This is a genomic window from Qipengyuania sp. 902 (genome assembly GCF_051195295.1).
Taxonomy (GTDB): Bacteria; Pseudomonadota; Alphaproteobacteria; order Sphingomonadales; family Sphingomonadaceae; genus Qipengyuania.
Genome location: NZ_JBNJLJ010000001.1, coordinates 269,339 through 326,700, shown reverse-complemented (window position 1 = coordinate 326,700; position 57,362 = coordinate 269,339). Strand labels below are relative to the sequence as shown.

Below are 57,362 nucleotides of genomic sequence, written 5' to 3'. Positions count from 1 at the left end.
CGAGCCTGATCGCGTCCGGATCGAAGGTCACGCGCACGCCCTCGGCATGGCCGGTGCTGCCGGTGCAGACCTGCTTGTAGGTCGGATCGGGCACATCGCCGCCGATATAGCCGCTCTCGACCTCATGGACGCCGATGACGTCCTTCATCACCGCCTCGGTGCACCAGAAGCATCCACCCGCCACGATCGCCTGCTGTGTCTCGCTCATCGTAATCTCCTTTGCGCCAGAGATAGGAAGTGCCTCACGCCTTGTCATCCACCGGCGGCGGGTGCAGGAAGCGCGCATCGATTTTCCGGGAGAGACTGTATGCGTATCCTGCTTGCCACCGCCGCCCTGGCTATTGCCGTGCCTGCCATGGCCGATCACCACGAACTGCCCGACGTAGAAGAATTCGCGGCAACCCATGCCGAAGCCATCTCGGGCGCGATCAACCACCCGAGCCGTGCCGACGACCGCGCACGCGACCAGTTCCGCCACCCGGCCGAAACACTCGCTTTCTTCCGCGTCGAACCCGACATGAAGGTCGGCGAATACGCTCCCGGCGGCGGTTGGTACACGCGCGTGCTGGGCCATTATCTGGGCGGCGAAGGTCAACTGTTCGGCCTCTATTTCGACCCCACCAGCGGACCCTTCAACGAGGAAGCGCAACAGCGCATTCGCGCCGGCGCTACCGGCTTTCCCGCCGAAGCTGCCGAATTCACCGGGCTCCCGGCCGAGAACTTCTCCGCGATGACGCTCGATGCGATTCCCGAAGGCGAAGCGGGGACGCTCGACCGGGTGCTGGTCGTTCGCATGATGCACAACCTGATGCGCTGGAACAATGCCGACAGCGAGCTGAAGAAGATGCGCGACCTGCTGAAACCTGGCGGCATGCTCGGCATTGTGCAGCACCGCGCACCGGCAGATGCCAGCGCGGATTATGCGAACGGATCGAAGGGTTACCTGCGGCAGGACGATGTCATCGGCTATGTCGAAGCGCTGGGCTTCGAACTGGTCGACACTAGCGAGGTCAATGCCAATCCGCGCGATCCGGCAAACTGGGAAGGCGGCGTTTGGATGATGCCGCCATCGCTCGGCGGTGACGATGCGATGGACGCGCAAACCCGCGACCTGGGCGAAAGCGACCGCATGACGCTGCTGTTCCGCAAGCGCGATTGACCGGTTTGCCACAGCTGTAAGCTGGCATTCATCCAGCACCTGCAAATCCCTCGATGTAACATTATTACATCGAGGGATTTGTCCATGATTCGCGTTCGTTATCTGGCTCTCGCCGCTGCCCCACTCGCTCTCGCCGGATGTGAGCGGGCCGACGACGCGCGCGGTGTAGACCACGGTGAGACCCTGCTCTCGGTCAGCGCCAGCGGGCAGGCGGAAAGCCGCCCCGACCGCGCGCAGTTCCGCGCCGGGATCGAGACCTTCAGCCGCAATGCCACCTCCGCCAGCGATGCCAATGCCAAGAAGATCGCCGAAATCGTCGCGGCCCTGCGCGAACTCGGCGTCGCGGAAGAGGACATCCAGACCCAGAGCGTCAACGTCGGCCGGATCGAATATGGTGACCGCGAGGGGCAGTACCGCGCGATGAACGTGGTCGAGGTGACGATGGACGATCCCGACCGCGCGGGCGCCGCCGTCACTGCCGTCACGGAGGCGGGCGCAAACGTCCTTTCCGGCCCCAGCCTGACGATGAGCGATCCCGAAGCCACAGCCAACCTCGCCTATGCCGACGCCTACAAGGCGGCGCGGCAGCGGGCGGAGGCCTATGCCGAGGCGGCGGGAATGGAGGTCAGCCGCGTGCTCTACATCCGCGATGCCGGCGGCCAGCAGGGCGAGACCTGGATACGCGGTGCGGAGGCGATGAACGAGGCAATGGTCCAGCGCACATCCAACGCGCCGCCGCCGCCCGTGGCCCCGCCGCCGCCGATCAACATGGGGCCGCGCCCCGAGGAAGGCGGCATGATGGTCGGCACCACGCGCAGCAATGTCTTTATCCAGGTGGACTTCGCGCTGCAGGAGAAATAGTCCCTTTTAGCATGAGAGACATTACCGTCGCCGCCCTCCAGCTGCCGCTTGGCAGCGACGACGAGCAGACCAATATCGCCGCAGTCGGCGAAATGGTCGAGCAGGCCGCCGCGCGCGGGGCCGAAATCGTCCTGCCGCCCGAGCTCTTCGCCGGCCCCTATTTCTGCCAGGTCGAGGACGAGGCGCTGTTCGCCCGCGCGCGCCCGACGCTCGAACATCCCTCGGTCGTCGCCATGCGCAAACTGGCGGCCAGGCTGAAGGTCGCCATCCCCACCAGCTTTTTCGAGCGCGACGGGCATCACTATTACAACACGCTCGCCATGATCGGCCCCGACGGGGAGATCATGGGTACCTACCGCAAGAGCCACATTCCCGACGGGCCGGGGTATGAGGAGAAATACTATTTCCGCCCCGGCAACGACGGGTTCAAGGTGTGGGACTTGATGGGTACCCGTATCGGCGTCGGCGTATGCTGGGACCAGTGGTATCCCGAAGCGGCACGCGTGATGGCGCTGATGGGGGCCGAGCTGCTGTTCTACCCGACCGCCATCGGCTCCGAACCCTATGACGCCGAATTCGACACCAGCCGCATGTGGCAGCGCGCAATGCAGGGGCACAGCGTGTCGAACTGCATGCCGGTGATCGCGGCGAACCGGATTGGCAAGGAAGGCAATGCCGATTTCTACGGCCACAGCTTCATCACCAACGAATGGGGCGACAAGCTGGTGGAATTCGGCCGCGAGGAGGACGGCGTGTTGGTCGCGACGCTCGATCTCGATCAGGCGGCGATCCACCGCGCCGGCATGGGCTTCTTCCGCGACCGGCGACCGCAGCTCTACGGGCGCATCGCCGAGGATATCTGAGCGGGCTCGTGACGGCAGGGATCACTCAGGACGCGCTCGACCGGCTCTTTACTGCCGCGCTGGAAGCCGCCGTGGCGCGGATGGAGAAGGACGGGCATTTCTTCCCACTAGTTTTTGAGATGCGCGCCAACGGGATGATCCACAATGTGGCCATGCTCGAAACCGCCCCGGTCGATGGCAGCGCAGATGTGCTTGGGAGACTGACGGCGATGTTGCGGACGCGCGCAGACGAGGGGACGATCGTCGCCTCGGCCATCGTCCTGCAAGGGGGCGACGACCAGCGTATGTCCGTTCGGCTGCGCGCGCAGAACTATGCGAAGAACATTTTCGTGCCCTTCGAGATCGAGCGCAAGGGTTTCGTGAAGCGGCGGAGGCGCGTGTCGCTCGGCGACATCTCGGGCGACACCGTACCCAACGACGTCTTCTAGCCGCCTGCAAGTTTCTTCAAGATGATCGACCAATGGTCGAGCCCGTCGTAGAAAGCATCGACCCGCATGCGCTCGTTGAGGCCGTGGGCATAGATGTCCTGCGGTCGGCTGGCTCCAGCGCCGATGGCGATCGTGTCGTAGCCCAGCGTCCGGTAATGCATGCCGTCCGTGCCGCCCGAGGACATATTCGGGATCATCGGGATGTCGCGCCCGAAGCGCGCCGTCAGCGATTTGGCCAGCGCCGCGCGGACCTCGTCGGGAAAGCTACTCATGCCGCTCTCGGTTGCCTCTGCGCGCTGGGTGATCGCGACGTCGGGATTGCCGATGACCTCGGCCAGCGTCGCCTTCACGCTATCCACGCCCTCGCCCGGCCACACCCGACAATTGACCGCAGCGCTGGCCGATTGCGGTAGAGCGTTTTCGGCATGCCCTGCCTCCAGCATGGTCGCGACGCAGGTCGTGCCGAGCGTACCGACGAAGCCGGGATCGGCGCGGATGATCTCGATGGCCTCGGCATCGCTCGGGTCCTCGGCAAAGCGCGTCATCGCATCGCCCAGCGCACCGGGCACGCTTTGGCCTAGCGCCGCGAAATAGCTGCGGGTGAGCTCGCTCTCGCGGACGGGAAAGCGATGGTCGGCGATCTTCGTCAGCGCGGCGGCCAGCTCGTAGATCGCATTGTCGCTGCGCGGGCGCGAGGAATGGCCGCCGGAATTGGTCACCGTGAGGTCGAAGGTAACATATGTCTTCTCGGCCAGCTGCACCTGCTGCGCGAGCGGTGAGAAGTCGTCGGCCAGTCCGATGCCGCCCGCATCCGAGTTGAGGACGTAGGCGGGGTCCACGTTCTCCGCGACCCATTTGGCCTGCGCGCGGGTGGAGATCATGCCGGTCTCCTCGTCGCCCGAGAAAACGAGGTAGAGATCGCGGTTCGGCACCCAGCCTTCCTGCTTCAGCCGCATGAAGGTGCCGGTGAGGTTGGCGACGCCGTATTTGTTGTCCTGCGTGCCGCGCGCGTAGAAATAGCCGTCTTCCTCGGTCAGCGTGAACGGCGCGCGCTCCCAATCCTTGGGCAGCGCATCGACCACGTCCATGTGGGCGAGCATGACGATGGGTTTCTTGCCCGACGCGCCATTGCCGGGATAGCGCACGATCAGCCCCTGTGTCGGCTCGCCCTCGCTGTCGTAATCGGTCACCATGAGGTCTTCGGCTGCAAAACCCGCTTCGGACAACCGCCCGACCAGATAGGCGACCATCTCGTCCATCTGCTGGTGGCCGCGCGCGGTGCGGAAGGCGATAATGTCGGCATAGAGCGCGCGCATCATCTGCTGGTGCTCGGTGCGCTGTTCGACCGCGTTCGTGTCTTGCGCGGCGAGGGGCGCGCAGACCGCGGCTCCCGCTGCAAGTGCCAGCATCAGTTTACGCATCGCCTGTCTCCCCTTCGCTCCGGCCCGTTCCCAAGGGCGGTGCGCGACGCTAGGGCTGGGGCATGAGCGAGGCAAGCGGACATCGCTATATCTTGGCGCTGGGGTCGAACATGCGGCTATCCGGCGTAGGCGGGCCGCGCGCGGTACTCCGGGCTGCGATCGAGGTTCTCGCCGATCAAGAGCTGGACGTGCTGGCGGTCTCTCCGATTATCGCAAGCGCGCCGGTCGGGCCATCGCAGCGGCGCTATGCCAATGCCGCGATACTGGTCGCGAGCCACCTTTCTCCGCCGGACATGCTTTCACTGCTGCAGGCAGTCGAGCGGGACTTCGGCCGGCAGCGGCGAGGCCAACGCTGGCGGGCCCGTACGCTGGATCTCGACATCGTCCTGTGGACCGGCGGCATTTGGGTTTCGCCGGATCTGGCGATTCCGCATCCGGCTTTTCGCGAGCGTCCTTTCGTACTCATCCCGGCAGCGCAGATCGCACCTGGCTGGCGCGATCCGCTGACCGGCCTCACGCTGCGGCAGCTCGAAGCGCGCGCGGTTTGATGGCAGTGGCCGGGTTGCCGCGATAGACGGTCCAGCTGTCCGCATCCTCGAACAGCGCGCCCCGCGCGGCGAGGGCGGCTCCGTCGCCCATGGTCACCCCGGGCCCGACGAACCCCTCCGCCGCGACCCAGCAGCGCCGCCCCACGGTGATCGGGCGCAATTGCAGCTGGAAGTCGGGGTCCGACAGGTCGTGAGTACTCGCGCAGAGAAACGCGCCTTGCGAAACCACGCTGTCGTTGCCGATGGCGATGCGGCCCTGATTGTAGATGCGCGCACCGGGCCCGATCAGCACATTGTCGCCGAGCGTCAGCGTCGATGGCAGCCAGATCCGCACGCTCGCATGGACCCGGCATCCCCGCCCCAGCGACGCGCCGAACAAACGCAGCATCAGCGCCCGCCAGCCATGCAGCGGCGGCGGCGTCCAGCGGCACAGGACCAGCCAGCAGGCCTGCCACACCACCCGCAGCAAACGGTTGCCAAGCGTGAACGACGGCCCGCCGGTGCGGCTCTGCGCTGCTTTCGCGTCCAGCGGTTCGACCATAAATCCCGTGCGGCTCCTGTCCTCGGCCGGTGGTAGCCACGCGAATGCACGCAAACAAGCAAGAGCCGCTTGACCGCCCACCGCCGCATGCCTAGGTGCCCCACCGTGGTCGGGCCGTTAGCTCAGTCGGTAGAGCAACTGACTTTTAATCAGTAGGTCGCTGGTTCGAACCCAGCACGGCTCACCACGATTCCAATGACTTAGTTGTCATTAGCTCTGAAGTAAGTGCTGCAGTTCCTATCCAGCAATCAGATAGCAAGCACGCGGAATGCTTTCGTCATGTCCGATTATTATTCCGAGCCCCTGAACAAGCATCTTAGAGAAGCTAAAGGCTTGGCGCGCAGTGCGTATGCGGTTGAGGTAAACCCCTGGGTCCCTCGCGGCGAGGTTGAGGCGGCGATTTTCTTTCGGGGCGCAATCGTCTCAGCCTACGGTTACATCGAAACCCGGATCGGCGAACTCACCCTACGAATCTCTAAAATTCCGCAATACGCCGCGCTTCGTGAGAAGATGCCATACCACGCCGACAAGCGTATCGCTTTTCTGCGGGAAGCTTTCTCGGTGGGGGATCTCGCTCGCTTTGGAGGAACTGCGGATCGGTTTTTGTTACGGTTCGAAGCCCAAGCGCACTTGCGGCACTTAATTGCTCACGCCCGGATGCAGGTAATGCCGGCTTGGGGAGTGACGTTTCAGGATTTTCCTACGGTCGGGCATGAAGGGCCCCAGCATCGAACCCGGCGTATGCCGCTCGGCGACCTCGAATTTTTGGCATGGCGAGCCGCTCGGCTCAGTCGATTAGGCCAGCACCTCATGGGACTCCTTGAGCAAACGGGGCTATTACCAGACCTCTGAGAAGATATCTTATCGGGCGCCGGGAGAACGTCAGTCCTCTGCATTGATCAATCCCCCAGAGCGCCCCACAACCCATCCATGAAAATCGACATGGACGATATCGATCAGGCGGGACTTACAGATCAGCATAAGCTGGCCATGGCCGAATGCACGCTCGCTTGGGCGAGATTCGAAAGTCAATTTCGCGCGATGCTCACCGTCGTAGAAAATCGGTCGCTTCTCGAAGGAGCGAAAGATTACGATAGGCTTCAGCTATCGATGGGGTGGACCAAACTGCGACAGCGACTCCGCGACGCTGGTGCGGTGCCGGAGGTTCTCGCAAAGGTGAAAGATCTCCAGCGTCAGTCCAAATTTCACTATGAGGCACGAAAAAACATTGCTCATGCCGGGTGTGTGGGTGTTCTAAAGCGGGATCCCCAATATATCGTCTTCGCTCCGTTCGAGGCGCATCAAGGGGATCAGATGGTGATCCTAGCTACTCCCCTTGAGGAGATCGAAAGGTCGACAACTTGGGCGGATGCTGCTCGCGCCATGGCAATGCGGATAATGCGGCAGGCAGGACATTGAGCGCCCAGAGACTCACAGTCACCTAGACGTTCACCTCACAAGGCGTGATAATCGCACCCCTGTGACCGCGTTCCACTACTCCTCATCAGACGTAGGTTCCGAATCGTTCCGCATTTGGCAATTGAGGGCGATGGCCGACTACACCAGCCCGAAACCGGTCGATCCGATATGGTATCAGCCGAATGCGTTTCTGCGCATTCACTGCCGTTGCAATCGGAACGTGACCTATCCGCTGCGTGATTTTGCTCGCGTCCACTGGCTGCCTGTTTCGATGAAGCTTTACGAATTGATCGCGCGGCTGCGCTGCGAAAACTGCGGCGAAAGACCGTCTAGCGCCAAAGTGACGCGTCATCCGTAGGCGCTATTCTGTAGGGGGAAGTCATTGACTGAATCGAGCCAGTGGCTGACCATGGATCTATTCAAATAGGGGGGAGAACATCGTGCAAGGTCCAAGCGCAATTGGCAGCTTGAAACTCCTGGTGGCAGCGATCATGGGGTTGTGCGTCTCAACGCCAGCCAATGCCCAAACTTATGTAGGCAAGGTCCGGGCCGTCGATGGAGATAGTCTGGAGATCGGCGAGGCCCGCTTCCGTCTTTTTGGGATCGATGCGGTCGAGAAACATCAAACGTGCGACCGCGATGGACAAGCTTGGTCCTGTGGAGCTGACGCATCCAGTGCCTTTGCCGCGTTGGTCGAGCGAGGGAGTGTGAATTGCACCCAGCGCTCAACCGACCAATATGGCCGGATCGTCGCTACCTGCCTCGTTGGTGGGTACGATCTCGGCGAGCAGATGGTTCGCCAAGGTTATGCGGTAGCACTACGGGATTTCTCCAGCGCGTACGTCTCTGCCGAAGAAGCAGCGCGCAGCCGAGGCGTAGGTATTTGGTCCTCGGAATTTCAGATGCTATCTGAGTTTCGCGCGGGCGACACGCACTCCGTTGCAGAGCGGCAAGCAATGATCGAACGGAAAGCTCGTTCTGATCGGCAGCACCAAGCGGAACTCCGGCAGGCCAATAGGGCGGCAGCTCTCAGGGCTGTGCAGGAAACGGGTGTCTATTATCGAAATTGCACAGAGGCCCGAGCTGCAGGAGCAACTCCGCTCTATCGCGGGCTGCCTGGTTATGGTGCGCACATGGATGGTGATGGTGACGGCGTAGCCTGCGAACCGTATCGTGGTAGGCCGTGAGACAAGTCAGAACGCGGATCCACCCAATAATCGTGGCCAGTGTGTCGACCCCTCGTGCTCAAGAGCAAAAAGACCGCTCGCCATAGCAGTCCATCCAAAGCCCTCCGTTCAGACGCCAGACGAGCTGTAGCGGTCAGGATGGACGATGAAAGCAATGCCACTACTCGCAAGGGAACGTGTCTTGGAGCGCTGACAGCATGATCATAAAATAGGGGAACTCACCCATTTCTGGCGAACGCGCTAAGTAGTCCTCGAAGATGCCACGATTCTGTTCTGGAGTAAGCGCCAGATGTATCGGAACACAATAGAGCTTCGGCTGCTCTTTGCTCTCCAGGTCGGCGTTCGCCGCACTCAAGGAAAGTGACACCACGTGAAGGATCACCTGAGCTAATGGGGCTTGTTTCTCATTGCCCAAGTTCTCGAGCATTTGATCGGCTGTAAGGAGCGGTACTCGATCCTGTGCCACGACCGCGGTGCTCAAAGAAAAGCCGAATACGATCGCTGCTAAACCAGCCATTACGTGTTTCATGGATCACCCCCTATAAGAGGGAAGTCTAGTCACTAGGATCAAACTGTAAAGTTTCAGAGAGCCACTAGCCTAGACGGGCCAGAAGGTTCCGCACGCCGGAAGGGTGCCAAGTCTCGCGACCAGTAGGCGTTAGAATACCCTCAGCGTTCAGCGCCTTGGCCAAAGCGCCCAAGGATTGGTGCCCCTCGCCGCGCAGTCGCTCGATTGTCGGCTTGAGCGAGATTGCAAAGCGCTCGGCTTCTTTGGCCCTTGCTTCAGCGCCTAGCTTCGCGCCACCGCCATGCCGGCGCAGCACTGCAGCACCGTTAGGATTACCGAGCTTCTGGCCACGAGCCTTTGCAGCAGCCAGAGCTTCCTTCGTACGGCGGGAGATGGCCTTGCGCTCTGCCTGGGCCACTGCAGCCATGACATGCACCGTCAGTTCGTTTGCTTCCGGCATATCGGCAGCGATGAACTTGATCCCGCTTTCCTGCAGGGCAGTAAGGAACGCGATGTTACGGCTGAGGCGGTCAAGCTTGGCAACCACCAACGTTGCACCTGTCAGCTTGCAGCGTTCAATTGCCTTCGCCAGTTCCGGCCGATCGCTACGCTTCCCGCTTTCCACTTCCTCGAAGGGCGGTGCGACTAGATCGAGCCCACGTTGCCGGCAGCAATCTTCGACAGCCTTGCGTTGCGCATCCATACCGAGACCGCTCGCGCTCTGGCGCTTGGTCGAAACGCGGTAATAAGCCACTGCCTTGCACATTATTAGGCTCCATACAATTCCTAGCAACGAACGTTAGCAGTATTTGTATGGGATGCAAGGGCCACCTATATGGTGGGGCGACGGGTCGGGTCGCATTGAACCGTCGCCCCTTACTCAGGCTCCACGCTGTTGCGCTTTGAAGCCTGCGTATTGGGTAGCTCCACCAAGCAAGGTTGTTCCGACCGCAAACATGCCGGCCGTTCTAGCTTGTCGAGATTCCATCATCGCGGTGCGCTTCTGGCTTTCATAGTTCCACGCACTGATTTGCTGAGACTTGACCTGGCGATCGATGTTCTCGCTGAGCGCTGCCATGTCTTCACGCCCAATCATCTCAGTGTCGGCGATCGTTCGCGCGGCTGATCCCATCGTCACATCGATATTGTTCGCAGCCATACGTGCGGTTTGAGCACCGACGCGGCTGGCGATGTCTCGGCCAAGTTGCCTCTGTTGATCCTGACCCCGCCTGATTGCATCCTCGGCGCCTTCGCGCTCCAATTGCTTGTTCTGCTCAGCTACCTGCGCCTGATAGCGAGACATGCGGGATGCGTAGGCCGCGCTCTGCAATTGCCCCGCGGCTGTTGCCGCTGTGGATGCCACAATGAGCGCTGGAACGAGGGCGGGGCCGCACATCAGCCGTTGCCCTTGGCAGGCTTGCCGACGATCGGGCGGCCATAGAACTTATCGCCGAGAACGCTATACGTGTCCTCTTCGACCGGCTCCATGCGATAGCCGAGGAACTTCTCGACATCGGTTTTGCGTTCACTGACAGGAAGATCGACCCGTCTGTATTTGCCAGTCGGTTGATCGGGGACGATGTTACTCATGTCGGTACTCCTTCGGTTTCGAGGTCAATTCACCGATAGAGATCGGCGTAGGGATCATAGAATTTGGGCTTCGGCTGCGCGGTCGCATCTTGCACATGCCATTGCCGCGTCGCAGCCACCACTTCCGGCGGTCGCCTGAACGAGCTGTTTTTCAACACGATCGGTTCGCGATGCAGAGGGGTGGCCATCGGCTTAGCCCTTTGGCCAGGCGCTGGGCGCCGTGGGCGAGGGCGACACGGAATTGCGTGGACCCGACACCTCGGGCTTCGGACGAAGCGGAAGCTTGCGACGGTGATCAGGTGCGATATCGGCAGTGTTCTTCGAGGCGTACGGCATTGGCATTCCTTTCGTTAACGTCGTTCAGACTGTTCCACCTTCAGGTGGATGCTAGGCCGCCGGTTCTCGTATCTCAAAATTGAGGTTCTGCTCTTCGATCGCAGCGTCGATATTCGCGTGCCACTGAGGGGTGCGCTCTTTCGTGCCTTGTTCGAGGATGAGCAGGGCAACCTCTCGGCATTCTCAGGCGTGCTGCCCTTCATCCATCTAAGTATGTCCATCGGTCAGTCCTCCCCTTCGCTCAGATCGGGCAACAGGCCTTGCTCGCGACGGTCTTCGATCATGGCCGCTAGGCGTGCCGCAATCTCCGCCCGTGAATGCTCACGTTTCTGGGCTTGCACATCATTGAAATTGAGGGTGCTGGCAGTGCCGTACTTTTTGGGGTTCCGTTTGGAGGCCGCCCAGATCCTGGCATCGATCCGAAGCTTTGCTCTTGCGACATGCTCGCGATCGAATTCCTTGCCCTTTTCGCCATCCACGAAATCTCCTTTCGAGTCATCGGCGATCTCAATAACTTCTTCCTCCAGCTGATCGGATGAAAGAAGCTGTGCCAACGCATAGGCGGTGCGGAAACTTTCGCTCTGGGCCAGCCACTTCAGCACCGTAGTACGGCTCGGCATGGCCGTATCTTCGCAGATAGATCGGACGCTCTCGCAATTCATGACTCGATCGCAGATTTCCTGCTGGATCGGTGTGAGTTCGCCTTCCCCCACGCGCGCGGGCACGCGGGCGTACTGGCCAACCTGTATGTCAGTGCCGGTCTCAAACGTATTCTCAGACATGCCTACCTCCTTCCACCTGATCAGTGAGATCGGTGAAGTCAGTGATCGCGCATTGCGTCCCAATTCCTTTCACGCGTGTACGCTTTGCCATTTCTAAGGGTTTGTTTTCGTTATATTCCTGATTTGGAGTGCAATGGTGGATCACTGACTTCATTGACTTCACCTCCTGATAAGCTTGTCGGCCGCGACAATCTGGTCACGGATTGAGAGGGTGTTTTTCGCGTAGATTGCGCAGCGCTTCTTGTTCACGACGAACAGGCCGTCGCGCGCAGCTTCGTTTCGCACCGGCACGTAGCCGCACTGTTCCAGCCGATGTGGAATGCGCCGACTGTTCCGGCGATCGGTAAGGTACGCACGGAAATCCTCAGGAGCGACGCTTGCGACTTGGGCGAGAGTTGTCGCACTTGGCCACCCCAGCACATCGAGCGCGTCTGCTAGCTCGGCATCTTCAGGCGTGGCATTTGCCGACACGATATCCCAGAACGCTGGAGTCTTCGGCGGAGGGGCTTTCGGATTGAATGACGAGAGATCAAGCGAGCGCAAATAGGCTGCGACGTGACCGAGTCCGCCTCGCTCGTACCAAGTGTAAAGCTTCGACCAGTAATCCTCCGAGAAACTTTCCCGTGTCAGGTTCGACCAGGCCACGTAGTGGCGCCGATCGTCGACCGGCAGATAAATGCCGTCTGTCTTGTGATTGGTCGTAATGATCACACCGCAGACGTTGAAGACCGCGTATTCGCGCAAGTGCTTTTCATCGACGCGCAGAACGTCAGGCGGAGCGGCCGTGTAGGTTTTCATGTGATCGTAGAAGGCGAACCGGTCGACGTCGCCCAGGTCGCGCGCTTCCGAGACGCGAAGGATCACCGACCTTACGAAGCCGTTGAAGCGGCCTAGCAAATGTTGCGGTGAAACCTCGGAGAAGTTCCACGGACCTATCGCGGCCTTTGGTCCTTCGAGGATCGTATCCTTACCGATCCCTTGCGCACCGCCAAGCACGAGCGCGTGATTGATCTTTTCTTCCGGTCTCTGTGCCCGATGGGCGAACCAGTTGATCATGTGATCGGCGTCGTCAGGATAGACGCGCCGAAGGTGATCGATCCACGGCCCCACCTTCGCCGGATCGCCTTCCATCATTAGGGGCGGGCGATAGAGATTGAAAACATTGAAGCCCGGCTCTTCGCGCCAGCCGCCTTCGGAGACGAGACGGTCTTCGATGACCGGCGGCAGACCGGGCGCCCATGTCATCTGCTCGACAGCACGGTTTTCATCGAGCCATGCATTTGCCTTCTGCTCTACAGGCTCGCCCTTCTTGTCGAGCAACGGCTCGCCGCGACGGTTCTTCAGGGGGACGGGCGGAATTCGGGAGTTTACACTGGTAGCCGGCCAGAGCTCGCCTGTGGGCGCAAAGATGTAATTGTGCTGCGGCATGTACGCTCTGAAGTGATCGAGCGTCACACCGCCCTTCTCAGGCGCACCGCGAGGATTTTTCGCACCATCGGAGAGCCCGCGGTCGACCCTCGCGCAAACGCTGTTGGGCGTCCAAGGCTGGCGAGGATCGAAGGAAGTCATCGCTTCCCCTGCTTCGATCAGAGCTTCCCGGGCCGAACTGCGATCGACCTCCCCGCCAGCTGCTAAGGCCCCGATTTTCAGCGCGGCTTGATTGAGCGTAGCTTCCTGTTCGCCATCCCGCGCCCCTCGGATAGCGTCGCACTCGGCATCGAGCGCTGCCTGTCCGTAGCGAGTGTGTCCAATCCGGCTAGCTGGCGTGACAGGTCGCGCGTTCTCGTTAGCTGGAGACCTTCTCGCCACTCGCGTTACGATCGAGAGCAAGGCTTTTGGCGCATGCTGCAAGCTGGCTTCGTCATGCCAGCTATAAATCCGGCCGGAAGGATGACGCGACGGGGGGACAATGACATATCCTCCATCGCCGCGAGTTTCAGCGCCAGGCAGTTGGGGGAAAGGCCATCCGGTTTTCGCATTGCGCTGTCTGTTCGTGACGGGGTTAGCCGGGTCAGCTTTGAAGTAGAGGTGATATCCCTTGCCGGTGTCGACGCGCCGCGTTTCGGGAATTTCAAACGAGATTGCCCGTTCAAAAGCCTCTGGATCATCTACGTCGAGCGCCCAAAAGCCGGTGCCGCTGCCTGTTGGCATGCCGATCATCGCATTAGACCAACGAGCCCACCACTCCCTGATACGAGCAGGATCCGTGGTAGCGTCTTCGAAGCCGTGCGAAGTATAAGGCCGCTTGCTATCCGGCTTGCATGGGAAGACCGGCAGGCCTTTAGCCGCGTATGAGAGTGCCGCCTCCAACAGGTCGGCACAGAGCTTTTCCGCCGCACTCATGATTTCACCCTCACGCCTGGGCGTTTATGGGTCTGACATCTCCGGTTCGGCTGCCACTTGCTTGAGGCCTTTGGTGTGGTGATCTCGAAAGGATCCCCGCACTCAGCGCAGTGCGACTGCCAGCGAAGGACCGTCGCTAACGTCCCGTCGCGGCGTTCTCGTTTGAACTCGCCAATCCGGACGTAGCGCTGACCAGCGAATTCTTTGACGATCGAGGTCATGCCGCAGCCCTCCGTTCGCATTCGGGATGGATGGTCACAGGAAGACCGCGTGGATCGTCCTTGGCTTTTCGGAGGACCAATTGGAGGGGGCCACCGATCTCAGGGACTCCGCGATCAATTGGCCAGCCACCTGCTACGAGGCGGCAATAATCGATCGAAGGATGATCGCCCGGGATGATGACCAGCGCCCTGAGGGGAGTTCGCGTAAATTGGAGGATCATTTCCACCCCCTGCGCGAGACGTGCCGGTTAGCTTGGCCACGAGGACAGTTTGCGAACTCGGAAAGATTGCGGTAGGAAGAGAGCCGATCAACGCCTGCCAGCATGATCATCGGCCCTGCCTTCGAGCGGGGCCTTTTTCTATGCAGCATGGGGCACCTCGCTAGTCGAGCTGACGAGCCGGCTGGCAATCCAAGCATCTAGGTCGCGGCGGCGATAGCGCACGGCCGCATCCGATAATTTCAGAAACTTCGGACCGTCCCCGCTACAGCGAAATCGCTCCAAGGTTGGTTTGCTCAGCCGCACGTAATCGGCAGCTTCGCGGGTATTCAGAATTTCGGGGAGTTCCGACATTGACGACGCTCCTTTTGGTTAGCGTCGTCATGAGTAAGCACCTGCCATGAGGCTAAAACACGATTAATCCATATTCATAGAATACAGTGGTTTTGCCGTCGCCCAAGCTGCGATCTTTCGCACACGACGCAGGGCCTCTTCCTTGTCTTGAGGTGGAGAGACAGCAGCCTGCTGCTTCATCGCTGTAACGGCCGCGCTTTCATCCGTGAGAAACTCTTTGTACCAATCGGTAAGTGTGGGAATCGGTAGCGAACCTCCCGCACTGCTCCGCAAGCCTGCTTTTTCGAATATTGCCTGGGCCGCGACAATGGCGTCCTTCTCACTGTCATAAAATGGGGAGAGGCTTTTGATGGCTTGCCCGGCGACCATAGCAACAACGAACTTATCTGCACGGCGAGGAGGAGCACCGCGCTTTTTAGCTCCCCTTATCGTAATAGGGCTCGAGGCCCCCGCGGTTGCGTTTAGCAACTCCTCTTGCAACCATATCAGGCCACGAAAATCCTCATTACTGATCCCGAATTTAGCAAGCGCTTCCAACGCTACACTTAGGGCCAATGACGCTTGTCGAGCACGTATAAGATCAATTTTCTCGTCATCGGCCGCTGATAAGCTCTCCTCCGCAACTTCGTTAAGCGTGGCGAGCTGACGCCTCAGGGCTGCTACCCAAAGATTGAGACCATCAAGCTCCTTCGGGTCAATCTTTGCAAAAGGCGACAATTGATCGGAATTGTCAGACATAACCGCGCTCCACAGCGGCTCCTGAAAAGGAACGGGGAAGCGCGAAGGAGTGAGCGCGCTTGTCGGCTGGCCGGCCTATCCCCGTCGCTCGATCATGCAGATCAAAGTCCGGATCTGCAAACATCAAAAGTGCTTTCGGGAGGTGACTGCGTTCATCGCTTTGGTCAATATTATAATTGATGTCCTCGGACCATTGAAGTGTGGTTCTTCGAGTTTTGCGCAGAATAGACTCTGGGCACTTAGCCGATCTAATGTTAGGAATAGCGCGTGGCTGAACTAGCCCTTAATTCTCGAAGAGAGGAATATTTCATGAGGAAAGCACTGCTGATTTCGAGCGCTCTGACTATATGTTCGGTGGCCTCACTGGCGATGCCGTTCCAAGAAGCCCGCGCCGATGATTGTCTACTCGATCGCGATGGTGACGGGAATGTTGATCTTGGACCGACCGACAATGATGGCGGCGCCGATTCCAATGACGACGACACAAGTCTCGCTTGCGGTGTTGGAGCGTATGCCGAGGGTGGGGGCGCAGTTGTTTTAGGAGCGAATGCGAGTTCAAATGAGGGAGGAGCGGTATCCATCGGCATAAATTCTAATTCGCAGCAAGGCGGCGTAGCTGTGGGTCCGAACAGTGCTGCCCAGAGGCAACTCACAACGGCAATTGGCAACAATGCCAAGGCAACTTTTGCTGGTGCTACGGCGATCGGGGGAGGATCTGGCGCAAGCAATAGCGCGACCGCGGTTGGTGCAGCCGCGTCAGCATCGGACATTGCGGTCGCAGTCGGAGCAGGTTCACGCGCAGGTTCTAATGCCACGGCCGTCGGCGCCGATGCCGGGGCGACAAGTTTCGGCACTAGCCTAGGCAATGATGCCCAGGCTGGGGAGTTGGGAGTAGCCATCGGCTTAAGTTCGGAGACTAGCGGTGTTGGTGCGATTGCGCTCGGAGCACAGAGTTCTGCTACAGCGAACGAGGCAATTGCGATTGGTGTCAATTCTGTTGGCAGCGCAGCGGGCGCCACAGTTCTCGGGGTGAGAAGTGAAGCTACAGCGGGGGGTGCGGTTGTGGTCGGAATTGACGGCCTTGCGACTGGCATCGGATCGGTTTCTATTGGCGGGGGCTTTTTTGGTAACATGGGAGCACGTTCCCTTGCCGACGGAGCCATAGCTGTCGGCACTCAGGCGACGGCGAGCAACGTTGATGCAATCGCCATCGGCCAGCTTGCCAACGCAACCTTTCAAGGTGCCGTGTCGATCGGAGAAAATAGCGATGCGACTAGTAATGAAACCGTAGCGATTGGCGAATTCGCACAAGCGACGGCAGATAGTGCGACGTCGGTAGGTGCATTTTCAACCGCCATTGGAGCCGACGCCAGCGCCTTTGGCCAAGATGCCGACGCAGAGGGCCAGCAATCAACAGCAATAGGCAGCAAGTCGGATGCGGCAGGCGTTGATTCCCTGAGCGTCGGTTATGATGCTGACGCGACCGCTGAAGGGGCAATCGCGATCGGATCTGGCGCCAACTCTTTTGCCGATAATGCGATCACGCTTGGCCGTCGTGCGAATGCTACATTGGCAGGTGCCATTGCCATAGGTAGCGACGGTAGCGATGGCGACACTCTTGGTGCGCAAGCAAGGGCGGATCATGCACTCGCTGTGGGTGTGGATGCTGTAGCCGATGCCACGAGCGCGTCCGCTTATGGTGCCGGTGCCTCTGCAAATGGGGAGGGTGCTTCCGCCGTAGGCGCAGGTTCGCACGCGCAGGGCGATAACTCCCTCGCTTTAGGTTCTGATGCAGAAGCGCGCCAAACTTTTTCCAATGCAATCGGATCCGGTGCGCTGGTCACAAATCAAACGGGCACCGGGATAGGCGCTGGGTCGCGCGTTATAGCCAACGGGGGAACGGCTGTCGGCACAAACTCTGAGGTGGGCGCGACCCGGGGCACCGCCGTTGGATTCGGTGGATATGCTGGAAATTATGGAACTGCCGTGGGACAGCAGGCCGATGGCAGCGGATCTCGCGGAACTGCAGTTGGAAACCTTGCTGAAGCCACGCGCGCCGACACAACGGCAGTAGGCAGTTCGTCTAGCGCCAGCCACGCACGCTCGACCGCGATCGGCTTTCAATCAACGAGCACCGACACCGACCAAGTCACAATTGGTGGCAGGGGTAGTTCAGTACGAATCGGCGACATTTCTGCTTCAACCGCAGCACAAGTCGGACCGGTCAGTGCGGTCACCGTCGATAGCAGTGGGACACTTGGCACTACCGCCGTCGCGACAGCTGCATCAGTCAACAATATCCGATTCTCTATGAACGCGTTCTCGGCTGTCACCGATGCGCAATTTGGCGTGCTCTCGAGTCGCGTGGGTGTACTTGAGGAACAATTGGCGGGGGCCTTTGATCTTGCGAACACCGTCGATCGCGATGCCCAGCGGGGTATTGCTGCGATTGCAGCCCAAGCCAACCCACATTTCCCTTCGGCAGCGGGCAAGACCAGCTATGCGAGCAACGTTGCGGCATATCGCGGCGAGGTTGGTGTTTCGCTTGGCCTTATGCATCGACTAGATGGAGACTTCGCGATTACCGCTGGGGCCACCTATGCTGGTGGTAACTCAACGGCTGTTAGGGCCGGGGTCGCCGGGGAGTTTTGACTGAAACGGAGCGGCCATCTGAAATCCTGCAGATGGCCGCGTCCGACTCATTGGCTTCCAGACCTGGCCATGGCCTCGGCAACAGGTCCAAAGTATCATGAGATTGCCGGCCTCAGATGGGCTACATTTTTAGCAGGCGCAGGGTTCAAGATCGACGATACATGCCTTGCCCAAGCTTCGAGTGCTGAGCGTTTTTCATCTTTCCAGTCGTGCTGCTGGTACACGCCAGCTACGCCTGACTTGGCTCCGCTCACGTGGTTCAAAACGGCTTCGGTTACTTCGAAGCGGACTCCGAGACGCTGCAATCCGGTCGCGAGAGTGCGGCGAAGATCATGGATGCGCCATGCAGCCAAGGCCTCGCCATCGCGTGCCTTTTCGATCGCGGCGTCCAATGCGAGCTTAGCCTTTGAGATACCGCTGATCGCATTTTCGCCGGTCGTGGTCAGCACGAAGCCACTGACGGGCCAGTTCTGCTTTTCTTGGCCTTTCACGCCAGCAAGGCGATCGAGTTCTTCCAGAACAGGTGCAGAAAGAGGAACGATGTGCGCAGCCTTGTTCTTCGCGCGCTCTGCAGGAATAGTCCAAACAGCGCTGGCGCGATCGAGTTCGCTCCATTCCATACCCGCGACTTCGCTGCGGCGCTGGCCCGTAAGGATCAGCAGGCGAAAGAAGGCACCGAAAGGCGTGCGGCAATCCTGCGTGGCCCGAAACGTGTCTGCCAATTCCGCATCAGTGAGAACGCGCTTGCGAGCATCCGGCGGCGAAGGGCGCTCCATTGCAGTAAGCGGGTTGCCGTTGATCATTCCACGCTTCGCCGCCCAGCCGAACAGGATCGATGCATAGGCGAAGACAGCGCGCTTCGTGGCTTTCTGTTTGGCGGGAATGCTGTCGAGGATGGGCTGCAAGTCGCTGCGGTCGATATGCGGCATTGGCTTGCTGCCGAGGGCCGGTTTCAGATGGTTTGCAACGATTAGACGGGCCTGCCGAACGCTAGCCGGTCGGCGCCCTTTCTCATGCTCATAGTACTCCAGCCATGTGTCGGCGGCGCGATCGAAGGCGAGCTCTGTTTCCAGCCGCACCCGCTCTGCTTTCGCGGTTTTCTCGGCTTCGATGGCGGCAAACGCATCAATCTCAGCTTGGCGCGGGTCGGTCCCCATCTCCACCATCGCAGCGAGTTCTCTTGCTCGGGAACGGGCCTGATCGGCTGTCAGCTTGCCATGCTTGCCTATCGTGTAACGCTTAGCGGCAGTACGAGCAGCCTCGCCAGGACGAGCCATGCGGTACTGGAACACATAGACCTTGCCCCCGGCAGGCGTGACCTTGAGGCCAAACCCGGCGACATCGATGTCCCAAATAAATTGATCGCGTTCGCTAGGCTTTGCCGCGTCGACCGTCCGTTTCGTGATTGCTGCTTTAGGCATCTAACCGCTCTCCAATCGCGTCTAGCAATCAGATAGTAAGCAACAGCAATCAAACTTGCAACAACTGATAACAACGCTAGGCGGCAATTTACGGATATAAGCGCAGAGTGGCCTCATCGCTCGACCAACTTACCGATGAAGTTTCACTAACTTTTAATCAGTAGGTCGCTGGTTCGAACCCAGCACGGCTCACCACCCAGTCCTCGATTTCCTTCCAAATCGGGAGACTCGAGGGGCTGCCGGATTTCCTCCCGCGTTTCCGCGACTTTGCGAGGCTGCCCTATGCGAGCTTTGCCGAAGAGAGTGTCTACCTAGAGAGACTAGAGTCACTCGGGCCGAGAAGTCTCCCGAGCCAAAATGGTGTCCTACTATCCGATTTCGCTTTTGCTAGGTTTGCAGGCCGCTCTGGGCGGCATGGGTGGTATGCGGCAACCAGCCGGTCGCCGTGGCCATCTCCTCGATGCTTGCTCCTTTCGTGCGCCTCATCAGGGCGATGTCTTTGTCAATGCTGCTCTCGCTCTTGTCGGCTGTAGGAACTTTGACAGTCTTGGTTGCAGTAGTCATGGGTGTTTCTCCTTGCTCGGAGCGACACCGCGCCGCCCCTACCACCCTAGGCCCCGATCCGCCTCAGAATCGGGGCCGGCACCGCGCCCTATTGGCTATGATGCGATGAGGACGCCAATGCTTGGCTTGCGGCTGAAGTCGAGTGGTTTTCGCGAGTAAGAACGACAGCTTTGCGCCCTAATTTTGGACGTTCAGACGCTCTCTACAAATACCTGAAAGCGGACTGGCGGCTTTGTTTTGGTCATGAGCATGCGAGTGCCTGGTTATGGGTGCAAGGCGGACCGTCTGGTTTTGCAGGCAAAGTCAGAGAAACGGACATTGTCACTCAGTTGAGGTCGCCGCGGGGAGGACCGGTTCACTCGGACGGTTCATCGCTGAAGTCCAGCCATCCTGGCGGGTCGCTCGACCATTCCTCACCGTGCTTGTATTCGAGCTCGCCAAGCTGCTGCGACTTTACCGCGTCGTGGATCGAGCGGAGCGCTTCCTCCCACTCGGCCCCATTCGCAAATGTAAACGCATCGAAGCGGACTTCATCACGGCCCCCGAAATCGAGAAGGCCGTGGGCGAATATCTGAGTGCCCGGTTCCTCGCATACGCTGACTTGGAACCAAGGGAAGTGATCGCTTAGCCTGACATCACTTTGGATTGCCCAGTCGTTCGAGCGCTGAAACTCTTCGAGGATCGCTTCGACTTTGGGCCACTGATCCTTCCCGGCGAGAAGGGTGAAGCCAGCAGTTGGGCTGATCGAGGTGCCGCCATTTCTGAGCGGGTTGTGGCAACTTCTATCCATGGTGAGGCTGGAGGTGGTCAATGCTCCAACAAGTACGCAGCCAGCAGCGCACACTAGGACGGCCATGCGGACGTTGCCGATTTCCTCAGGATCGCCTCAACCACGAACAACTGCCCAGAACACTGCGCCACCTATCGCACCGGCGGCGCCAAAGGCGAGGACCATTCCGAGATTATTGAGCCATCCAGCGACTGTGTAAGTACCGCCAACCACTGTCGCGGTGCCGCCAACGGAAGCACTATCCGCTGCTGGTCCAATCAGCACAAGAAAAGCAGGAATGGCCGCACCTACAACGAACCCGGCGAGCGCCGCCGTCATCAACTTAACCTTACCGGCGGAGCGCGCTGCCAAGTACAGAGGTAAGCCCAAGACAAATGCCAATACTGCTACGACCGCGAAGGTAAGCGGGAACAGACGTATTCCACCCATGAAGAGCGAAATCGCAGCAGCAACCAACCCGGCAGCGATAATCATGCTGCAAATGACGACGGTGGTTTTCCGCAAAGCGGTGCCCTCCCGGTTTCTCAAGTAGGGGCAGAATACCAAAAAGTTGTCAGCAGGACGCCACTCTATCCGCTTAACGGGAGCTTCTTTGATCCAAATCCGAACGGCAGCTTTGCGAACGGAGAGGCCAGTCCAGGAACGTCCGCAATCGGGTCGCTTGCAGACTATCAGCTTTTCAACTGATGGATTCGCAAACGGACGCTCTGCCCCCAAGATGTCGCTATTGGCACGCGCCTATTCGCAGCAGCTGCGCGCTGCAGGAAATTCGCGGGGGTTATCCTTAGCATCACGTATCGGGGAGCGCCCTCCACTCACCATTGATGCGGGAAAGTTTAGGTCGGGCATCATCTCTTAAACGCTGAGGCAAGAGCACTGATGGTAGATCCTGGTACGAAACCGGTCGCAGGAACCGTCCTATGGCAAGCGTTCCGACAGAAGTGCTGCGCCCGTCGGAAGTGGCTGGGAATGGACCGCCATGGACCATGGCGTGGGTTACGTCGACACCGGTTGGCCAAGCGTTGGCGATAATCCGGCCGGCGCGCTGTTCGAGGATGGGCAGGAGCTTCGCCGCATCGTCGTAATCTGCTTCGATCATATGCAGTGTTGTGGTGAGCTGGCCCTCGAGTTCGTCGAGAACCTGTGCAACCTCGCGGAGGTCCTTGCAGCGCACCACGATCGAACTGGGGCCAAAAATCTCCTGCTCGAAGGCAGGGTCCGCTAGGAAGTCAGAACCCGTCGCAGTGTAAACATGCGCGCGTCCGCAGCCCGATGAACCCTCTTCGCCCACGCCTACCAGTTCGGCGCCCGACAGCCCGCCCAGCGTCTCGATCCCGCTGCGGTAGGCGTGGCTGATGCCGCTGGTAAGCATGGTCTGCGCAGGAACCGCTCCAAGCGCTTCCTTTACGGCAGCGAGGAAGCGGCTGGTCGCTTCGCTCTCAACCGTCAATAGGATACCCGGGTTGGTGCAGAACTGGCCTGCTCCCAGCGAAAGCGAGCCGACATAGGCCGATGCGAGTTCTTCTGCAGATTGCTCCAGTTTGCCGGGCATCAGAACCACAGGATTGATACTGCTCATTTCGGCGTAGACCGGGATTGGCACTTCGCGCTCCGCAGCGCGCTTCATCAGCGCCAGCCCACCCGCGCGCGAGCCCGTGAAACCGACTGCAGCGACCCGCGGGTCGCTCACCAAAGCTTCGCCAAGCGCATAGTCCGTGCCACTCAGAAGCGAGAATGTGCCTGCAGGAAGGCCGCACTCGCTAACCGCCTCGGCAATCGCGCCCGCCACCAGTTCCGACGTGCCCGGATGAGCAGGGTGCCCTTTGACAACCACGCAGCACCCGGCGGCAAACGCCGATGCGGTGTCGCCCCCCGCGACCGAAAAGGCGAGCGGGAAATTGCTCGCGCCAAACACGGCAACGGGGCCGACCGGTATCTTGCGCATCCTGAGGTCCGGCTTGGGCGGAGTACGGCTGGGGTCGGCATGATCGATGCGCAGGTCTTGCCACCCACCGTCCTCAACCTCATCTGCAAACAGCCGCAGCTGGCCGACGGTCCGGCCGCGTTCCCCGGTCAGGCGCGCCTCGGGCAGGCCGCTTTCCGCCATAGCCCGCCGGGTGAGATCATCTCCGAGCGCATCGATCTTGTCGGCGGCGAGGCGAAGGAATTTCGCGCGTTCCGCCAAGGGCAGCGCGCCGAACACTTTCTGGGCTTCGGCGGCCGCGGCGCAGGCATCGGCGACGTCCTGCTTCGTAGCTTCGGCGAAGTCGGGGCCGAGCGCATCGCCGCTAGCGGCGTCGACGGCCGTGAAGGTCCCGTCACCGTTACGCCATTCGCCCGCGACCAAATTCTTGCCTGTCAGCATCCCGATTTCTCCAAAATTACATTCTTTGCATGATCTGAAAACGCAGCTTGCCAAGCCGCGAATTTCGGTGAAAGGTAGCGCTACCATAACTGGACGATTGTGCAACAGCACGACGAGGGGAGAGAATTTTGGACAATGCGCATTCCGGCGCCAATATGGCGCTGATCACCGCGATCGTGGCCGTTGCCACACTGGGCGGTTTCCTGTTCGGTTTCGATAGCGGCGTCATCAACGGGACGGTGGACGGCTTGCGGATCGCTTTCGATTCGGACGATGTCGGAACCGGCTTCAATGTCGCCTCCATGCTGCTCGGCTGCGCGGTCGGTGCATTCGTCGCGGGACGTCTGTCGGACATTCTGGGTCGCCGACGGACACTGCTGATCGCGGCGGCCTTTTTCGTCATCAGCGCGTATGGGTCCGGGATTGCCGGTTCCTCGACCGAATTCGTGATCTATCGCATCATCGGCGGTTTCGCGGTCGGCGCAGCGAGCGTTTTGGCGCCTGCTTACATAAGCGAGGTCACTCCGGCGCATCTTCGCGGTCGGCTTTCCAGCTTGCAACAAGTAATGATCATCGTCGGCCTGACGGCGGCGTTTTTGTCGAACTATCTGCTCGCCGAATACGCCGGTTCCTCGACCGAGGCTTTCTGGATGGGGTTCGAGGCGTGGCGCTGGATGTTCTGGATGGAGCTGATCCCGGCGATCATCTTCCTCGTGGCCCTGCTCTTCATTCCCGAAAGCCCTCGCTATCTCGTTACGCGAGGCGAAGGCAGCCAGGCGCATACGGTCCTCGAGCGTCTGTTCGGCGGCAATGTCGCGGCCCGCAAGGTCAGCGAAATCGAGACCTCGATTTCCAACGACCATGCTCCGCGCCTGTCCGACCTCGTCGACAAGACGAGCGGCAAGATCCGCACGATCGTCTGGGTGGGCATCGGGCTGGCCGTGTTCCAGCAGCTGGTCGGCATCAACGTCGTCTTCTATTACGGCGCGGTGCTGTGGCAGGCGGTCGGCTTCAGCGAATCCGATGCACTCAAGATCAACATCCTGAGCGGTTCGATCTCGATCGGCTCGGTCATCCTTGCCATCGCCCTGATCGATCGGCTGGGACGTAAGCCGCTGCTGCTGATCGGCTCGATAGGCATGGCCATCACGCTGGGGATCATGGCCGTCGCGTTCATGAGCGGCTCGCTTGTCGAAGGAACGCTTGAGCTGTCAGACAATGCCGGCCTCGCGGCGCTAATTGCTGCGAATGTCTATGTGGCGTTCTTCAACTTCAGCTGGGGCCCGGTGATGTGGGTCATGCTGGGCGAGATGTTCCCCAACCAGATCCGCGGGTCCGGCTTGGCGGTGAGCGGTTTTGCGCAGTGGATCGCAAACTTCGGTATCACCATGACCTTTCCGATTATGCTGGCCGGTATCGGCCTTTCGGGGGCCTATGGTTTCTATGCGATCAGTGCTGCCGTTTCGATCGTGTTCGTCTGGGTGATGGTCCGCGAAACCAAGGGGCTGGAACTCGAGGAAATGCAGGGTTAGGCCCTGTCCGTATGAGCGAAAAAATGCCCGCAGGCCGCAGGAAAGTCCGCGTTGTCGTTCTCGGCGGCGGCACGGCGGGCTGGATGACGGCGGCGGGCATCGCAAGACTGCTGCCTGATCTTGCCGATGTCGCGCTCGTCGAGAGCGAAGACATCGGCATCGTCGGCGTGGGGGAGGCCACGCTGCCGCACATTCGCGGCTTCGTCGAAACGCTCGGCATCGACGAAGCGGCTTTCATGAAGGCCACCCATGCGACTTACAAGCTGGGCATCGACTTCCGCGATTTCGGGCGTATCGGCGAGAGCTATATCCATCCCTTCGGTTCCTTCGGCGAAGAGCTGAGAGGGGTCGGTTTCCATCACTATTGGCTCGAATTGCAGCGGCAGGGCCTTGCCCGCCCACTGGGCGACTATTCGCTCGCCGTGGCTGCCGCGCAGGCGAACCGGTTTCGCCCGCCCGCGCAAGATACCAGTCTGGCATCGACCTATGGCTATGCCTACCAGTTCGACGCGACGCTATTCGGCCCGTTCATGCGCGAATTCGGCCTGTCGATCGGGGTAGAGCGTCACGAAGGCAAGGTGACATCGGTCGACCGCGATAGCGCGGATGGCGATGTAACCGCATTGGTCCTCGAAGATGGCCGCCGGATGGAAGGCGACCTGTTCGTGGACTGCTCGGGCTTCCGCTCGCTCCTGCTGGGGCAGGAACTGAAGGAAGACTGGGAGGACTGGACCCATTGGCTGCCCTGCGACCGCGCGGCGGCAATGCCATGCAGCCATGTTACCGATGACATCCGACCCTATACCACGGCGACTGCCATGCCGGCCGGGTGGCGCTGGCAGATCCCACTACAGCACCGCATGGGCAATGGCTATGTCTTCTCCAGCGCGCATATCTCCGAAGAGGACGCTTGCGAGGCGATAGTCGGGGCGGCCGAAGGAAAGCCCTTGGCCGATCCGCGCATACTGCGTTTTCGCCCCGGTCGTCGGCGCAATTCATGGAGCCACAACGTCATCGGCGTGGGCCTGGCGAGCGGATTCCTCGAACCGCTCGAATCGACCTCTATCTACTTAGCGCAGATGGCGATCACCTACCTGATCGAACTGTTCCCGCAGGACGGCGCGATCGACCCGCGCGACCGGGCGGAGTTCAACCGTCTGGTCGACATGGAATACGATCGCGTGCGCGATTTCCTGATCCTGCACTACCATGCGACCACGCGCGACGATTCCGAATTCTGGAACCACGTGCGCACGATGACCGTGCCCGACAGCCTCGCCGATAAGCTGGAACTGTGGCGCAAGGCGGCCCGGATCGAGAAATATTCTGACGGGCTGTTTTACGATGCCAGCTGGATTGCGGTCTATGTCGGGCAGGGGATGCTGCCGGAACGGCACGATACGCGGCCTGCGCTCGGCAATCCGCAACAGCTTGCGCAGGCGACGGAGCGGCTTCGCGAAGCAGTCTTGCGGGAGGTCGGGGCCATGCCGAACCATCGCGAGTATTTGCGCGGAGAGGCCGCTCGCATCGCGGACGCGGCATGAGCGCGCCGCGCAACCCGTGTCGCCGCATCGTCGTCGTCGGCGGTGGGCAGGTCGGCGTCCTTGCCGCCGCCGCGCTGCGCCAGGCCATGCCGGTCAGTCAGGTCGTGCTCGTGGGGCAGCAGCCGAATCCCGCTTCCTTCGCGGATTTCGCGCCGACGTCCCTGCCGAATTCCACCTCGATGCATGAGCGGCTGGGCCTGGAGGAGAGCGAGATAGTCCTGAAGGCAGGTGGCAGCTATCGGCTGGTTACGCGGTTTCAGGGATGGAGCGCCGCGGGCGAAGAGGGCCTCTTCTCCTATGGCGAGACTCTCGACCCGACGCTCAAGACCGCCTTCGCGCGCGAATGGGGCGGAACGCGGCAACTGGGAAGCAACGATCGCCGGCAAGGTTCCATCGCGCAAATGCTGGCCGAGGCAGGCCGCTTCGCACCTCCGCCGCCCGACCAGCAGACGCCGCTTTCGGAGGTCGATTATGCGCTGCGTTGGAACCCGGCCGCCTATCGCGACCTGCTGATCGAGCGTGCGCAGGCATTGGGCGTCGACTACATCGAAGGTCAGATCGAGGCTGTCGAGATCGGCGAGGGCGCATCGATCGCGGCGATCCGGCTGGCCGGTCAGGGGCGGGTCGAAGCGGATCTATTCGTGGATTGCAGCGGACCGGCCGCCACCCTGTCCGCCTCGCATCCCGATTTTGCCCTGATCGATTGGTCGGACACTTTGCCGACACGCATGGTGTATGTCGGACGGCCTATTGATGCAGTAATTGCTCTCGAAGACCGTGTGTCGCTGGTGGACACGGGTTGGGTGACGCAAGTTGCGGGCCGCGACGGTCTCCATACGATGCTGGGAACTGGCGAGGGCGTGGATCGCGACGCGGCGCTAGCGACACTTGGTGCGCCGGCACTGGCTGCGATCAATCTGAGTTCCGGGAGAATTGCCGAGCCCTGGCTCGGCAACGTGATCGCGATCGGCGATGCCAGTGCGCGCTTCGAACCTGTCGGTCCCTATCATCTCGACCTGGCGCACCGCCAAATCGAGTTGTTGCTGGAAATGCTGCCCGGTAAGCATATCGAACCCCTCGAACGTGACGAGTACAACCGCCGGTCGATCATGATGATGGAGGCGGTGCACGAAACGCTGGCAATTCATTTCGCCGCGAGGCGCGCCCAGACGATTTTCGGCAAGCGACCGCTGCCGGGCCGTGTGGCGGACGAGCTCGATCAGTTCCGGCGTCGCGGTCGCATCCCGTTCCGCGAAGAAGACCCGCTGTTGGCGCAGGAGCGTTTCGCGCTGCTTGTCGCGCTCGGTTTCACGCCCGGTCTCCCGCCTGCGGCGCATAACGCTGATGCCGCCGCAGAAGAGCAAGCCCACCGCGATTTCGCTGCTCGGGCGCAAGCGGCAATCGATTTTGCGCCGCCCTATGCACAATGGCTCGCTTCGGTCAGCCAGCAGTCCCCAGCGCCCGCCGGATAAGCCCGCGCATCTGAGCGAAGAGTTCCGGATTTGGCGGACCGAGAATGCCTTTTGCCTGAGCGGGCAAATGGGCTGCAGGATCGCCGGATCGCTCGAAAACATAATAGTCCAGCATCTCGCGCCACACAGCGCGCTGGTCCTCCGGCAAATGCTTGAAGGATAGCATAGCATGAAGCAGCGCATCGTAGGGGCTGCCGACCCCCTCCGGCTTTCTTGGCGCCCACCAGTAATTGACGAGAATGCTCACCGGCTCGAGCGATTCGACGCCGTGCCACCAGCCATAGGGGATGTATATCGCATCGCCCGGCTCGAGCGTCGCGACCTCCGCCTCGCTCCAGGCATCGGCAAAGCGTGGAAACTCTTCGAAATCCGGTTCGGCGAGATCGACCATGCTCACCGGCGTCCCGGCAGGCGTCAGTTCGAAGGGGCCCGGATAAAGATCCGCGGTTCGCTGCGGGGGAAACAGGGTAAAGCGCCGCCGCCCCGCTACGCAACAGGCGACATTCTCCTTCGCATCGTAATGCGGCGCGACGCGGATGCGGTTGCCGATCCAGATGCGCGGCGCGACATCGGGGAGAAGCGCGAGCACGTTCTCCCGCGCGAAAGGCGGGGCAAGTGTCTCTACACTCTCCGACTGCACGGCCATTGCGGGCGGTGCATCGATCGTTTTCGCTTTCAAGAGATCGCCGAGAAATGCTGGTAAGGGCCCGCTCGCCTTGACGAAGTTGAGCGACCGCAGGTCGTCGGTGTAGAAAAAGCGTCCTCCGGCTCTCGGCGGTGCCGCGATCGCATCGACAGGCCGACTGGCGGAGCGATCGATCAAATACTGGCAGATGGCCTCGTCACTTCGCCGCGCCGCCTCGACTGCGGGCCATGACCCGACCAGCCCGCGCAAAATCACGGGGCGTGTTGCCGAGCGGATCTCTTCGAAAGCTTCGCGAGTGACTGGCGCTTCGATCTCGGGGATCGGCGCGGGCGCTGGCAGTTCGGTCATGCGATACGGCGTTCTTCGGCTGGCATCACCCCACCATGCTGCTGCAGGAATTGGTCCTGTGTCGGCAATTGCTGCGTCGTTTGTGCGATTACGCCGCGTATATGCGCAAGCCGAGTCAGTGTTTCTTCGTCGTCCAGCACACGGGCGACGGGATGGTGACTTTGCGGCAGAATGCCCTGTCCCAGCATGACGGCAAGCCAGCTGGCCTCGGTGAAAAGCTCGTTGTTTTCGCGGAAAATACGGCCCGAGCTGCGGAACATCTCGATCTTTTCGCGTAGACCGTCGGGTGCATCGAGGTTGCGGCAATAGCGCCAGAACTCCGAGTCATCGCGCTCCGTGGCGCTGTAATGGAGGACGAGGAAGTCGCGGATATCGGCATATTCGCGATCGGTTTCCGCATTGAACCGCGCGATCTCGACTTCGCAGAAGCTCTTGTCGGGAAACAGCGATAACAGCCGGGCAATCCCCGACTGAACCAGATGGATCGATGTCGATTCCAGTGGCTCGAGAAATCCTGCCGCAAGGCCAAGCGCGACGACGTTCTTCTCCCACGCGCGCGCGCGGTGACCTGCCTTGAAGCTAAGCTGGTTCGGCTCGGCCAGGGGTTCTCCATCGAGGTTGGCCAGCAGAAGATTGGTGGCCTCTGCGCGATCCATATGTTCGGAAGCGAAGACATGGCCGTTGCCCAGCCGGTGCTGGAGCGGAATGCGCCATTGCCATCCTGCAGCGCGCGCTGTGGATCGGGTCAGAGGCTCGTTTCGGCCGCCGAGGGAACAGGGCACCGCGACGGCACTGTCGCATGGAAGCCAGCGCGACCAGTCTTTAAAGGGGACGTCGAGCGTTTGCCCCAGCAAAAGCGAGCGAAACCCCGAGCAGTCGATAAACAGTTCGCCCTCGACCTTTGTGCCATGGTCGAGAGAAACGCCGGTTACGAAGCCCGTCTCGCCGTTTTGATGCACTTCGACCACGCGGCCCTCGATGCGCTCAACGCCGCTGCCCTCCGCCAAACTGCGCAGGAAGCTCGCATAGCGGGCGGCATCGAACTGGAAGGCGTAGGCAAGCTTCGCCATCGGGGATTTGGTGTCGGGTCGCGGCCAGTCGAACTTGCCGGCCTTCCCGGCCATTGCAGCTATCGAATAGGCGTCGACCGGCGTTGTGTCACCGAGCTCGTTACCGCGGATCCAGAAGTGCTGGAATTCGATACCCAGCATGTCGAGGCCGTAGGTTCCGAAGGGATGGACATAGGAGTGCCCCGGCCGAAGCCAATCTACGAACTCGATCCCCAATTTATACGTCGCGCGGGTTTCCCGCATGAACTGCATCTCGTCGAGGCCGAGCATGCGGTTGAAACCGATAATTTGCGGGATTGTCGCCTCGCCGACGCCAACCGTGCCGATCGCCTCGCTCTCCACGAGAGTAATCGAGAATCCGGGTAGCTTCCCTATAACACGGGAAAGCGCGGCCGCGGCCATCCAGCCGGAGGACCCGCCGCCGACAATGACGACCTTCGTGACCGGGTCGGCAGTCACGAGGCAATGCTCGACAGGGGCGCGGCAAGTGGTTCGTCAACATGCCACCCGTTCGATTGGCGAATAAAGGCTTCATGCGCTGGCAGCTTTTCCGCCGTTTCGCGATAGGCGGCACGCATTTGCTGCATCGCTGCCGCGACGCGGTCGGGATCGAGCGAATCGGCAATCGCGTCGTAGCTTTCCGGCCAGATGTTCTGGCCCAGCATCACAGCGATCCAGCTATCGGCGACGAACAATTCGGCATTCTCGCGGAAAACGCGGCCATGCAATCGCCAAAGATCAATCTTCCGTGCCAGGCTTGCCGGTACTTCCATATCGCGCACGTATCGCCAGAATTCGGTGTCGCCGCGTTGCGTGGCCTTGTAGTGCAGAATGATGAAGTCGCGCACGTCTTCGTAGAGCTCGCGCATGCCGCGATTGTATTCGTCGCGCTCGATGGGGCTGACCGGGTTGTCGGGGAAGAGCGCGAACAGCCGCGCGATACCGTTTTGAATGAGATGAATGCTGGTCGATTCGAGTGGCTCGATGAACCCCGACGACAAGCCGAGCGAGACGACATTGTGGCTCCAGGCTTTCTTTCGCATTCCGGTGCAAAAGCGCAGGGTTCGCGGTTCGGCCAGAGGTTCGCCGTCCAGGTTCGCCATGAGAATCTCCCGCGCCTCGTCCTCTTGCATATAGCCGCTGGAAAACACGTGACCGTTACCGGTTCGGTGTTGGAGCGGGATGCGCCATTGCCACCCGGCGCCATGCGCGGTCGAGCGCGTGAAGGGGGCCGGTGTTCCTACATTCCGCGACGGGACTGCAATGGCGCGGTCCATCGGCAACCAGTGGCTCCAGTCTTCATAGCCGGCTTCAAGGGTGTCTTCGATCAGAAGGCCACGGAAGCCGGAACAGTCGATGAACAGGTCGCCTTCTATTCTTGTATCGTTCTCAAGGACGACAGCTTGGACATCGCCGGATTCTCCATGGCGTTCGACGGTCTCGATCTTGCCCTCGATGCGCCTTACACCTCGCTGTTCAGCCATTTTGCGCAGGAACGCCGCATAGAGACCGGCATCGAAATGGTAGGCATAGGCGATCTGGTTGACGACCGATTTCGCCCCCGGCGCGGGTCGCGCGAACTTTCCCGCCTTGGCGGCCGCGGTGCTCATCGAATAATCGCCGATCGCGCCCGACCTTGCACCTCGTGTCTGTTCGCGCAGGAACAGTTGATGGAAGGCGATACCGTGAAAGGATTGGCCGTAGCTGCCGAAGGGGTGGAAATAGCGGTCGCCTTGCCTGCCCCAGTTCACGAACTCGATGCCGAGCTTGTAGGTGCCGCGCGTCGCGCGCAGAAATTCATCTTCGCGAATGTCCAGCATCGCGTTGAAATTTGCGATCGGCGGGATGGTCGCCTCGCCAACTCCGACGGTCCCGATCGCATCGGATTCGACCAGCGCGATCCTGCGCCGCCCATCGTTGAAGAAGCGTGCCAGCGCCGCAGCAGCCATCCAGCCGGCGGTGCCGCCACCCACGATTACGACTCGTTCGATCCGGTTTACGTTACCGATACCATTCACCTGTCCCATGGGGTGTCAGTCCTATCGCGTCTCGGAGTTGTTGGCAATTTGCCACAGTATTTCGGCAATCAGCCCATCTACCCTCTTGCCAAGCCCGACACATCCCGATAACTAAATTGGTCGAGGAAAAGCAAGCTGCCGCAATATAGTGGTAGCGCTAACATGGGAGGGATGGTCTTATGGCCAAGGCGATGTCCAGCCGCGGTGCGCGTGCAGACGGACGAGGCGTACTCAGAAAATCGTTTTTGCGGACCGGGGCTTCGGCTCTTGTGGTGAGCAGTCTGATTTGCAGTTCGGCGGCTTTTGCGCAGGACATCGAAGAAGAGGCTGAGCCGGTCGAAGACAATGTGATTGTCGTTTCCGGCATCCGGCAGTCGCTTGCCAATGCGCAGGATATCAAGCGCGATGCCGATACGGTCGTCGATGCGATCACCGCCGAAGATATCGGCGCCCTGCCGGACCGTTCCGTCACCGAGGCGCTGCAGCGCGTCCCCGGTGTCGCAATCAACCGATTCGCGGGTTCGAACGACCCCGATCACTTCTCCGTCGAGGGTTCGGGCGTTGTCGTTCGTGGCCTCAACTTCGTTCGTTCGGAGTTCAATGGCCGCACGGCGTTCGCCGCCGGGGTCGGCGGTCAGGCGCTGAACTTCGCCGATGTCCCTTCGGAGCTGCTCGGCTCGGTCATCATCAGCAAGAACGCGACCGCTAACATGATCGAAGGCGGACTCGCGGGGACGGTCAATCTCAATACGCGCAAGCCGTTCGACAGCAATTCGGACGACCTCAAGATCGCCCTGAGTGCGGAAGCCAATTACGGCGATTTCCGCAAGGAATGGACGCCGACGTTCTCGGGTTTGCTGAGCAAATCCTGGACTACCGATGCAGGTCGCTTCGGCCTGCTGATAAGCGGTGCCTATTCGCAGATCAAAAGCCGCGCCGATGGTTTGCAGATTGCGAACTATCAGACGCGCGATGGCCAACTGGTGGCGATTGCCAATACCGCCGACCGGTTCGTTTGTCGCAATCCACTACCGTCGGGTACCGACACCACTACGTTGCCCCCGCCAAATTCAACCTGCGGCACGGAAGGCGCTGCGGGTGCCGATGGTTTCGCCGATTACGCCGATTATCGCGTTGCGCCGGTCGGCGGGCAGTTCCGCACCCAGGAATTCAATCGCAAGCGCGACGGTATCAGTGCTGCAGCCCAGTGGGAAAGCCTCGACGAGCGGACGCGGGTGACAGCAGAATTCATCCGGTCGCACACCACCAACCGCTGGGGCGAATACACTTACGAAACGGCTCCCGATCTTTCCGAATATTCGACCTATCCGATCGGTTGTCAGCAGAATGCCAACGGCCCGAACGTGATCGACAGCAATGGCGTGATCGATCCGAACGATGAGACGCCGCCGCGAGCCCAGTGCCCTGTCGGTGGTTTCACCGACTACGTTTACGATGAGAACGGCCTGTTCCAGTCGGGTTACATCGTCGACGCTTCGAATGGTTGGCGCGGTGATCCCGGCACGTCGCCCTTTGTTCCAATCGGCGGTTCGCAATTTTCACTTGCCCGTCGTCAGGTGCTCGATGAGACGACAAATGAAGACTACAGCCTCAACCTCGAACATCAACTGACCGATCGGCTGCAGGTCAGGCTCGACGCGCAGTATGCGACATCGCGCAAGGAGAATCTTGATTTCAGCGTATTCGGGTCGAATTTCGCCGATCAGGAGCTGGATCTGACCGGAGACTATCCGGTCATCATACCCCATCGTCCCCAATTCCTCGGCTACACCTGGTCGGCGCCGTCGGAAGCCTTGGCGAATGCGGACGATGCGCAATATTTCAGCGATCCGCGCTTCCAGTTCTGGCGTGCCGCGATGGACCACGCCGAAGATAGCGAAGGCGACCAGTTCGCCTTTGCAAACGATTGGGCGTATGATTTCGACGAAGATTCTTTCATTCGTCGGGCACGTTTCGGCGGACGTTTCCAGACCCGCGACCAGACGGTTCGCTACACGACCTATAACTGGGGCATGCTCAGCGAGACCTGGTCCGGTAGTCGCCCTGTCAATTTCGCGGATACGCCGGAAGGTGCTTCGGAACGATACGAATTTCCGAACTTCTTCCGCGGGGAAGTCCCCGGCCCTCCTGGTGCCTTCTACTACAGCGGCGACCTGATCGACGATTATCAAGGTTCAGTCGACTTCTTGCGATCGGTTCAGGACCAGGCGATCGAACTCGGCGCCGCCCCGACGTGGAATCCGCTGGCAGGCCGTGACGGCGCAATCGACGGTACGCCCTATTTGCCCTCCGACATCCAGACGGTTAAGCAGGACGATTACGCAGCCTACCTCATGCTCGAGTTTGGCAGCGACAACCTGTTCGGAAATCTCCGGATGTCGGGCAATGTGGGTGTGCGCTACGTAAAATCGGACATCAAGTCGGCGACCTTCCGCACCGCAGGCACGCGGGACGGCCTCGGTATTGCCCAAGACTTCGACGTCCGTTGCGCCCCGCGGGAGCGACCGGCTGCCGCTGGCGGCGGTACCGCCATACCTGGCGGTATCTGTAACCGCGGCCGGGAATTCTACGAAGGCTTGCAGAACTTCGCGGATGGCGTGTTCATCTTCAACCAGGTCAACAACGAATACGACTACTGGTTGCCCAGCGCCAACCTGCGGTTCGGGATTACCGATGATTTGATCCTGCGCCTTGCCGGATCGAAGGTGATGACGCGCCCCGAGAACAGCTATATCCGAAACTACTTCACGGCCAGCATCGACAATTCGGGCAACTTCACCGGAACGGCGGGTGCGCCCGATCTGCTTCCGGCGACAGCCTGGCAGTTCGATGCAAGTCTGGAATGGTACTTCGCCAGGGTCGGATCGCTGACGTTGAACGGCTTCTATAAGTCGGTCGAAAACTTCTTCTTCCAGTCCGTCCGTACGGAGACGATCACGAATGCCAGCGGGGAATCGCGCGATATTACCATTCGCGGCCCTGCCAATTTCGATGGCACCGGCAAGATCAAGGGCTTCGAAGTTGCATACCAGCAGACCTACGAGTTCCTCCCGGCGCCGCTCGATGGATTGGGGATGCAGGCGAACTATACCTATATCGACAGCTCGGGCCTGCCCAATACCTTCCTGAACGGTGGCAACGTTCCGACCGATTCTACCATTCCACCCGGCAACTTGCCGTTGGAGCAACTGTCGAAGCACAATGTGAACGTGGCGGGCTTCTACGAGAAGGGGCCGATCTCGCTCCGTGCGGCCTACAACTGGCGTTCGCGCTTCCTGCTGACGGCTTCGGACGTCATCTTCCCGTACTACTCGATTTTCAACGAGCCGACGGGACAGCTGGACGCCTCGCTGTTCATCAATCTCAAGGACATTTTCGATCTCCCGGACGACCTTCGGGTTGGCGTCCAGGGTGTGAATCTGCTCAACGAGGTGACGAAGACCACGCAGGCGTACACGGGTAATCCGGACGACCTGGCACCGCGGTCCTACTTCATGAACGACCGCCGGTTCTCCTTCATCATTCGCGGCAATTTCTAACACCCGCGATTGATCCTCTCGAAATGGGCCGCGCTACCGAACCTGGTAGCGCGGCCTTTTTTGTTGGAGTCATCAAGCGCGGACGGTTGTCGTGCTTCGGCTGAAGGTCTCGAACCCAACGCAGCGACGCGGGCGTTCGCATAGCAAAAGGCCGCGCCACTGCGAAAGTGACACGGCCCGTTGCCTGCAGGTGTTTGAGCCGCGGCCTAGGCTGCCTCGATCAGCGCCTGAGCGATGGCCGTCCGCATCGGTTTGACCTCATAATCGGAGCTGTAAGGCGTCCCCCTCACTTCGAGCCCATCGGTCCGCTCGGCCGGATCGAAATATTGCAGCCAGTTGAATTTATCGACCATGCCCCAGGCTAGGATGTCGTCGAGATGTGCATCATAGTCGAGCATCACGTCGAAATAGCGGCGCGTATAATCGGCGATCTTGCGATCCCTCTCCGGGATGTCGGCAGGCAGTGCCTTGTCCTTCACGTCGAACTCCGTGATGAGCAGCCGCAATCCCATGCCGGTGACTTCGTCCAGGAAACGGCGCCACTCGCGCTCCGCATAAGGGCCAACCCCGGTCGCAGGGTCGATCTCGAACATCTCGATATGCGATTGGATGCCGAGTGCATCGACCGGGGTGCCGCGTTTCATCATCCCTTCCAGCAAGCGCAAGACGTCGTCGCAGTGCTCTCGGTGGGCAGGTTCCCAACTCATGTAGTCATTGTAGACCAGCTGGCCGTTGGGGAGTTGTTCCCGGGCCACGCTGAAGGCCAGGTCGATGACTGCCTCGGGGCTTCCCATTGCGCGTGACAGACTCGTTTCGATCGGCGCGTTGCGTTCGTGATCGATTGCCTCATTCACGACATCGTAGCTGGTGATGACGCCGCGGTAGCGGTCGGTCACTGCCCGAATATGCTCCGTGACCAGGCGTTCGGCCTCGGCGACGGGATTTGCGCCATAGTCGTAGTTGTTGAGCCATTCCGGAAACCACTGCGGCCGGTGCCACAAGAGGGTGTGGCCGCGCAGGGCCATTTTGTTCGTCCGCGCCCAGGCAGCAATATCGTCCATACGTGAGAAATCGAATGTATCGGGATCCGGCCGGACGGTCTGCCACTTCATCTCGTTTTCAGGGACAACCATGCCGCATTCGGCTTTGATCAAATCGGTATAGTGTGGGTTCTGGACCGATCCGGCGTCGGTACGTCCCGGCGTGGATGCGATCGCGCTGCCGAAATATCGCCCGCCGCGCTGCGCCAGCGCATTCAGCGACGGCTTGGGATAGCGCGTAGCCGCAGAAGCGGTGTCCATCGTGCCCGTTGCTGCATCCGATAGCCCGCCGGTACACGATACCAGCGGAAGTGCTGCCAGCCCCGCAAGGGCCTGGCGGCGCGAGACTTGGAAGTCGCTTGGCATTCTCTTTGCTCTCCTAGACGATTTGTACATCGATGGCTTGAAGCTCGGCGGAACTGGCGCCGACCGATAGCTTGACCGGGCCGGGCTCGTTCACTTCCTGCATCTCGCGATTCCAGATCGTGAGCTGGTCCGGCTCGATAGCGAAGGTCAGAGTCCGCTGTTCACCGGGCTGCAGCGTCACCCGCTCGAAACCCTTGAGCTCGAGCACGGGACGTGTGACCGAAACATCGGTTCGGGTAATGTAAAGCTGGACCACCTCGTCGCCTGCCCGCTCGCCGGTATTGCGGACGTCGACTTCGACCCGGATGGCTTCGTTCAGCGAATAGGATGCCTCGCTCGCCCGGGGCGGGGAAATGACGAACGAGGTGTAGGACAACCCGTGGCCGAAGGGAAACAACGGCCCCTTGTTGTCGAACAGGTAACCCCGCCGTGCACTGGGCTTGTGGTTGTAGAAGTAGGGTATCTGTCCTTCGTTGCGAACGACCGTCACCGGAAGTTTTGCCCCCGGATTGATATCGCCGAGCAGCGCTTCGGCCACTGCGACACCGCCCTCCTGTCCCGGGTACCAGCATTCCAGGATCGCGTCGGCCTTTTCGACGACATTGGGCCAGCTGGGCGGGCGCCCGTTATAGGCAGCGACGATCAGCGGCTTGCCGAGTTCGGCCAGGGCATCGACCAGTTCGTTCTGCTCGCCGACGATGTCGATATCGGTGCGATCGCCAAGGTGGTTGGTGGCGAAACCTTCGCGGCTTGTCTGTTCGGTATCCCCGATCGCAAGGATGATCGTATCCGCGGTGCTGGCGACTTCGACCGCCTCTTCGATCAGGCGCAGGTTTTCCTCTCGATCGGCGAGATAGACCAGGTCTTGCGAACGATCCTCGCTTGTCGTGATGAACACGCCCTGCGCGGTAACGAAGTCCGCTTCGGGTGCGACCTGCCGCAAGCCTTCGATAAGGCTTATCGTCTGCTTCGGGACACTCGAATAGCCGCCAAGCCGGGCGATCGCGTGGTTGGGTCCGATTACGGCAACGCGGCCCACCCTCGCGCGGTCGAGTGGCAACGCGCCGCCTTTATTGGTCAGGAGGCAGACGCCTTTGCGCGCCGCCTCGAGCGCTAAGGCGCGTGCTTCGGCATTGCCGGTTAGGCGTTGCGAGAGCGCCGCGTCGCCATAGGGGTTTTCGAAGAGGCCGGCGCGAAATTTCAGGGTCAGCATCCGCGCGCAGGCCGTATCGACCAACGATTGCTCGACACGTCCTTCGTTCACCGCGTCGACCAGCGTCGCAAACGCCATGCCTTCGGGCAATTCGCTGTCGACCCCGGCAATCAGCGCTTGGCGCGCTGCGTCCTCGAGATCGTCGGCTACACCATGAAGTGTGGCCAGTTCGTGCACGCCGCCGTAGTCGCTGACGATTGCGCCATCGAAGCCCCATTCTCCGCGCAGAATCTCTCCCAGCAGCCAGATGTTGGCGTGGCTAGGAATACCATCGATCTCGTTATAGCTCGGCATGACGCTGCGGATGGACGTACGCCGGACGATTTCGCGAAATGGGGGGAAGAAGTTCTCCCGCAGGTCACGCTCCGAAATTTGGGCAGGAGCTACATTGTTGCCTGCTTCGGGCTGGCCGTGGCCGGTCATATGCTTGAGCGTTGCGAAGACCTTTCCGTCGGCCAGCTTCTCGAACTTGCCTTGGCCTTGCAGACCCTCGACGGCCGCTACTCCCATTTCCCCGACCAGATGGGGATCCTCGCCCCAGGTCTCCTCGATCCGCCCCCAACGCGGGTCACGGACGATGTCGACAACCGGGCTCAGGACCAGGGGTACCCCGCGCGAGCGAACCTCGCGCGCGGTCGTCGACTGAACCCGCCGCATCAGGTCGAGATCGAAACTCCCTGCGAGCGCAATTGCTTGCGGGAACATGGTCGCCTCGGTCGCCATGTAACCGTGGAGCGATTCCTCATGCAGTAATACTGGAATGCCGAGGCGCGTGTCCTCCAACGCCCAACGCTGAAGCGCATTGATGAACTCGACCGTCTGTTCGGGCGTGCGCCAGCGAGCCGCGGTGCCACCCGCCGCTCCGCTGATCCCGGGCACACCGCGCTTGTCGCTGGGCCGGGTGACGTGCCCGATCCCGTGCGGGAAGGCTGCACTCGCGCGCTCCGGAACGAATGCCAGATCGTCGATCATGTCGCCTTTCGCCGCCCAGGCGGTGCGGATTTGCGCGACCTTTTCCTCCAGCGTCATGCGCGCCATCAGGTCGGCCACGCGGGCCGGGATCGGTGCCGCCGCGTCCCAATAGAGCGGCCCGGTTTGCGCCAAAGCGATCGGGGCCTGCGTTACCGCGATCGCGGACAGGCTACCCCCGGCAAAAAGCTTCAGCGCCGAGCGGCGACTGACGCTCACGGCTGCACCGTAACAGTCACGTCCTGAAGGTCCTGCGAGTTCGGGCCGACCATGAGCGTGAATTCGCCAGGCTCGATGACGCGCTCCATGTCGCGGTTCCACAGCATGAAAGCGCGCGGTTCGATCGTGACATCGACCTGCTGCGTTTCGCCGGGCTGTAGAGTCATGCGCTGGAAGCCGGCAAGTTCCTTGACCGGCCGTGTGACCGAGCTGATCTCGTCGCGCAGATAGACCTGCACGACCTCGTCGCCAGCCATATCGCCGGTGTTCGTGACCGACACGCGCACGGTGACGGGTGTGCCAGCGGTAATCGTGGACGCAGACGCGACCGGTTCTCCGAACTCGAACGTCGTGTACGACAGACCGTAACCGAAGGGATAGAGCGGCGTCACCTCGTCGAAGAGGTAGCCGCGCCGCGCGCTCGGCTTGTAGTTATAGAAATTGGGCAGCTGGCCGACGTTGCGCGCCGTGGTGACCGGCATCTTGCCGCCCGGATTGACCTCGCCGAACAGTGCCTTTGCAATAGCCGTGCCTTGCTGCTCCCCGGCATACCACGTCTCGAGGATGGCATCGGCCTCTTCGGCCACGGTCGGATAGCTCGGCGGCCTTCCATTCACGAGGACGGCGACGATCGGCTTTCCGAGAGCCTTGAGCGCTTCGAACAGCTCGTTCTGTTCCCCGACCAGGTCGAGGCTGGTGCGATCGCCGAGATGCTCGGGTGCCCAGCCTTCGCGGCTGGTTTTTTCGGTGTCGCCGATAAAAAGGAGAATTGTGTCGGCGTCGCGGGCAACTTCAACGGCTTCGGCGATACGACGGCGATTTTCGACCGGATCGCCGAGTTCGACCTCGTCTTCCCACCAATCGTCGTCGCCCTTGGTAATTTCGACGCCAAGCGCATGAACAATGTTGGCGCGGTCTCCTGCAAGAGTCCGAATACCTTCGAGCGGGGTGACGCTTGCGCGCGGTTCGCCGTAATATCCGCCAAGGCGGGCGACGTCCGCATTGGGTCCGATCACGGCGATCGTTGGTTTGTTCGCCCCGCCAGTCGGCAGGTCAAGCGGAAGGACACCGTCGTTCTTGAGGAGAACCAGGGATTTCTCGGCAGCCTTTAGGGCGAGGGCGACACCCTCCGGACCGTTGGAGGTCTTGGCAAGCGCGAGATCCGGCCAGGGATTGTCGAAAATACCGGCGTTGAATTTCATCGTTAGGAAGCGGCGGGTTGCAGTGTCGATCGCTTCCATCGAAACTCGCCCTTCACGAACGCTTTCGGCCAGATTTTCGAAGCCATCTCCTTCCGGCAGGTCGACATCTACGCCCGAGACCAAGGCGAGTTCGCCGGCAGCCTTGTAATCGGGGACGATCTGATGGAGCCGCGCCATGTCCTCGATTGCGTAATAGTCGGAAACGACCGCGCCCCTGTAACCCCATTCGCCACGCAGCACGTCATTGAGGAGCCAGGAATTGGAGTGTGAGGGAATGCCGTCGATCTCGTTATAGCTCGCCATGACGGCGTCGATGGCAGTGCGGGACACAACCTGCTCGAACGGCGGGAAGAACATTTCGCGCAAGGTGCGTTCGCTGATTTGTGCCGGACCCACATTGGTGCCGCTCTCCGGCTGGCCGTGACCGGTCATGTGCTTGAGGGTGGCCATGACCTGGCCGTCGCGCAACTTGCGGTCGGTGCCGGGGCCGGTCAGCCCTTCTACCGAGGCAACACCCATCTCGCCGACAAGGTAGGGATCCTCGCCGAACGTCTCTTCGATCCGGCCCCAGCGCGAATCGCGCGCGACGTCGACAACCGGGGAGAGGACCAGATGGACGCCGCGCGCGCGGACCTCGCCAGCAATCAGGTCGTTGATCTCGCGGACGAGATCGGGATCCCAGGTGCTGGCCAGGCCAATGGATTGCGGAAAGGCCGTTGCGTCTTTCGCCGCGAAACCGTGAAGCGACTCCTCATGGAAAAGAACGGGAATGCCGAGACGGGTGTTCTCCATCGCCCAACGCTGTGCATCGATCACATACTGGATGCTGTCCTCGATGCTCCGGCGCGGCACTTCGCGCGGACTGGAGGGGCCGAGACGATCGGAAGGACGCGCGATCTGACCGATCCCGTCGGGATAGCGTGCGGCCGCCTTTACGGGATCGAACACATCGCCATCGCCCTGGATCTCGTTCTTACTGTTCCAGACGGTGATGAGCTGAGCGACTTTCTCGTCCAGAGTCATTCGCGAAAGCAGGTCTTCGACGCGCTGTTCGACCGGGAGCGATGCGTCCCAGTAAGGCGCGTCGGCCATCGCCCGCTCGACCGCGACGTCCTGTGCCGAGGCAGCAGGTATCGCAATTGGTGCCAGCGCCGTCAGGCAAAGACCGAGTGTAAGCGTCGTGCGCTTGAATTTCCGCATTAATCGTCCCTCTCCCCTGCGCGGGACTTGACCGCCCGCGACTTTGTGGTAGCGCTACCATGATGAGGGGAAAGAGGCTTGTCAACAGACTTGCGACGCTGATCGCGATGATACTCGGGTGCCTGCTGGCGGACGCATCAGCCAAGGCCGAGGACGGGTACGATTTGTGGCTGCGATATGCACCGCTGGAAGGCGAGGCGCTCGACCGTATCGCCGGCCTGCATGGGCCTGGCGCGGTGATAAGCTCCGACGGTCCGGCGGAAGCGAGCGCGACGATGGAAGCCGCTCGCCGCGAACTGGGTGTCGGCCTGGCGCGGCTCTCCCGCAATTCGACATCCCGGTTGCGAAGCGGCGCCAAAGGATACGTGAAGCTCGACTGTCCCGAAAGTCGCGGTGACGGCGATGTTGGATATTCCGTTCGCGCGGACGGCGCGGACATCCGCATTCGCGGAAGCAGCGACCTGGCGTGTCTTTATGGTGTTTTCGCGTTGCTACGTGAACTGTCGCTCGAGGTGGACCCGGTCCGCATCGACATTGCCTCGGAACCGGCCATGCCGCTGCGCATGCTCAATCACTGGGACAATCCGGATGGGCATGTCGAACGCGGCTATGCCGGCCGCTCGATTTTCGACTGGTGGCATCTGCCCGAGCGGCTCGACCAGCGAATGATCGATTATGCTCGTGCCAATGCCTCGCTCGGTATCAATGGCGTGGTGGTCAACAACGTCAATGCCCGCGCCTTCATGCTCGAACCGCGGTACATCGCCAAATACAAGCGGTTGGCCGATGCGTGGCGACCTTACGGCATTCGCCTCTACGTGTCCGTCCGGTTCAGCGCGCCGAAGGATATCGGCGGGCTTGATAGTGCCGATCCGCTCGACCCGGAGGTCCGGGCATGGTGGCAGGCGAAGGCCGACGAGTTTTACGCCGCCGTTCCCGATTTCGGCGGCTTCCTCGTCAAGGCGAACAGCGAAGGGCAACCCGGCCCGCAGGACTATGGGCGTAGCCATTCCGATGGTGCCAATATGCTCGCCGAAGCCATTGGCAATCGGGGCACGGTGATCTGGCGCGCCTTCGTTTACTCCGCTGAAGACGAAACCGACCGGGCCAAGCAGGCGTATGGCGAATTCGTACCGCTTGACGGGCAATTTGCCGACAATGTGATCGTCCAGGTGAAGAACGGCCCGATCGACTTCCAACCGCGCGAGCCGTTTCATCCGATGTTCGGCGCGATGCCGAATACAAAGCTGATGTTCGAAGCGCAAATCACGAAGGAATATCTCGGCTTCGCGAGCCATTCGGCCTTCCTCGCGCCCATGTGGGAGGAAGTGCTGGACCATGGAACCGGTCGCGGCGGAACCGTTGCGGAAATGGTCCTTCCTGCGGGAATGGCAGGCGTGGCGAACACCGGTTCGGATCGCAACTGGAGCGGATCGCATTTCGACCAGGCCAATTGGTACGCCTTCGGCCGCCTCGCTTGGGACCCCGAACTGCCGAGCGAACAGATCGCACGTGAATGGACCGTCCAGACCTTCACGCGCGAGCCAGAGGCCATCGAAAAGATCGTTCGAATGATGATGCGGAGTCGCGAAGCCGTGGTCGGCTACATGACCCCGCTCGGCTTGGCGCATCTCATGGATACGGGCCACCACTACGGCCCGGCACCATGGGTCTGCGACTTGCCGCGCCCGGAATGGAACCCGTGCTATTATCATCGCGCCGATGCGGAGGGCATCGGTTTCGACCGAACTGCAAGCGGGTCGGATGCGCTGTCGCAATATGCAGACAGGATCGCCAACCGTTGGGACGATCCGGACACGATCGATCCGCGGTTCCTGCTGTGGTTTCACCACGTTCCCTGGACTGCAGAGCGGCCATCCGGCTTGTCGCTGTGGGAAGAGCTGTTGAATGAATACGATCGAGGCGTTTCCGAAGTCGACGCCATGGCGCGCGAGTGGACTGATCTTTTCGATGCCATCGACCCGCAGCGCCACCGCGCAGTGACGGAAAGTCTGGCGATCCAGCAACGCGAGGCGCGCTGGTGGCGCGATGCCTCGATTGCTTACTGGCAGTCGCTCAATGGCTTGCCGCTACCGGAGAACGTAAGACCGCCGGCAGAGTCGCTGGACGCCTACATCGGCCGAACCTTCCCGGAGGCTCCGGGCCAATGATCGTACTTGCCGATCTTCCTGGCATGGGCCTATGTCGATGCGCATGAGTGAAGCAGGAGGGACGGCCAAGATCGGCCGCAAACGAAGCGCCAGGCGCAACTCTAACAGTGCGCCGACGATTGCCGATGTGGCGCGGGCTGCACAGTGTTCGCCGATGACCGTAAGCCGCGTCATCAATGGCGAACAGAACGTGCGCGACAATACGCGCGAGCAAGTGCTCGCTGCGATCGAAAAGTTGAAGTATGTGCCCAACCGTGCAGCCCGCTCGCTGGCGGGCGGAGCGCAACTGCGGATCGCCTTGCTCTTCGACAATCCATCGGCATCCTATCTCAGCGAATTCCTGATGGGGGCGCTCGAGGAAGCCAGCCGGCGCGATATCTATCTTGTCGTGCAGAGCACCGAGACGCAGCCCGATTACGGCGAGCTCATCCGCCGTTTGATCGACGGCGGTATTGGCGGTTTCATCCTTCCGCCACCTTTGTGCGACGACCAGTCGGTGCTCGATGAGATCGAGGACGCGGGCGCAATCGCAGTGGCGGTTGGTCCGGGCCGGGCCAGCGGTTCGCACGGGGCCGTATTGATTGACGAATTCCAGGCCGCCTTCGACATGACTGGCCACATCATCGGCCTTGGGCACGAACGCATCGGCTTTATCGTCGGCAATCCCGAACAGGTCGCCAGCGAGCGACGCCTTCAAGGCTATCGCGAAGCGATGGAGAATGCAGGTCTCGCAATCGACGAAGCCCTCATCGCGCAGGGACAATTCACATATCGCTCCGGCATGGTCGCCGCCGAACGCTTGCTCAACGCGAAAAGTCCGCCGACTGCAATTTTCGCGTCCAATGACGATATGGCGGCCGCCACAGTGGCGATGGCGCATCGACGGCACCTCGACGTGCCAAACGATATAACGGTTTGCGGTTTCGACGATACCGAACTTGCTAGCTCGATCTGGCCGGAACTCACTACGATCCGCCAGCCTATTCGCGAAATGACTGCCCAGGCGGTTTCCATGATTGCCAAGGCCTACAAAAAGGCCGGCCGGGGGAAGGAGAGTGCGGGTGAGCAGCTCACCCTTCCCTATAAGCTAGTCAGGCGCAATTCGGATGCGGGCCCGAGCCTCGCATCCTCTTTCAACAAACCGGAAAGCCGAGAGTGACCGAGAAGAACGGCCAGCGCAGACTGCGCTCGCGCGACTGGTTCGATAACCACGAACGCATGGACATGACCGCTCTCTATCTCGAGCGGTTCATGAACTATGGCGTCACACCCGAGGAGTTGCGCAGCGGCAAGCCGATCATCGGCATCGCCCAGTCGGGCAGTGATTTGTCTCCCTGCAACCGGATCCATATCGACCTTGCCAAGCGTACGCGCGATGGCATCCGCGATGCAGGCGGGATACCGATCGAGTTCCCTGTCCATCCCATTTTCGAAAATTGTCGCCGCCCCACTGCGGCGATCGACCGCAACTTGCTCTATCTCGGGCTGGTCGAGTTGCTGAACGGCTATCCCATCGACGGTGTCGTACTGACCACGGGCTGCGACAAGACCACCCCAAGTCAGATTATGGCGGCGAGCACGGTCGACATTCCTGCAATCGTCCTTTCGGGAGGCCCGATGCTCGACGGCTGGCACGAGGGTGAGCTGGTTGGCTCGGGCACGGTAATCTGGCGCAGCCGTCGCAAACTCGCGGCAGGCGAGATCGACGAAGAGCAATTCCTCGACCGTGCAACCTCCAGCGCACCAAGCGCCGGGCATTGCAATTCCATGGGAACGGCGAGCACCATGAATGCGGTGGCCGAAGCTTTGGGAATGTCCCTAACCGGCTGCGCCGCAATCCCGGCGCCCTATCGCGAACGGGGTCAGATGGCCTATCGCACGGGCCGTCGGATCGTCGAGATGGTGCATGAAGATCTCAAGCCTTCCGACATCCTCACACGCGAAGCGTTCGAAAACGCCATCGCGGTGACCAGCGTGATCGGCGGTTCTTCCAATGCCCAGCCACATATCGTCGCCATGGGCCGGCATGCCGGCGTGGAGCTTGAACGGGAAATCTGGCAGGAGCACGGTTACGACCTGCCACTCCTCGTCAACATGCAACCGGCCGGGGCCTATCTCGGCGAGCGTTTTCACCGCGCCGGCGGCGTGCCCGCAGCGATGTGGGAACTGCTCGAGGCGGGGGTTCTGCATGGCGATACTGCGACCTGTACCGGCGCGAAAATGGCCGAGAATCTTGTGGGTCGGGAAAGCAAGGATCGTGAGATGATTCGGCCCTTCGCCGACCCGCTGATGGAGCGCGCTGGCTTCATGGTGCTCACCGGCAATCTGTTCGATTTCGGCATTCTAAAGACTTCGGTCATCTCGGACGAATTCCGCGAACGCTATCTGTCCCGGCCAGGGTGCGAAAATATTTTCGAGACACGGGCGATCGTGTTCGATGGATCGGACGATTATCATCACCGCATCGACGATCCTTCGCTGGAGATCGACGAAGATTGCATCCTCGTCATCCGCGGTTCGGGCGTGATCGGCTGGCCGGGCAGCGCAGAGGTGGTCAACATGCAGCCGCCGGAGCGGATGATCCGCGAAGGTAAACAATGGCTCCCGACGCTGGGCGACGGGCGTCAATCGGGGACGAGCGATAGCCCGTCGATCCTGAACGTCTCTCCCGAAAGCGCGGTGGGTGGCGGACTTGCATGGCTGCGGACGGGCGACACAATTCGCGTCGATCTCAACGAGCGGAGCTGTAACGCCTTGGTCGAGGAAGACGAAATCGCCCGTCGGCTCGCCAACGAACCCGCACCGGAAGTTCCCGAAAGCAATACGCCATGGGAAGAACTTTTCCGCGAAAAGACCGGTCAGCTGGGCGAGGGCGGTGTCATGGATTTTGCCGTCAAATATCGCGGCACGTCGCGCAAACTACCGCGCCACAATCACTAGCGGCTACCAAATGAGGACGGGCAGGGCGTCTCCAACCCGAGGCATTTGCGATCGGCATGCGCCTTGACCAGCGCGATCATCGAAATGTCGCTGTCGAAATTCCCATACCAGCCCTGTGGCTCATGCGGGGGATCGCCCATGTAAGCGAGGTCGCCTTCCTGAAAGCGGAAGTCTGCGTGGCGCGCGCGGGCCTCGCCGTTCCAGGCCCAGAAGTTGCTGCCTTGCAAAGGGCCACCATTGCGCCAACTTTTCTCGACCGCGTCGTAGATCGTCCGGTAATAGCGCTCGCGATATTCGGTGGTCGTATCGGGTGAATAGGCTTCGTCGTCGCGCGGGAACCCGAACTCCTCGATTAGCAGCGGCTTGGCCATGTCTTTTGCAAGCCGGGTGTGGACAGCCAGGTAATCCTCGACCTTGGCTTTGCCCGCTGGCCAAGTGCCGGGCAGATCGTCGCCTGCGACCCATCCCCAGTTGAGCGGCCAGATGTGAGCGGTGACGTAATCGACGGTCTCATGTGCCGCGACGACGAGTTCCTCGCTGCCGAAAGTGGCTTGCGTGCCCTCTTGACCAAGCGAGACCAGGTGATTGCCGTCGATCGAGCGGATAAGTTCCGCAGTCGAGGCGATCCAGTCGAGATAGGCCGAGCGGAATTGCGCGATGGCGTCGGCTCCACCGCCCGGGCGCGGTTCGTTCGCATGCTGCCAACTCATGATCGCGGGGTCCCGCGCATAGCGCTGGCCGGTAATGGAATTGGTCCGCCCGACGATTGCTGCGACATGCGCCCGGTAGCTCTCTATGGCTGCTTCGTTGGCATAGAAACCCGCTGTCGCATCGGCGAAGGCCGGCCACGGATGGTCCGGATCGCCCATGTCGATGTATTGACCTGTCGCGCGGTAGAGCAGGGTCTGCAAACCGCCGGACCACTCCCAGAAATTGGACAGGACCAGCACAGCCGTCATGCCCCGCTTGCCGATCTCCGCCATCGCGAAATCGAGACCTTCCATCAGCGCAGGATTCGTGCGCCCGTCGGCGCGGGTGAAGCCCGGCTTGATCGAATTGTTGAGTGGGCCTTCTTCCGCTGCCGCCATGATCCGCAGGTTATTGAGGCCCATGGCCTGCAGCCGATCCAGTTCGCGCATTAGCCGCGCCCGGTCGCCGTATTCGGCGTCGGTCCCAAGCCAGGCGGCGTACCACATATTGGCGCCGACGATGCGATAGGGATTGCCGTCGCGGAGGAATTGCGTCGCGCTTCGGCGGACGAAGCCAGGCGCTTTCGGATAGGAACTAGTTGCGCATCCACCCGCCAGGAATGCCATGGCGTAGGAGGCGCCCGCCAGCATTGTCCGGCGGTCCATCATTATTGATTTATTTCCAGCTCGAAGCCCGGGATTGGCCGGCCACCTGCGTCGTAAAGGTTGACGATCGGCGCATCGGACCAGGCATGGCGAACTCGCGTAGCCAAGGCGCCAGCGGGCAGATCGATCACCAGGCGCTGATCATCGAGACTTGGGTAGACGAACCGGCAGCTGTCTTGTGTGGACCCGCAAAGCTCCACGCCTAGCGCTGTCGGCCCTCCGTAAGCGGTCAAGTCACCATCAAGATCTTGAAAACCGACGATGACCCGGTCGCCTTCGCGAGAGGCGAAAGCGGGTTTCGGCATCGCTCGCCCGGCGAAAGCCTCCGCCAAGCGTAGCCCGAGAGCGTTCTTGTTGGCCGGATGGATATCGGTCGGTTCTCCGATATCGATAGCGGTCACCAGATCGGCGTTGCCATCAGCCTGGACCGCGGCAAGCTGCTCCTGCCGCAATCGGGCCCAGCCGGACTCAACGGGCTCGGCAACCCGCTGGCCGAAGTCCGCCAATTGGACGACCAGCATCTTCGCTTGCTCGCCGAACTGTGCCCGCCAGCCTTCGAACAGCGTGGTAAGTTTGCGGTCGTAGGCTGGCTGGCCGACATCGGACTCGCCTTGGTACCAGGCTATGGCTGCGAGCCGCATCGGGCCCAGCGGCGCTATCATGGCATTGTGCATCACACCGGCACCGGCGTTGGCGTCCCATGGTGCACGGGGCGGCACGCCCTCGACGTCGGAGATTGCGTACTCCCAATCAGCGCCCAGCGGTATGGTGGTATCGCCATTACCCGGCGTGAAGAACAGGCGCTCCGGCCCGCCGAAAAAGCCACCTGTATCCCACATGTTGTTGGCAGCGATGAGAATTTCGTTCTCGCCTTCGCGCAGGAACTTCCTCGGGACGGTATAAGTCCGCTCGACACCCCAGCCGAAGGTATAACCTACCGGTTCGCCATTCACGAATGTCAGGTCGAGATCGTCGATAGCACCGATTGACAGGGAGCCATCCTGGGCTGCCTGGTCTTCAGTCAGCATTATGGTTTGGCGCAGCCACACGTTGGCCCGTGGCTCGGTATCGAGACCGGTTCCTTCCCATTCGTTCCAGAAGGAGAATTGCGGGATTGGAGTCCATTCGAGTTCGTCGGAATTCAACCAGGGCTCGCGGCCACCGTCCTGCGCCCGCCACCAGGCCTTCCAGCGCGGCACGAAGGCACGGGTCGCCAGGAAGGGGTCTTCGTCGTACGACCGCAGCAATTCCAGCACGTCGGCGCCCTCCATTGCCGACACACCTTCGGGCGTGAACCAGGCGCGCGCCGCACTCCCACCCCAGTTGGAATGGATGAGACCGACGGGAACGGAAGGATCGAGCGCACGGAGGCGCTTGCCCATGTAGAAGCAGGCTGCGGAAAATTCGACCACGGAGTCGCTGTCGGCGCCGACCCAGGAGACGGGCTCTGCGAACCGCTTCGCAGGGACGGGCGCAGTCGCCTTCGGAACCCTGAACAAGCGGATGCCGTCATCGGCCGCCTGCTGTAACTGGTTATAGGTGTCGAGCGCTCGCGCAACCGAAAGCTCCATGTTCGACTGGCCCGAACACAGGATCACATCTCCGATCAGCATGTCTTCGTAGCGTGTTTCACCCGTGCCGTCCCGCAGCGTCAGGTTAACACCCGTGATGCTGGCGGGACGGGCGGGCAGGGTGATCCGGAACCTGCCTTCGGCATCCGCATTCGCACTGGCGCTTGCACCGTTCAGCTCTGCCGTCACGGTCGCACCGGCTGCACTGCGCCCTTCGAGGACGATCGGTTCACCGCGCTGGAGAACCATTCCTTCGCCATAGCCGGGGCCGAGGACGGGCGCTGCTGCCGCGCTCGCGGAAAGCGACAAGGCGAGCGTGGCGAGGGCCCAGCGCATTATCCCAATTTCGCCTTTGGCTGGGCGAACCCTGCTACAGGCGCTTCGAAGGCAAATAGACCACCTGCATCGGGATAGTCCGTCATATCGCTTGGCTCCATATTTTTGGTCGCGCTGGTCGCGTAGCCGGTTCGCAGGTCGCGGCCACCGAAGGCCATCTTGGTCACGTCACGCGCGGGAATGTCGATCGTGGTGTCGAGTTCGCCGTCAGGTGTGAAACGCGCAACTCTGCCGCCGAGATAAAGCCCCGTCCACACATAGCCTTCGGCATCTACGACCGGACCGTCGGGATAGGAATCCGGAAAAAGCGCGCCGGTATCGGCAAAGGGTCGCACCTCGCCGACGCCGGCCTCAGTAAGGTCGGCCACGAGAATTCGTTGAGCGGTAGTGTCGGTGAAATAGATGCGGTCGCCCTCCGCATTGACCGCCGGGCCGTTGGTGATCGTGATGCCGTCGGGTCCGGCGGGACGGATAGTGCCGCGATCGAAGACGTAGAACCTGCCGGATGCCGTGCCTTCGCTATCGTCCATCGATCCGAACCACACGCGCCCCCACGGATCGGTGCAGGCATCGTTGAGGCGATTGCCTGCAGGTTCGCCGGGGACGTCCATCAGCTTTTCGAAGCGCTTTGCTTCGGAGTCGAAGGTATAGAGCCCGTCCTTCAGGCCACAGAGCAGGAGCCCGCCTTCCGCCGGTATAGCCCAGCCGATCTGGTCCGGTGCGTCGGCATAGGAATTGCTACCGGTGGCGGGATCGTAGTGCCACAACCGGTGGCGCTTGATGTCTACAAACCATACGACTTTGCGATCGGCGTCCCAGAGCACGCCTTCGCCGAGCTTGCTTTCCGCTGCCAGAACCGTCCTTACCTCGACCATCAGCGCCACCCTCCATCGACCCAATAATTGTGCGCCGTGCAGAACCTCGCGTCGTCGGAGGCGAGAAACATTACCATTGCGGCGATATCGAACGGCTGAATACGCCCGTCGAGGCACTGTGCGGCAACGATCTCCGCCTCGCCCTCGGGCGTGTACCATTTCATCTGGCGCGGTGTCTGGACGTTGCCGGGGATCACCGTATTTACCCGGATATTGTCCCGCCCCAACTCACGAGCCAGGCTGCGGGTAAGCCCCTCGATCGCAGCCTTGGCAGTCTGGTAGAGCGTGAGGTCCGGCAGGCCCAGATGCCAGCTGATCGACCCCATATTGACGATCGAACCGCCACCCGCATCGCGCATTGCCGGGACGACAGCTTGGGCGGCGAAGAACTGGTGCTTGAGATTGACGCTCATGCGCTCGTCCCAATAGGCGCTCGAAACCTCGTCGAGTTTGTGGCGGTCGTCGTTCGCCGCATTGTTCACGAGAACGTCGCATCCGCCGAGAGCATCGATCATCTGCGCGATCTTGCGTGTGTAGTCGTCGCAGTCGGTAATATCGCAGTGATGGAAGATCGGCTCGATCTCGGCGTCCGAGAGCCGTTCGATCAGGGCATGGCTCGGTTTTTCCATGAGATCGACAAAAGCGACCGCAGCGCCCTGCCGAGCGAACCCTTCGACAATACCTTCACCGATACCGGACGCACCGCCGCTGATTATAACCTTGCGGCCTCTCAGGCTGGGGTAATTCGCCTGCGCGGCATTCTCGCCATGATGGCCCATCAACTCGTAGTCCTCGTCCCTCTAGGCGCCACCGGTCCATTGCCCCGGCAGTCGTGCCCGTCAAATTCTGTCGATCAAGCCACGCTCGGCCAGATTGGTTGCGAAAGCGGCAACGCCCATTTGCCAGGGTGTGGCCCTGGATGACAAAGTCACCGTGTTACGCAGCGTCCCGATCCGCTCCGAACTGATCGTGACGACGTCGCCAACTTTATGCGTGAACCCGGCGCCGGGCTCGTCGCGATCCTGCGTCGGCGCGAACAGCGTGCCGCAAAACAGAACGAATCCGTCCGGATAGTGGTGCTCCGACAGGCACTGGTCGACCAGATCCGTTGGATCGCGACTGATTTGCGACATGTCGTTCGTGCCTTCGAGCCGGTACCCTTCAGGACCTTCGATGGTCAAATCCACACTGGCGGCACGGACATCGTCGAGCGCGTAACTCTCGTCGAAAACGCGGATGAACGGGCCGATCGAGCAACTTGCTGTATTGTCCTTCGCCTTGGACAAAAGCAGCGCCGAACGACCTTCGAAGTCGCGCAGGTTGACGTCGTTCCCCAAAGTCGCGCCGACAATCTCGCCAGCGCTGTCGCACACCAGCACGACCTCGGGCTCGGGATTGTTCCAATTGGAATCCGACCGCACGCCGATTTCTGCACCGTGGCCGACGGAAGACAGCACCGGCGACTTGGAAAAGATTTCCGCATCGGGCCCGATCGCCACTTCGAGATACTGCGACCACATTCCTTGGTCGATGAGTGCAGCCTTCAGCTGCATCGCCTCCTCGCTGCCCGGTACCACCGACCGGATACCGGAGCCGACTTTATCTTCGAGCTGCGCACGGATCACGGCCGCGCTGGCCGCGTCGCCGCGGGCGCGTTCCTCTATCACTCTTTCGATTGCCGACAGGGCAAAGGTGACGCCGGCGGCCTTGATGCACTGAAGGTCGATCGGCGCGAGCAGCTTCCAGCCTTCGGGCAAGCCGTTCTCGACCGGCCCGAGCTTGACACCGCCGTCGAAATGCCGCCGCTCGATCGCTCCGGACATGGAGGCGGCCACTTCGGTGATGTCGTAGATCGTTCCCTTGCGGATAACCAGGATCGACGGTCCGGCCGGCGTTTCCGCACGACCGAGAAACTGGCCGCAGGCATAGTCCGACGGCAAACTTTCAAGAATGTTCGTGGCCATTTCTGGCTCTTGCCCTCCCTCGTGATAGCGCTACCATAGGAAAGCAATAGCGATGGGACAAGCCCAAACAGGCGAGAGGATTGATGAAGATGAAGGCAAGACGGACCCTGCTGGCGGGGCTCGCGCTCTCGGCGCTGACTCCGGGTGCGGCTCAGGGGCAGCCGATCGCCAGTTTCGACTATTTGGCGTACGAAGCCGTCGATTCCGACAGGCGCCAGACGGACAAATCCTACAGCAATCCGGTCATTCCCGGATTCCACCCTGATCCTTCGCTCGTGAGGGTGGGCGAGGACTTCTACGCTGTCACATCCACATTCAGCTGGTTCCCGGGCTTACCGGTTCTCCACAGCACCGATCTCGTGAACTGGCGACAGATCGGCAATGCGATCAACCGCCCGAGCCAGGTCGATTTCGGCGGTCTTGGCACCAATCGCGGCCTGTTCGCTCCGGCAATCACGTTCCACGACGGACTGTTCTGGATCGTTAATACCTGCATCGAATGCGGTAACAATTTTGTCATCACGGCCAAGGATCCAGCGGGACCATGGAGCGATCCCAAGTGGCTCGATTTCGGTGGAATCGATCCCTCGCTCTATTTCGCGGACGATGGCACGGCGTGGATCGTCTACAACGATGCGCCTCCCGGAGAGCCGCTGTATGAGGGGCATCGCGCGATCTGGATGCAGCAGTTCGATCCTGAGGCGATGCAGGTCATGCCGGAACGTACGCTGCTGGTGAACGGCGGCGTCGATCTTTCGACCGAACCTGTCTGGGCCGAAGGGCCGCATATCTATCGTGTAGACGGCTGGTATTATCTTCTGACGGCAGAGGGTGGAACCGCGGACCAGCATTCGCAAACGATCTATCGCTCGCGCGAATTGCAGGGTCCGTACGAGCCCGGACCGTTCAATCCGATCCTCACGCAGCGGGACTTGCCCGCCGACCGGCAGGATCGCGTGGAGGCTACCGGACATGCCGATATCGTGAAGCTCGATGATGGCAGCTGGTGGGGCTTGTTCCTTGCAACGCGCCCCTTCGCCGGACAATCCACTCTCCTCGGGCGGGAAACCTTTCTCCTGCCGCTCGAATGGATCGATGGCTGGCCCCGCTTCCTCGACCGCGGCCAACCGGTGCCGATAAAAACGGGCCGGCCAAACCTACCGCCCGCGGAGCCGGTCGATTACGACAGCTGGCGGGAAGACTTCATTTCGCCGCTCGGCCCGGAATGGATCGGTTTGCGTACGCCCGGCTACATACAGGACATCATGGTCGGAAATGGATCGCTACACATGATTTCGGGGCCGAATGCGGCAGGTGGCCTGGAAAGACCGGCGTTCGTCGGACGGCGCGTGCGCCACCATTCTGCCGATTTCACCTCCAGAGTCGATTTCCAGCCCACCGGTGACAGCGACTTTGCCGGGCTGCTCGCGCTGATGGACGAGGCTCATTTCCTTGCCACAGGGATCGAGGGCGAACGTTTGGTAATTCGGCTGCGTACCGATCCCTCGCAGGACGAGCAGGGCGAGATAGTCGCGGAGCAGCCGCTGACACGCGAGGGACCTGTGGAATTCAAATTGGCCTTACGTGCCGGCGAGGCACGGGTTTTTTGGCGCACCGCCGGGGAAGACAGTTGGCAGCGGCTTGGCGAGGCGATCGATGTCGAACCGCTCGCCTCGGTCCATGCGGGGCTTTTCACCGGCCTGGTCGTCGGACCCTATGCCTATTCTAAGCCATGACTGTATCTGCTGTCACTCAGGCTCGCTTAGTCCGATTGCGCCTAGCAGGCCGGGTTGCCAGCGTTCTTCATCCAGATCGTAGAACGGGAAGGTGTTGGCATAAGCCCACATGCACATGCCGATCCCGGTCGGGGCGAAGGCTTCGGCAATCGTCCGGTGATAGGCAACCCGATCCTCGAGGGAGATATGCGCGTCGTAAGCGCCGACTTCGCCCATGAAGGGCACTTTCCCCGTACGCGCTTTGTAGGCCTCGATTGCCAGCACATCTTTCGCGAGCTTGGCTGCATCGTCATGCGTGGGGAAGGTCCGGCCCACAGGCGGGATATCCGGCGCGGTCCAGCTTGCACCTTGGTGAGTGTATGGAAACGGATCGTAATAGTGAAAGGTCGGATGGACATTCGGATCGTCGAAAAGCGGCAGCGTCGCGAGTGAATCGATCCCGCTCCAGTTCTCACCGCCGATAATAACGGCACGGTTCGGATGTAGCGCGCGGACGGCCTCGAAGGATGGAGCGAGCGTTTCGAGCAGGTTCGAATGGTCGAAATTCTTGTGCGGTTCGTTCTCCAGCTCGAACCATAGCGTATCCTCCGGATAGCCCGCGAAGCGCTCCGCGATCTGCTGCCACACCCCGCCATGCCAATCCGCCACGGCGAGCGGCGTTTCGTGAATGGGGTCGAAATGGTGGCTGTTGAGGATCACGTTGAGGTCTGAGGACAGTGCCCAGTCGACGATCTGCTGAACCCGGTCCATCCAGGCATTATCGATGGTGTAGGGGGCTTCGCTGCTGGACTTGTTGTGCCAGCGCACGGGAATGCGCACTGTCTCGAATCCTGCCGCCGCGATCCGCTCGAAATCGGACTTTCTCGCAGGCGCGCCGCCCCAAGCCCCCTCGGTCTCTGGCTCCAGCGTATTGCCGAGATTGATGCAGGTGCCGACCGGTAGGGGGTCGACCGTTCCTGCGTTGGTGGAGGCTTGCTGCGCCGAAACCGGCGCAGGTAACGCCGCGATCGACACAGCAAGCGCTGTCGCGAAACCGAAGGACTGCATTCTTTTGTCTCCCATGTCTGGCCGTATTGACGGCGATTTTTTCTCAAGTCGAAGAAAGAACCTGCAAGATGAACCTTCGCATTTGTTCATCGCGCTCAGGCGACGCCGGACCATTCACGCCGCGGGCATGCAGCGGAAGATGATCCGCAGCTGTCGCCGACCCGGCCCCGAAAACGAAATGGTCGAACCAGACCCGCCATGCTTCCTTCTGCGCCTCGCTCTGTTCGCGTATGGCGAGCATGGCGTGTACCAGCGCCAGAAATCCGCCCCCTCGCGATGCGTCGTTGTGCCAGTAATTGACCAGGATATTGAGGGGCGCGTCGGCCGTGACATGGTGCCACCAGAGGGTCGGGATGTAGATCGCATCGCCCGGTTCGAGATCGGCGAATTGCCCCTTCGCCTCTGCCGCCTCGTATTTCGGAAAGCGCTGCCGGTCCGGCGCGAGTGGATCGACCATGCTGACAGGCTGTCCCGCCAGCGTGATGTTGAGCGGACCGACATAGAGATCGGGAGTCGCTTCGGGCGGGAATAACGTAAACCGGCGCTTGCCCAAAGCGACGACCGCGATGTTGTCGGAAAGATCGAAGTGCGTTGCGACCTGCGTTGCATTGCCCAGCCAGATCCGTGCGACCGCTTCCATGTCGTCTACCAGCGGCAAAGGATGTCGTTCGGCGAAGCCCGGCAAATGACGCACCGTCTCGGCTGCACCGGCATACATCGCCAGGGGCTCCGACATGAACGCGAGTTCGCGCAAGCGCTCGACGAGATGGGACAGGGAAGCCTGTTTACGGCTGAAATTGAAACCGCGCATGTCCGGACCGAAGAAGAACCGTCCCTTTTCGCTTGGCGGAGCGATCATTACATCCGTCGGAATTCCGCTATCCATCTCCTCGACCATCTGGAGCGTCGCATTGGCATCCGCCCTGCCCGCCTTTACGATCTCCCAGTCATCCGCGATGGCCCGCATCACGACAGGCCTGAAAGCCGGACGGATTTCATCCTCGAAGTGCTGCGCGTCGAAGCGCGTGATCTCGTCAACGGGTCGTATGGCGCACCCGATCAATCACAGGGAAGTGTCACCTCTGCATCCGTTCCAAGCCGAACCTCTCCGATCGCGAAATCGGCAGCGCCTTCGGTCTGGAGGACGAATGGCTGGGTTAAAGAGGTGACATCCGCACCCTTCGACCGCAGGCATTTGAGCGATATGCCATAGCGTACGAAGTCGGGCGTCTCCGGCATCGCGAAATCTGCGAAGCCGCGACTGTCTTGACCGATCGCGCCGATGCGTGCGCTGTCGGGCGCATCCCACACCTTCATGGTCACCAGCAGGAGAATGTCCGCATTGGTTTCGCGATTGATGTCCACGGGTTCGAAATTGCGCAGCTGAACACTGGCCATGCCCCCATCGATGGCGAAGCGACGCGCGCCTTCCTGTACCAGATAGTTCTCCGCCGTGACACGAGCACGACCGCCGAGAGCCTCCGCCGGAACCGTCGTGATCCGGGTCTGGTCGCCCGTGGTCTCACCGGCGACAAGCAGCGACCAGCGCGCAGCCGGGGAGCCGGCGCTGAACCACAGACGACTGTCTCCGGCGAGAGTGCTAGCATCGACTTCGGGAAGCTCCGCCCATTGGCTAATCGGGTCTGCGTACGACAGCCC

49 protein-coding genes and 1 tRNA gene (2 of these 50 running past the window's edge) are annotated in these 57,362 nt (G+C 60.9%); 19 read left to right on the top strand and 31 right to left on the bottom strand.

The window, feature by feature from the left end; genetic code table 11:
• On the bottom strand, positions 1-208 hold the 5' portion of the coding sequence (msrA, locus tag ACSH0F_RS01510) for a peptide-methionine (S)-S-oxide reductase MsrA (protein ID WP_435199232.1). Its footprint begins 335 nt before the window's first position; the window shows 208 of its 543 coding nt (coding positions 1-208); it begins with the start codon at positions 206-208; its stop codon lies off the left edge, out of view.
• Between the two features lie 99 nt (positions 209-307).
• On the opposite strand from msrA, the gene ACSH0F_RS01505 reads away from it, so the two are divergent.
• The 4 genes from ACSH0F_RS01505 to ACSH0F_RS01490 all read left to right on the top strand — a co-directional run bounded on the left by ACSH0F_RS01505 (position 308) and on the right by ACSH0F_RS01490 (position 3,311).
• The gene (locus ACSH0F_RS01505; protein ID WP_435199230.1) at positions 308-1,159 is read left to right on the top strand and encodes a class I SAM-dependent methyltransferase; all 852 of its coding nucleotides are present in this window, start codon (positions 308-310) and stop codon (positions 1,157-1,159) included.
• Positions 1,160-1,243: 84 nt separating this feature from the next.
• Complete coding sequence (locus ACSH0F_RS01500; RefSeq protein WP_435199228.1) at positions 1,244-2,020, top strand: SIMPL domain-containing protein; 777 nt, start codon at positions 1,244-1,246, stop codon at positions 2,018-2,020.
• An 11-nt stretch (positions 2,021-2,031) separates the two neighbouring features.
• Positions 2,032-2,883 carry an N-carbamoylputrescine amidase gene (gene aguB, locus ACSH0F_RS01495; protein WP_435199226.1) on the top strand — a complete coding sequence of 284 codons (852 nt, stop codon included), beginning with the start codon at positions 2,032-2,034 and terminating at the stop codon, positions 2,881-2,883.
• Positions 2,884-2,891: 8 nt separating this feature from the next.
• On the top strand, positions 2,892-3,311 hold the full coding sequence (locus tag ACSH0F_RS01490) for a hypothetical protein (protein ID WP_435199224.1): 420 nt from the start codon (positions 2,892-2,894) through the stop codon (positions 3,309-3,311).
• On the opposite strand, the gene ACSH0F_RS01485 is transcribed toward ACSH0F_RS01490, so the two are convergent.
• Positions 3,308-4,732, bottom strand: a complete 1,425-nt coding sequence (locus tag ACSH0F_RS01485; RefSeq protein ID WP_435199222.1) for a M20/M25/M40 family metallo-hydrolase — start codon at positions 4,730-4,732, stop codon at positions 3,308-3,310. The genes ACSH0F_RS01490 and ACSH0F_RS01485 overlap by 4 nt on opposite strands.
• 62 nt (positions 4,733-4,794) lie before the next feature.
• Here ACSH0F_RS01485 and folK point away from each other — a divergent pair, with 62 nt between their 5' ends.
• Entirely contained in the window at positions 4,795-5,280 is a 486-nt protein-coding gene (folK, locus tag ACSH0F_RS01480) for a 2-amino-4-hydroxy-6-hydroxymethyldihydropteridine diphosphokinase (RefSeq protein WP_435199220.1), read from the top strand.
• Here folK and ACSH0F_RS01475 read toward each other — a convergent pair.
• On the bottom strand, positions 5,246-5,875 hold the full coding sequence (locus tag ACSH0F_RS01475; protein WP_435199218.1) for a DapH/DapD/GlmU-related protein: 630 nt from the start codon (positions 5,873-5,875) through the stop codon (positions 5,246-5,248). The two genes, folK and ACSH0F_RS01475, sit on opposite strands and share 35 nt — an antisense overlap.
• A gap of 57 nt (positions 5,876-5,932) precedes the next feature.
• On the opposite strand from ACSH0F_RS01475, the gene ACSH0F_RS01470 reads away from it, so the two are divergent.
• The 5 genes from ACSH0F_RS01470 to ACSH0F_RS01450 all read left to right on the top strand — a co-directional run bounded on the left by ACSH0F_RS01470 (position 5,933) and on the right by ACSH0F_RS01450 (position 8,427).
• A tRNA-Lys gene (locus ACSH0F_RS01470) sits at positions 5,933-6,008 on the top strand.
• Positions 6,009-6,100: 92 nt separating this feature from the next.
• Entirely contained in the window at positions 6,101-6,673 is a 573-nt protein-coding gene (locus ACSH0F_RS01465) for a hypothetical protein (RefSeq protein WP_435199216.1), read from the top strand.
• Positions 6,674-6,751: 78 nt separating this feature from the next.
• Complete coding sequence (locus ACSH0F_RS01460) at positions 6,752-7,240, top strand: hypothetical protein (RefSeq protein ID WP_435199214.1); 489 nt, start codon at positions 6,752-6,754, stop codon at positions 7,238-7,240.
• A 130-nt stretch (positions 7,241-7,370) separates the two neighbouring features.
• Entirely contained in the window at positions 7,371-7,598 is a 228-nt protein-coding gene (locus ACSH0F_RS01455; protein ID WP_435199212.1) for a hypothetical protein, read from the top strand.
• A 121-nt stretch (positions 7,599-7,719) separates the two neighbouring features.
• Complete coding sequence (locus ACSH0F_RS01450; protein ID WP_435199210.1) at positions 7,720-8,427, top strand: excalibur calcium-binding domain-containing protein; 708 nt, start codon at positions 7,720-7,722, stop codon at positions 8,425-8,427.
• 160 nt (positions 8,428-8,587) lie between these two features.
• Here ACSH0F_RS01450 and ACSH0F_RS01445 read toward each other — a convergent pair whose 3' ends face one another.
• The 9 genes from ACSH0F_RS01445 to ACSH0F_RS01405 form a co-directional block, all read right to left on the bottom strand.
• Positions 8,588-8,956: a hypothetical protein gene (locus ACSH0F_RS01445; RefSeq protein ID WP_435199208.1), complete on the bottom strand. Its 369-nt coding sequence runs from the start codon at positions 8,954-8,956 to the stop codon at positions 8,588-8,590.
• Between the two features lie 64 nt (positions 8,957-9,020).
• Positions 9,021-9,701, bottom strand: coding sequence for a recombinase family protein (locus ACSH0F_RS01440; protein WP_230833404.1), 681 nt, complete (start codon positions 9,699-9,701; stop codon positions 9,021-9,023).
• Between the two features lie 114 nt (positions 9,702-9,815).
• On the bottom strand, positions 9,816-10,238 hold the full coding sequence (locus ACSH0F_RS01435) for a hypothetical protein (protein WP_435199206.1): 423 nt from the start codon (positions 10,236-10,238) through the stop codon (positions 9,816-9,818).
• Between the two features lie 92 nt (positions 10,239-10,330).
• On the bottom strand, positions 10,331-10,525 hold the full coding sequence (locus ACSH0F_RS01430) for a hypothetical protein (protein ID WP_435199204.1): 195 nt from the start codon (positions 10,523-10,525) through the stop codon (positions 10,331-10,333).
• A gap of 29 nt (positions 10,526-10,554) precedes the next feature.
• Positions 10,555-10,713 (bottom strand): hypothetical protein, encoded by a 159-nt coding sequence (locus tag ACSH0F_RS01425; protein ID WP_435199202.1) that lies wholly within the window; start codon positions 10,711-10,713, stop codon positions 10,555-10,557.
• Positions 10,714-11,085: 372 nt separating this feature from the next.
• The gene (locus tag ACSH0F_RS01420) at positions 11,086-11,643 is read right to left on the bottom strand and encodes a hypothetical protein (protein ID WP_435199200.1); all 558 of its coding nucleotides are present in this window, start codon (positions 11,641-11,643) and stop codon (positions 11,086-11,088) included.
• 159 nt (positions 11,644-11,802) lie between these two features.
• The gene (locus ACSH0F_RS01415; RefSeq protein ID WP_435199198.1) at positions 11,803-13,986 is read right to left on the bottom strand and encodes a bifunctional DNA primase/polymerase; all 2,184 of its coding nucleotides are present in this window, start codon (positions 13,984-13,986) and stop codon (positions 11,803-11,805) included.
• A gap of 580 nt (positions 13,987-14,566) precedes the next feature.
• Positions 14,567-14,779 (bottom strand): helix-turn-helix transcriptional regulator, encoded by a 213-nt coding sequence (locus tag ACSH0F_RS01410; RefSeq protein WP_435199196.1) that lies wholly within the window; start codon positions 14,777-14,779, stop codon positions 14,567-14,569.
• A gap of 63 nt (positions 14,780-14,842) precedes the next feature.
• Positions 14,843-15,517 carry a hypothetical protein gene (locus ACSH0F_RS01405; RefSeq protein ID WP_435199194.1) on the bottom strand — a complete coding sequence of 225 codons (675 nt, stop codon included), beginning with the start codon at positions 15,515-15,517 and terminating at the stop codon, positions 14,843-14,845.
• Between the two features lie 309 nt (positions 15,518-15,826).
• Here ACSH0F_RS01405 and ACSH0F_RS01400 point away from each other — a divergent pair, with 309 nt between their 5' ends.
• Entirely contained in the window at positions 15,827-18,169 is a 2,343-nt protein-coding gene (locus ACSH0F_RS01400; protein ID WP_435199192.1) for a hypothetical protein, read from the top strand.
• A gap of 95 nt (positions 18,170-18,264) precedes the next feature.
• Here the strand turns inward: ACSH0F_RS01400 and ACSH0F_RS01395 are convergent, their stop codons facing one another.
• The 5 genes from ACSH0F_RS01395 to ACSH0F_RS01375 all read right to left on the bottom strand — a co-directional run bounded on the left by ACSH0F_RS01395 (position 18,265) and on the right by ACSH0F_RS01375 (position 23,309).
• Positions 18,265-19,590 carry a tyrosine-type recombinase/integrase gene (locus tag ACSH0F_RS01395; protein ID WP_435199190.1) on the bottom strand — a complete coding sequence of 442 codons (1,326 nt, stop codon included), beginning with the start codon at positions 19,588-19,590 and terminating at the stop codon, positions 18,265-18,267.
• A gap of 387 nt (positions 19,591-19,977) precedes the next feature.
• Entirely contained in the window at positions 19,978-20,154 is a 177-nt protein-coding gene (locus tag ACSH0F_RS01390; protein ID WP_435199188.1) for a DUF3489 domain-containing protein, read from the bottom strand.
• Between the two features lie 355 nt (positions 20,155-20,509).
• Complete coding sequence (locus ACSH0F_RS01385; protein WP_435199186.1) at positions 20,510-20,965, bottom strand: hypothetical protein; 456 nt, start codon at positions 20,963-20,965, stop codon at positions 20,510-20,512.
• 75 nt (positions 20,966-21,040) lie between these two features.
• Positions 21,041-21,448: a hypothetical protein gene (locus ACSH0F_RS01380; protein ID WP_435199184.1), complete on the bottom strand. Its 408-nt coding sequence runs from the start codon at positions 21,446-21,448 to the stop codon at positions 21,041-21,043.
• 286 nt (positions 21,449-21,734) lie between these two features.
• The gene (locus ACSH0F_RS01375; protein WP_435199182.1) at positions 21,735-23,309 is read right to left on the bottom strand and encodes an aldehyde dehydrogenase (NADP(+)); all 1,575 of its coding nucleotides are present in this window, start codon (positions 23,307-23,309) and stop codon (positions 21,735-21,737) included.
• A gap of 125 nt (positions 23,310-23,434) precedes the next feature.
• On the opposite strand from ACSH0F_RS01375, the gene ACSH0F_RS01370 reads away from it, so the two are divergent.
• The 3 genes from ACSH0F_RS01370 to ACSH0F_RS01360 are packed head-to-tail and all read left to right on the top strand — an operon-like array spanning position 23,435 to position 27,857.
• A complete protein-coding gene (locus ACSH0F_RS01370; RefSeq protein WP_435200513.1) occupies positions 23,435-24,841 on the top strand; it encodes a sugar porter family MFS transporter in 1,407 nt (468 codons plus the stop codon).
• A gap of 11 nt (positions 24,842-24,852) precedes the next feature.
• Positions 24,853-26,385 (top strand): tryptophan halogenase family protein, encoded by a 1,533-nt coding sequence (locus tag ACSH0F_RS01365; RefSeq protein WP_435199180.1) that lies wholly within the window; start codon positions 24,853-24,855, stop codon positions 26,383-26,385.
• A complete protein-coding gene (locus ACSH0F_RS01360) occupies positions 26,382-27,857 on the top strand; it encodes an FAD-dependent oxidoreductase (protein WP_435199178.1) in 1,476 nt (491 codons plus the stop codon). The genes ACSH0F_RS01365 and ACSH0F_RS01360 overlap by 4 nt, the downstream gene beginning before the upstream one ends.
• Here ACSH0F_RS01360 and ACSH0F_RS01355 read toward each other — a convergent pair.
• The 3 genes from ACSH0F_RS01355 to ACSH0F_RS01345 are packed head-to-tail and all read right to left on the bottom strand — an operon-like array spanning position 27,826 to position 31,948.
• Positions 27,826-28,851, bottom strand: coding sequence for a cupin-like domain-containing protein (locus ACSH0F_RS01355; RefSeq protein ID WP_435199176.1), 1,026 nt, complete (start codon positions 28,849-28,851; stop codon positions 27,826-27,828). The genes ACSH0F_RS01360 and ACSH0F_RS01355 overlap by 32 nt on opposite strands.
• Positions 28,848-30,380, bottom strand: a complete 1,533-nt coding sequence (locus ACSH0F_RS01350) for a tryptophan halogenase family protein (protein WP_435199174.1) — start codon at positions 30,378-30,380, stop codon at positions 28,848-28,850. Before ACSH0F_RS01350 ends, ACSH0F_RS01355 begins: the two co-directional genes overlap by 4 nt.
• A complete protein-coding gene (locus ACSH0F_RS01345; protein ID WP_435199172.1) occupies positions 30,377-31,948 on the bottom strand; it encodes a tryptophan halogenase family protein in 1,572 nt (523 codons plus the stop codon). The genes ACSH0F_RS01350 and ACSH0F_RS01345 overlap by 4 nt, the downstream gene beginning before the upstream one ends.
• A 263-nt stretch (positions 31,949-32,211) precedes the next feature.
• On the opposite strand from ACSH0F_RS01345, the gene ACSH0F_RS01340 reads away from it, so the two are divergent.
• Positions 32,212-35,499 (top strand): TonB-dependent receptor, encoded by a 3,288-nt coding sequence (locus ACSH0F_RS01340; RefSeq protein ID WP_435199170.1) that lies wholly within the window; start codon positions 32,212-32,214, stop codon positions 35,497-35,499.
• A gap of 206 nt (positions 35,500-35,705) precedes the next feature.
• Here the strand turns inward: ACSH0F_RS01340 and ACSH0F_RS01335 are convergent, their stop codons facing one another.
• Genes ACSH0F_RS01335 through ACSH0F_RS01325 form a run of 3 tightly spaced genes read right to left on the bottom strand, consistent with a single transcriptional unit; the run spans position 35,706 to position 41,708 of the window.
• Positions 35,706-36,905, bottom strand: coding sequence for an endo-1,4-beta-xylanase (locus ACSH0F_RS01335; RefSeq protein ID WP_435199168.1), 1,200 nt, complete (start codon positions 36,903-36,905; stop codon positions 35,706-35,708).
• A gap of 13 nt (positions 36,906-36,918) precedes the next feature.
• On the bottom strand, positions 36,919-39,306 hold the full coding sequence (locus ACSH0F_RS01330) for a glycoside hydrolase family 3 N-terminal domain-containing protein (RefSeq protein ID WP_435199166.1): 2,388 nt from the start codon (positions 39,304-39,306) through the stop codon (positions 36,919-36,921).
• A complete protein-coding gene (locus ACSH0F_RS01325) occupies positions 39,303-41,708 on the bottom strand; it encodes a glycoside hydrolase family 3 N-terminal domain-containing protein (RefSeq protein ID WP_435199164.1) in 2,406 nt (801 codons plus the stop codon). Before ACSH0F_RS01325 ends, ACSH0F_RS01330 begins: the two co-directional genes overlap by 4 nt.
• Before the next feature lie 107 nt (positions 41,709-41,815).
• Between ACSH0F_RS01325 and ACSH0F_RS01320 the strand changes: the two genes are divergently transcribed.
• The 3 genes from ACSH0F_RS01320 to ACSH0F_RS01310 are packed head-to-tail and all read left to right on the top strand — an operon-like array spanning position 41,816 to position 46,819.
• A complete protein-coding gene (locus ACSH0F_RS01320; protein ID WP_435199162.1) occupies positions 41,816-43,879 on the top strand; it encodes an alpha-glucuronidase in 2,064 nt (687 codons plus the stop codon).
• Positions 43,880-43,922: 43 nt separating this feature from the next.
• Positions 43,923-45,038, top strand: coding sequence for a LacI family DNA-binding transcriptional regulator (locus tag ACSH0F_RS01315; protein ID WP_435199160.1), 1,116 nt, complete (start codon positions 43,923-43,925; stop codon positions 45,036-45,038).
• A complete protein-coding gene (locus ACSH0F_RS01310; protein ID WP_435199158.1) occupies positions 45,035-46,819 on the top strand; it encodes an IlvD/Edd family dehydratase in 1,785 nt (594 codons plus the stop codon). The genes ACSH0F_RS01315 and ACSH0F_RS01310 overlap by 4 nt, the downstream gene beginning before the upstream one ends.
• Here the strand turns inward: ACSH0F_RS01310 and ACSH0F_RS01305 are convergent.
• From ACSH0F_RS01305 to ACSH0F_RS01285, 5 genes are read right to left on the bottom strand one after another with little or no spacing between them, the layout of a single operon-like run.
• Positions 46,816-48,135, bottom strand: a complete 1,320-nt coding sequence (locus tag ACSH0F_RS01305; RefSeq protein ID WP_435199156.1) for a glycoside hydrolase 5 family protein — start codon at positions 48,133-48,135, stop codon at positions 46,816-46,818. The two genes, ACSH0F_RS01310 and ACSH0F_RS01305, sit on opposite strands and share 4 nt — an antisense overlap.
• 41 nt (positions 48,136-48,176) lie before the next feature.
• Positions 48,177-50,081, bottom strand: coding sequence for a sialate O-acetylesterase (locus tag ACSH0F_RS01300; protein WP_435199154.1), 1,905 nt, complete (start codon positions 50,079-50,081; stop codon positions 48,177-48,179).
• A complete protein-coding gene (locus ACSH0F_RS01295) occupies positions 50,081-50,956 on the bottom strand; it encodes an SMP-30/gluconolactonase/LRE family protein (RefSeq protein WP_435199152.1) in 876 nt (291 codons plus the stop codon). Before ACSH0F_RS01295 ends, ACSH0F_RS01300 begins: the two co-directional genes overlap by 1 nt.
• The gene (locus ACSH0F_RS01290; protein WP_435200511.1) at positions 50,956-51,735 is read right to left on the bottom strand and encodes an SDR family NAD(P)-dependent oxidoreductase; all 780 of its coding nucleotides are present in this window, start codon (positions 51,733-51,735) and stop codon (positions 50,956-50,958) included. Before ACSH0F_RS01290 ends, ACSH0F_RS01295 begins: the two co-directional genes overlap by 1 nt.
• A 60-nt stretch (positions 51,736-51,795) precedes the next feature.
• Positions 51,796-52,920: a fumarylacetoacetate hydrolase family protein gene (locus ACSH0F_RS01285; protein WP_435199150.1), complete on the bottom strand. Its 1,125-nt coding sequence runs from the start codon at positions 52,918-52,920 to the stop codon at positions 51,796-51,798.
• 89 nt (positions 52,921-53,009) lie between these two features.
• On the opposite strand from ACSH0F_RS01285, the gene ACSH0F_RS01280 reads away from it, so the two are divergent.
• The gene (locus ACSH0F_RS01280) at positions 53,010-54,656 is read left to right on the top strand and encodes a family 43 glycosylhydrolase (protein ID WP_435199148.1); all 1,647 of its coding nucleotides are present in this window, start codon (positions 53,010-53,012) and stop codon (positions 54,654-54,656) included.
• 12 nt (positions 54,657-54,668) lie between these two features.
• On the opposite strand, the gene ACSH0F_RS01275 is transcribed toward ACSH0F_RS01280, so the two are convergent.
• The 3 genes in view from ACSH0F_RS01275 to ACSH0F_RS01265 are tightly spaced (at most 43 nt apart) and all read right to left on the bottom strand, a layout consistent with a single transcriptional unit that may run on beyond the window.
• Positions 54,669-55,703, bottom strand: coding sequence for a glycoside hydrolase family 5 protein (locus ACSH0F_RS01275; RefSeq protein ID WP_435199146.1), 1,035 nt, complete (start codon positions 55,701-55,703; stop codon positions 54,669-54,671).
• 43 nt (positions 55,704-55,746) lie between these two features.
• A complete protein-coding gene (locus ACSH0F_RS01270; RefSeq protein ID WP_435199144.1) occupies positions 55,747-56,766 on the bottom strand; it encodes a cupin-like domain-containing protein in 1,020 nt (339 codons plus the stop codon).
• Positions 56,763-57,362, bottom strand: the end of a protein-coding gene (locus tag ACSH0F_RS01265; protein WP_435199142.1) for a glycoside hydrolase family 3 N-terminal domain-containing protein. Its footprint extends 1,803 nt past the window's final position; the window shows 600 of its 2,403 coding nt (coding positions 1,804-2,403); its start codon lies off the right edge, out of view — the gene reads right to left on this strand; the stop codon is at positions 56,763-56,765. Before ACSH0F_RS01265 ends, ACSH0F_RS01270 begins: the two co-directional genes overlap by 4 nt.

Excerpts from the sequence above, each read along its gene's own strand:
- ACSH0F_RS01355 (WP_435199176.1), bottom strand. The coding sequence starts at position 28,851 with ATGACCGAACTGCCAGCGCCCGCGCCGATCCCCGAGATCGAAGCGCCA.
- ACSH0F_RS01430 (WP_435199204.1), bottom strand. The coding sequence starts at position 10,525 with ATGAGTAACATCGTCCCCGATCAACCGACTGGCAAATACAGACGGGTC.
- ACSH0F_RS01290 (WP_435200511.1), bottom strand. The coding sequence starts at position 51,735 with ATGGGCCATCATGGCGAGAATGCCGCGCAGGCGAATTACCCCAGCCTG.
- ACSH0F_RS01295 (WP_435199152.1), bottom strand. The coding sequence starts at position 50,956 with ATGGTCGAGGTAAGGACGGTTCTGGCAGCGGAAAGCAAGCTCGGCGAA.
- ACSH0F_RS01455 (WP_435199212.1), top strand. The coding sequence starts at position 7,371 with ATGGCCGACTACACCAGCCCGAAACCGGTCGATCCGATATGGTATCAG.
- ACSH0F_RS01280 (WP_435199148.1), top strand. The coding sequence starts at position 53,010 with ATGAAGGCAAGACGGACCCTGCTGGCGGGGCTCGCGCTCTCGGCGCTG.
- ACSH0F_RS01395 (WP_435199190.1), bottom strand. The coding sequence starts at position 19,590 with ATGCCTAAAGCAGCAATCACGAAACGGACGGTCGACGCGGCAAAGCCT.
- ACSH0F_RS01425 (WP_435199202.1), bottom strand. The coding sequence starts at position 10,713 with ATGGCCACCCCTCTGCATCGCGAACCGATCGTGTTGAAAAACAGCTCG.
- ACSH0F_RS01320 (WP_435199162.1), top strand. The coding sequence starts at position 41,816 with ATGATACTCGGGTGCCTGCTGGCGGACGCATCAGCCAAGGCCGAGGAC.
- ACSH0F_RS01485 (WP_435199222.1), bottom strand. The coding sequence starts at position 4,732 with ATGCGTAAACTGATGCTGGCACTTGCAGCGGGAGCCGCGGTCTGCGCG.
- ACSH0F_RS01400 (WP_435199192.1), top strand. The coding sequence starts at position 15,827 with ATGAGGAAAGCACTGCTGATTTCGAGCGCTCTGACTATATGTTCGGTG.
- ACSH0F_RS01365 (WP_435199180.1), top strand. The coding sequence starts at position 24,853 with ATGAGCGAAAAAATGCCCGCAGGCCGCAGGAAAGTCCGCGTTGTCGTT.
- ACSH0F_RS01375 (WP_435199182.1), bottom strand. The coding sequence starts at position 23,309 with ATGCTGACAGGCAAGAATTTGGTCGCGGGCGAATGGCGTAACGGTGAC.
- ACSH0F_RS01315 (WP_435199160.1), top strand. The coding sequence starts at position 43,923 with ATGAGTGAAGCAGGAGGGACGGCCAAGATCGGCCGCAAACGAAGCGCC.
- ACSH0F_RS01360 (WP_435199178.1), top strand. The coding sequence starts at position 26,382 with ATGAGCGCGCCGCGCAACCCGTGTCGCCGCATCGTCGTCGTCGGCGGT.
- ACSH0F_RS01335 (WP_435199168.1), bottom strand. The coding sequence starts at position 36,905 with ATGCCAAGCGACTTCCAAGTCTCGCGCCGCCAGGCCCTTGCGGGGCTG.
- ACSH0F_RS01390 (WP_435199188.1), bottom strand. The coding sequence starts at position 20,154 with ATGACTACTGCAACCAAGACTGTCAAAGTTCCTACAGCCGACAAGAGC.
- ACSH0F_RS01300 (WP_435199154.1), bottom strand. The coding sequence starts at position 50,081 with ATGCGCTGGGCCCTCGCCACGCTCGCCTTGTCGCTTTCCGCGAGCGCG.
- aguB (WP_435199226.1), top strand. The coding sequence starts at position 2,032 with ATGAGAGACATTACCGTCGCCGCCCTCCAGCTGCCGCTTGGCAGCGAC.
- folK (WP_435199220.1), top strand. The coding sequence starts at position 4,795 with ATGAGCGAGGCAAGCGGACATCGCTATATCTTGGCGCTGGGGTCGAAC.
- ACSH0F_RS01505 (WP_435199230.1), top strand. The coding sequence starts at position 308 with ATGCGTATCCTGCTTGCCACCGCCGCCCTGGCTATTGCCGTGCCTGCC.
- ACSH0F_RS01445 (WP_435199208.1), bottom strand. The coding sequence starts at position 8,956 with ATGAAACACGTAATGGCTGGTTTAGCAGCGATCGTATTCGGCTTTTCT.
- ACSH0F_RS01275 (WP_435199146.1), bottom strand. The coding sequence starts at position 55,703 with ATGCAGTCCTTCGGTTTCGCGACAGCGCTTGCTGTGTCGATCGCGGCG.
- ACSH0F_RS01465 (WP_435199216.1), top strand. The coding sequence starts at position 6,101 with ATGTCCGATTATTATTCCGAGCCCCTGAACAAGCATCTTAGAGAAGCT.
- ACSH0F_RS01440 (WP_230833404.1), bottom strand. The coding sequence starts at position 9,701 with ATGTGCAAGGCAGTGGCTTATTACCGCGTTTCGACCAAGCGCCAGAGC.
- ACSH0F_RS01410 (WP_435199196.1), bottom strand. The coding sequence starts at position 14,779 with ATGTCGGAACTCCCCGAAATTCTGAATACCCGCGAAGCTGCCGATTAC.
- ACSH0F_RS01420 (WP_435199200.1), bottom strand. The coding sequence starts at position 11,643 with ATGTCTGAGAATACGTTTGAGACCGGCACTGACATACAGGTTGGCCAG.
- ACSH0F_RS01415 (WP_435199198.1), bottom strand. The coding sequence starts at position 13,986 with ATGAGTGCGGCGGAAAAGCTCTGTGCCGACCTGTTGGAGGCGGCACTC.
- ACSH0F_RS01405 (WP_435199194.1), bottom strand. The coding sequence starts at position 15,517 with ATGTCTGACAATTCCGATCAATTGTCGCCTTTTGCAAAGATTGACCCG.
- ACSH0F_RS01345 (WP_435199172.1), bottom strand. The coding sequence starts at position 31,948 with ATGGGACAGGTGAATGGTATCGGTAACGTAAACCGGATCGAACGAGTC.
- ACSH0F_RS01305 (WP_435199156.1), bottom strand. The coding sequence starts at position 48,135 with ATGGCATTCCTGGCGGGTGGATGCGCAACTAGTTCCTATCCGAAAGCG.
- ACSH0F_RS01500 (WP_435199228.1), top strand. The coding sequence starts at position 1,244 with ATGATTCGCGTTCGTTATCTGGCTCTCGCCGCTGCCCCACTCGCTCTC.
- ACSH0F_RS01325 (WP_435199164.1), bottom strand. The coding sequence starts at position 41,708 with ATGCGGAAATTCAAGCGCACGACGCTTACACTCGGTCTTTGCCTGACG.
- ACSH0F_RS01285 (WP_435199150.1), bottom strand. The coding sequence starts at position 52,920 with ATGGCCACGAACATTCTTGAAAGTTTGCCGTCGGACTATGCCTGCGGC.
- ACSH0F_RS01460 (WP_435199214.1), top strand. The coding sequence starts at position 6,752 with ATGAAAATCGACATGGACGATATCGATCAGGCGGGACTTACAGATCAG.
- ACSH0F_RS01435 (WP_435199206.1), bottom strand. The coding sequence starts at position 10,238 with ATGTCTCGCTATCAGGCGCAGGTAGCTGAGCAGAACAAGCAATTGGAG.